This is a genomic window from Chryseobacterium defluvii, assembly GCF_003634775.1.
Taxonomy (GTDB): Bacteria; Bacteroidota; Bacteroidia; order Flavobacteriales; family Weeksellaceae; genus Chryseobacterium; species Chryseobacterium defluvii.
On the sequence record NZ_RBXB01000002.1, the window covers coordinates 1 to 57,671 of the forward strand.

Here is a 57,671-nt window from a genome sequence, read left to right on the forward strand (position 1 = left end):
ACCTTGTCCACTACTGTTAACGGAATAACAGGTACTACTGTTCCTATTATCAACAGCAATACATTAACGTTATCAGGAAGCAGTCTGACCAGTACCGTGAATGGAATTTCAAGCACTGCGGTGAATCTGGCTCCGGCTATTACAGCAGCTACAACCAATGTACTGAACAGCTCCGGAAATACAATGACCTCAACGGTCAACGGAGTAACAGATACGGCACCTATTATCAATAGTGTAACGAACACGGTTTCAGGAAATACCCTTACTACTACCGTAAACGGGATACCTTCCAGCGCTGTTACGCTTCCGCAGGGAGTTAATATTTATAACTCTGATGGGACGCTTCTTGCTTACAGAACTGTTTCAATGAATAAGAACCCACTCGTTCTTTCACAGGATACAAACAATAATATAAGGTTTGATGTTGGCTCTACAGTTACAGGCGTTTCCCGTATTCTTTCAGAAGGATCTGTGAGTTCTCTGATACGTGCCGCAGTAGGTACAATAGCAGCAGGCTATCATACCCTTGATATGGAAATTCTAAGTGATGGAAAAGCCAGACTGCTTTCTGGTGGTAATACAGAACTACTTATAGGGACTTCCACTAATTCTGCACCATTAATATTTGCTGCTGGAAATCAAAGGGCTGTACTTACAGGGACGGGAAATTTTGGAATAGGAACGAGCACACCATCTCAAAGACTAGACGTTGCAGGCAATATAAAAGCTTCAGGTTCCCTTATATCTGGAACGACTACCTACCCGGACTATGTTTTCGAAGGATATTATAAAGGCTTCTCAAAGATCAATCCTGCCTACCAATTTAGAAAGCTGGATGAGGTGGAGAGCTTTATTAAAGAGAAAGGGCATCTTCCCGGATATCAATCCTTGGAAGAGGTGAAGCAAAAGGATATGGCGGTAGATATTACTCAGAACTCCATTACCAATATGGAAAAAATTGAAGAGTTATACCTGCATGTTATAGAGCTTAATAAAAAAATTAAATCCCTGGAGGAGAAGAATGTAGAACTTGAAAAGCTCGTTCTGCAGGGAAAATAAAAAACAAATAAGCAGGTAAATATGCAATTCAAAAACATTCATATAGGATCTTTGATTAATAAGCGAGTTACAGAATACGGGATAGATATATCCCGTATATGTAACTTCTTTAAATGTGAAATAAATGAAATAGAGAAAATGTATAGTGCGGAAAGTCTGGATTCTAATACCCTTTTGCGATGGAGTAAACTATTGGGATATGATTTTTTCAGAATATATTCTCAACATTTAATCCTGTATTCTCCCCAGTCAAATGTAATAAAGAATACTATGGGTTCTGATCATCATCTCATCCATCCTCCTCAGTTCAGAAAGAATATTTATACTAAAGAATTAATTGATTTTATTTTGGAATTATTGGAGGCAAAAGAAAAGACGAAACAGCAGATCATCGATGAATATAAAATTCCTAAAACTACCTTATACAAATGGATAGAAAAGTACAAAAAATAAACTCTCCGGATTACAGACGTATCTACCATGATATTATTGTAAGAAAATACCCGGATAAAAAAGAAAAATGCCTTTATATATTGGAAAAAGATACCCTATCTGCCCTGGATATTATCAGGCTTAATGCAATGATATTCGATAATGTTAGCAAGGAAACGTTGGCATTTAATCAAAGGCACAGGTCCTACAAGCCCTCAGCTATTCAGGAAATACTAAAATACCAGGAAAAAAATAGTTTAAATAATAGCCAGGTGGCTATTCATTTTCAGCTGAGCAGGAATACCATAGCAAAATGGAAAAGGTTGTATTCAGCCAATTAATATCTGGTTTATAGGAGGTTTATTTCTGTTATTATTTTGCAAGATTGGCAAAAGAATTGAATATATTATTATAAATCAGATTAAAATAATAATTATGGAAACAAATGCTTACAACCAGAAACTGAACCGTTACGTATTGAATGATCAAATTATCTATACAGGATTTTCAAGTTTTAAAGATGCTGAGGAATGTGCAGAGAAAAAAGGCGGTACTTTGGTAGAAGTCGCTTTTAAGGATGGAAATGATAATCCGGAAATTACTGGAAATGAAGCCGGGCTTATTGAAAAACAACTCCACTATTATGTAGATGCAGGTGATGAATACAAATTTATCCATTCATCTGATCCCGGATTCAGAAAATACGCGGACGAATTACAGAAGATAAAATCAAAGCTAAGAGAAGATGCCATAGATGAAAGATATTTAGCCAATTTTGAGATTGAAAATGCAGAAGACCCGATTGTGGTGCTCAAAAATGATCATTTCGAATCGGTAACTTCAAGAGAGCGTTCAAAATATTTGAAGCATGCTAAAGTATATGAATTAGGGGTATCCCTGCCAAAATCTTAAAAAAGAATTATCATGAGCAAGACTAAATATTCAGATAAAGCTCAGGACAAAGTAGAAAAAGTAATGCACGAATTCAAGGAAGGAAAGTTAAAATCTTCTTCCGGAAAAAAAGTGACAAGCAGAAAACAGGCGGTTGCCATAGGTATTTCTGAAGCCAGAGAAAAAGGCTTGAAAGTACCGCCTAAAAAAAAGAAAGATTAATTTTCTTATTCCTGAAAGGCAATTAATCTCATCAGATCAATACAGGAAAAAAGCACCTTACTGTTCTTACTTTACATACCTGTAAGGTGCTTTCAATAGTAAGAGAAGAGGTTTTCTAAATACAATTCCACGGAGTATATATTTTATACAGTTATTTTTCCAATAGAGCATCAATTGGAAGTAGCTTATTCATTAATTCCCTGAAGTATTTTATTTAAACTGTCGTGCACGTAAGCAAAAATGAGTCATCAGGCTGGATTATAAAACTTATCCAACTGTTGAAGCTATTAAAAGATAAACAAACTTTAAAATTTTAGTATATGTTCAAATTTTTATCCTCAACATCTTTGTTGCGTGTTATCCTTTTGATCCTACCAATTATGGGTATGGCACAAGGGAAAAAAAGTAGCCGTCCCAATGTTATATTTATTACTGTGGACGATCTGAGGCCAGAACTGGGAGTATACGGAAGCCCTGTAAAAACCCCTAATATTGACAGACTGGCAAAGAAAGGAATGACATTTACAAATGCATACTGTCAGGTAGCTGTTTGTGCTCCGTCAAGAGCAAGTGCATTAACGGGGCTAAGGCCGGATTCTACCAGGGTATGGGTGCTGGGCGAAGAGTTTCGCAAGATCCATCCGAATATAGTGACCATCCCTCAACAGTTTAAGAAATTCAATTATCATACCGTTTCTATTGGAAAGATTTTTCATAATCATATGCCGGACTCACTTTCTTTTGATGAGCCGGATCTTCGTCCTGCAGCCTATACAACTAGGGATATGGTAGACCGTGATCCCGAATCTTTCTATTTTGATGAGGACCTTAAAAAGGAATTAGCAGCCAAAAGATTAGAAAGATTAGCTAAAAACCCTAAGCGGTATGCTAACGGATGGGCCTACGGCCGTTCAGTAGAAATAGCAAATTGCCCGGATGATTCTTTATATGATGGCGCTCAGACAGCCCTCGCTATCAAAACTATAAACAGGATCAAAAATAAAAAGAAGCCTTTCTTTCTGGCTATGGGATATTTCAGACCACATTTACCGTTTGTAGCTCCTAAAAAATACTGGGATATGTATGATCCTAAGCAAATACCATTGGCCGACAATGATTTTATTCCATACAATATGCCAAGCATGGCCCTTTATAACCAACGGGAAATGACAGCCTGTTATGATCTTGAATATGTGAAGCCGCCTGCTTATTTCAGAATGCCTGAAAATGCTGCAAGGACACTTAAGCATGGCTATTATGCTTCAGTAAGCTATATAGATGCCTGTATCGGAAGATTAATAGATGAGCTGGAAAAACAAAAGCTGATGGATAATACCATTATTGTACTATGGGGAGATCACGGATGGAAGCTGGGCGAACATAATGCCTGGGGTAAGCAGACTAATTTTTTAAATGATACCCGTGTACCGCTCATCGTCTATGCTCCGGGAATGAAAAATTCAGGAGATAAAAATAATGAGCTTGTTGAAATGGTGGATGTCTATCCTACATTGTGTGACCTCGCAGGCATCGAAACACCGGATTATTTACAAGGATTAAGTTTCAAAAAACTGTTGAATGAAAATAACATTACCTGGAAACAAGCCGCATTCAATCAATTTCTTCGTCCGGCAGGCGAAGGTTCTGATATACGCAAGAAAGACTATATGGGATATTCAATGGTGACCAAAAACTACCATCTTGTAGAATGGTATTATTGGAATAAAGAAAAAAAACAGCCCGAAGCTTTAGTAGCCAGGGAGCTTTATGACCTGACCAACGATCCACAAGAGAACTTTAATATAGCAGTTTATCCTGAGAATAAAGAATTGATTGACAAGCTCTCTGAGCAACGCAAACGAGGATGGAAAGCGGTAAAAACCCAATTGATTACTGCTGCTCACTGAAAAGTCCGAAGAAAATTCATAATATAATTTAAAAAGAAATTACATATGAAATATCAAAATTTCATCAAAGCTATATGGGCTTTATCCCTATGTTGTATGGTGATGAGCTTTTCTGAAAATCCCGGAAGCAAAAAAAATCCTGTAAGGAAAGTAAAGCCCACACAAAAGCAACAAAGACCAAATGTTCTTTTCATCCCTATTGATGATCTCAGGCCGGATACAGGTTGTTATGGTAATAAGATCATAAAAACACCTAACATAGACAGGCTGGCCAAAAGGGGCGTTGTATTTAATCGGGCGTATTGTCAGCAGGCCGTTTGTAATCCGTCACGTGCGAGTTTGCTTACAGGTTTACGTCCCGATTCTACCCAGGTATGGGATCTTAAGACAGATCTCAGACAAAAGATGCCGGATGTAGTCACCCTTCCTCAGATATTTAAAAATAACGGATATTATACGGTAGGTATTGGAAAAGCTTTTCACAATGATTATCCTGATGCGTTTTCATGGAATGAAGATCTCCATGTAGACGGATTTCCTTTTGATCCTGATGCAACATATCAGTTAACAGACAATCTTATCATCCAGAAAGAAAAGGAACTGGCAATTTTGAGAAGCGGGAAAGCTACGTTTGATAAATATGGGTTTATATACGTTAAAGCCAATTCTACAGAAAAGGCAGATGTAAATGATGATGCTTATTATGATGGAGCTCAAACCTCAATGGCCATCAGGAAACTGAAAGAACTGAAACAAAAAGAGGAGCCCTTCTTCTTTTCAGTAGGATATTACCGTCCACATTTACCGTTTAACGCTCCCAAAAAATATTGGGATTTATATAATCCTAATGATATTCCGCTTGCCAGAAATCAGTTTGTTCCCAAAAATGCACCTGATTTTGCCCTGTATGGTGATGAAGAATTGAGGGGTTATACCGATAGGGCAGATCTTCCTTCACCATGGGACCCTCCTTATGATGTGGAAAAACAACGCCATTTATTACACGCCTATTATGCATCAGTATCCTATACAGATGCCCAGATCGGTAGGCTTTTGGATGCATTGGACGAACTGGGGCTTAGTGACAATACCATAGTGGTGCTATGGGGAGACCATGGATGGAAATTGGGAGAACATAATAGCTGGGGTAAACAAAGTAATTATGAAATAGACACAAGAGTTCCCCTTATTATTAGCGGGGCCGGCGTACAGGCAAAAGGGAAAAAAAGTAATGCTCTCACTGAGTTTGTGGATATTTATCCCACTCTATGTGATATGACCGGGATAACGATCCCTGACTACCTTCAAGGGACCAGTATGAAACCTTTGCTTACTGATCCGGACAGGAGATGGAAAACAGCAGCCTATAGCCAATATTTGATGGGCAGGTTTGGCCCTAAAGAAAAACGAAAACCTGAAAAAATGGGATATGCCATCCGTACAGATAAATACCGGTATGTGGAATGGTTCGAATGGAATAAAGAAACCTCAAAACCTGGAGCTTATCTGGCGCGGGAGCTCTATGACCATACAAATGATCCTGATGAAAATGTGAATATTGCTGGAGAAAAAGCAAATAAAAAGCTTATAAATCAACTTTCTTTACAATTGAAAAAAGGATGGCGATATAGCAAGCCCCAATAAAGGATATTAATAAAACAGATCAAAATTCGATGACCTCTACAAAAATGATCCTTCTCGGGTCAGGCATCTTAATCATCTTATGTGCCTGTAACAAAGATAAAGCCTTAAAAAAGCAGCTAGATCAAAAAAATGCCCATAGCTGCATGACTATGCCCGGACGTTTTGGAGCTGCAGATTCGTCAGATATAGCTTTTGGAGGGAATACCTCAGTAGAAGGAATGGTATTGATACCCGGAGGCAGATTTGATATGGGTGGCGATAATAATCAGGCCGATGCGGATGAATATCCTAAACATCAGGTACAGGTTTCATCATTCTATATGGATATAACGGAAGTAACCAACGCTCAGTTCAGAAAATTTGTGGATGCTACCGGATATATAACGACCGCAGAGCGTATCCCCGATTGGGAAGAATTGAAAAAAAATGTACCCGCAGGAACGCCCAAACCTCCGGATAGCTTATTAGTAGCTGCATCATTAGTGTTTAAGCCCACCAGAAAACCAGTAGATTTAAATAATTATACCCAATGGTGGAAATGGATAAAGGGAGCCGATTGGAAGCATCCAAAAGGCCTTGGAAGCAATATTGAAGGCAAAGATAATTATCCGGTTGTACATATAAGCTGGGACGATGCCCAGGCATACTGCAAATGGACGGGCAAACGCCTGCCGACAGAAGCTGAATGGGAATATGCTGCCCGGGGCGGATTGAAAAATAATATTTATCCTTGGGGCAACGAATCCATAAATAAAGGCTTACCGAAAGCAAATAGTTGGGAAGGGAAATTCCCGTATTTTAATGAAAAAAAAGATGGATACACAGAGCTTGCTCCCGTAACATCATTCAAAGCTAACGGATATGGACTGTATGATATGGCTGGAAATGTTTGGGAATGGTGCAGTGATCTTTATTCTTACAATTATTATAAGGAATTGGAGGGTAAGGTAAGCCTAAATCCCAAAGGTCCAGATACATCTTATGATCCACAGGAGCCCTATACATCAAAACGAAGCTTGCGTGGCGGAAGCTTTATGTGTAATGACAGCTATTGCAGTGGTTACAGGGTGGCAAGACGTATGAAAAGCAGCCCCGATACAAGCTTGGAAAATACAGGCTTCAGATGTGTTAAAGATTTAAAATAATAGAAATAAAACGATTCGAAATAGTAAATCTTTTTTTAAGTTGAGATGAAAGTAATGAAAACGGCTTGGGAAATTTTCCCAAGCCGTTTTATAGGTAGATAAAAGCTGTTTCTTAAAGTCTGCAGATTACCTTTCCTGCATTCTAGCCTTTATAATTATACAGTACCTTATAATATTCGTCCGCCATTCTGTCGCTGTTGAACTGGTCTTTAACATCATTCATTGCGTTATACTGGATTTTTCTCCATGTATCCGGACGGTCATAGTAGGTGGGAAGAATTTCGTTCTCAAGGATCTCATACAATTTGTTTAAATCATAATTATCCTGCTCGTAAATACTCATATTCAGATAATCTGCTTTTGGAACGACAAATGAGTTTTCTCCGTGTTTTGAGAATTCAGGAATCCATCCATCATCTGTAGATAAGTTTACGGAGCCATTCATTGCAGCCGTCATTCCGGAAGTTCCGGAAGCTTCTCTCGGAACTCTTGGGTTGTTTAACCAAAGATCGGAGCCTTGTTTTAAAGATTTGCTTAATGAAAGCTCATAACCCGTTAAAACGGCCATGTTTTTGTGATTTTTACTTTCCTCTACCAAAGTATTGAATGTGGAAATAGCAGAATAATCCATCGGATAAGGTTTACCTGCCCAGATGATCTGTACCGGATATTTCGGATGATTCAGTAGTTGATAAAACCTGTCTTTATCATGCAAAAGCAGATCGGCACGTTTATATCCGGCAAATCTTCTTGCCCAGACTATGGTAAACACATTCGGATTAAATAAATTTCCGGTTTGGTCTGCAACGATTTTGAAAAGTCTCTTTTTTAAATGTTTTTTGCGGTAATCGAAAACAGTTTCGTCATTCTCATCTTTCGCATTATAAAGAGGCTTATCAGACCAGTATTTGAATTCCTGAGCGTTGGTAATGGAAGTGATTTCACAGATTCCGGGATATTTACTCCACATGGCCCTCGAAACAATTCCGTGAAGCTGTGATACACCATTAGCGATTCTTGCCATTTTCAAAGCGCAAAGTGAATGGTTGAAACGGTCATCATCAGCACCTTCAATACTTTTTACATCTTCCATGCTAAAGCCTGAAAAATAAGACATATCATGACATAATCTCAAATTATGCTTTTCATTTCCAGCCTCCTCCGGAGTATGGGTAGTGAATACCAGTTTTTCCTTTACCCTGTTAAGATCACCGTTATATTTTTTCAGTAAATGAAATGCTGCGGGAAGTCCATGAGCTTCATTCAAGTGATAAATATCTCTTTCAATATTCATTTCATCCAATAATTGGGCTCCTCCTTTTCCCAGCAGAATATATTGAGCAAGCTTGGTGGATTCATTGGCATCATATAATTTGTGGCAGATGGTCTTCGAAACGTGATCATTTTCAGGCACATCTGTAGAAAGGAAAAACATAGGTGCCGTATTGAAGATTTCAGGATCCAGATACCATACTTTTACCCAAACAGGAGCACTGTGGATTTCAATCTGAAATTTAATTCCTGTATCTTCAAGAAAACTATACATCTTCCTTGTCCAGACGGGTTGTAAAGTCTGGTCGTGATTTCTTGCCTGATCATAATAACCGAATTTCCAAAGAATGCCGATTCCGATAAGATCCTGCTTCAGGTTATAGGCACTTCTCATATGAGAGCCAGCTAAAAATCCCAATCCTCCCGAATATATTTTCAATACCTGCTCAATGGCAAACTCCATTGAAAAATAGGCTACTTTTTTAGAATATTGTGGATGTACGCTAAAAGGTATTTTAAAATTCTTAAAATCCATAAAACTGTGTTTTTGTATGTGAAGGGGCAAAGGTATTAATTATGAAAATAAACTTTACATTAATTATTTAATAAATTATTTTTAAAACTATCTCTCGAATAGTTTTTTTACTTACCTTTAGGTTGTAAATTTTTGATAATCAAAAGCTTCTCGTGATGAAAAAGATGTTTTCAGATGAAGATTTAATCAAGAATCTAAGCCTATATTACCTGAATCGACATTTGAAAAAAAAGCCGATAGAGAAATACCACCGTACCATAGACGAATCTCCGCTTCACGACCGGGAAAAGTACAAGAAGAAGTCCGAGATTTTACTCCTTAATTCTTTTATGCATCATTTTCCGGAGATTACTTTTGAAAATCTTACCTGTGAAAGTCCCGACTTTATTGCTAAATTCAACGACAAAAAAATTGGAATCGAACTTACTGAAGTGATCAACCATCTGGAAATGAAAAAGGTTGAAAGCTGCTTAAATAAGATTTTCCGTCAGGCCGAAATACTATTGGAACAAGAAGACACTACGAAATATCGTGGTGTTTATTTTTTAGAATTCCACTCTCATATCAAGTTCGATAAGCTGGAAGATCAGCAGGAAATTATCCTGGCTATTTATAAAAGCATTAAAAAGCATAAACCGGTCGGTTGTGTAAAAAGTATCCGGAAATCCGTCCACCGGAGAAATGTATTCATTACTCATGAATATAATATGAACCTGTTTGATGAACTTTGCTCTGAAAAGATCCTGGAGCTGATAGAAAAGAAAAACGAAAAATTCCCCTATTATGACACTTCTGTAGATGAATGTTGGCTGGTAATAGTTTCTGATATGAATTCCCTGGCTTCACGATATACCTTTATCCAGGATAAAGAACACCTAAAAGAAGTGAAAAGCCCGTTCCATAAAATTTTTCACCTTGAAAATCTCTGCGGGAATATTACCAGTATAAAATAATCATTCCGGATAGCAAAGATGGCTTATACAAATAGAATTTATCAATTCAAATTGAAACTTCCGAAGCTGTTTTCTTTTTAAATTTGATACAAACTATATAAAATGAAAGACCTGTTCATCAAACGTTTCGAATATTACAAATCACTGGGGGACAAAACATTTGATCAGCTTTCCGATGAGCAGATCTTCTGGCAATACAATGAAGAAAGCAATTCAATAGCAATGATTGTAAAGCATATCGCCGGAAATATGTTATCACGATGGACCAATTTTCTAACCGAAGACGGTGAAAAACCTTGGAGAAACCGTGATGAAGAATTTGTCAACACTTTTACCACAAAACAAGAAGTCATTGATTTTTGGGTAAAAGGCTGGAAATGTTTTTTTGACGCTTTGGAACAAATCACAGATGACAATGTATATGCCACCATTTATATAAGAGGAGAAGCACATTCTGTGATTGATGCGGTTTTCCGTCAATTGGCTCATTACCCGTATCACATAGGGCAAATCATTTATATTGCCAAGATGATGAAAAATGATGACTGGAAAACACTTTCCATTGCCCGAAACAAATCTCAGGAGTTTAATTCGGAGATGAAAGATAAATTTTCCGGAAGCGGACAAAGCTCAAATTCATCACCTGTATGTTTTCAAAACAGCCCTGAAGTAAGGGATGAATACAAGCAATAGATTCAATCAATTTAGTATTGTTATTAAAATCATTATCTTTGCACCCAGAAAAAATTCAGGAAGTATCCATGTCAAATCTTCATAAAACTGCTGCATATCATACCCTTGGCTGCAAATTAAATTTTGCGGAAACATCTACTATTGCCCGTCAATTAACAGATGCAGGTTATGATAAGGTAAGTTTTGATGATAAAGCAGATATTTATGTTATTAACACCTGTTCCGTAACTGAAAATGCAGATCGTGAATGTAAACTTCATGTGAAAAGAGCCATGAAAGCCAACCCGGAAGGTTTGGTGGTAATCGTTGGATGTTATGCCCAGCTGAAACCTGAAGAAATTTCACAAATCGAGGGGGTGGATCTGGTATTGGGAGCTAAAGAGAAATTCAATATCCTGAGCTATCTTGATGATCTGAAAAAATCTGAAAGTGAAGGGGTTGTTCATTCTTGTGAAATTGAAGAAACCGATTTTTTTATCGGGAGCTACTCCATTGGAGACAGAACCAGGGCTTTTCTGAAAGTTCAGGACGGATGTGATTATAAGTGTACCTATTGCACCATTCCTTTGGCAAGAGGGATTTCCCGTTCAGATACCATCGAAAACGTATTGAAAAATGCTAAAGAAATTGCTGAAAGAGATATCAAAGAGATTGTTCTTACCGGAGTAAACATTGGAGATTACGGAAAGGGGGAGTTGGGTAACAAGAGACACGAGCATACCTTCCTGGATCTTATTTCAGAGCTTGATCAGGTAGACGGCATTGAAAGAATCCGTATCTCTTCCATAGAACCTAATCTGTTAAAGGACGAAAGCATAGAGCTTGTTTCTAAAAGCAAAAGCTTTGTGCCGCATTTTCATATTCCGTTACAATCCGGAAGCGATGATTTATTGAAAAAAATGAAACGTCGTTACTTGACTAAATTGTACAGCGACAGAGTAAGCAAAATCCGTGAGATGATGCCTCATGCTGCTATAGGCGTAGACGTTATTGTCGGATTCCCGGGAGAAACTGAAGAAAGATTTATGGAGACCTATAACTTCCTGAATGAACTTCCGATTACTTATCTGCATGTTTTCACCTATTCCGAAAGAGAAAACACCGAAGCTGCCGGAATGGACGGAGTAGTTCCGGTAGCCGAAAGAAAAAAACGAAACAAAATGCTGCGAATTCTTTCAGAAAAGAAAAAAATGGCATTTTACCAGACCCAGCTTGGAAAAACACTTCCTGTACTTTGGGAACACGAAAATAAAGACGGAAAAATGTTCGGCTTCACAGAAAACTATGTGAGAGTACAAAAAGATTTTGATCCGGCTTCAGTTAATCAGATAGAATTTTTAAATTTAGAAAAAATCCTGTCAGATGGCACGGTTTCTGTGCAATCTTCATACGAAAGTTTTTTAGCAAAAGCATAGTTCTTTTTGCTAAATTTCCACTACATTTATTTTTAACTTTTAAATCCTAGATTCATGAGAGATAAGTTTTTATCTTGGGGAATTGTATTGGTAGTTGCTACATGGATTATAGCATTACTGATCAGAGCACATTATTGGATACCCATCCTGTTATCCGCCATTTATGCATTGGGCGTTTACAATGCTTATCAAACCAAACATGCCATTTTGAGGAATTTCCCTGTTTTGGGCTATTTCAGATACTTTTTCGAGGGAATTTCTCCCGAAATGCAGCAGTATTTTATCGAAAGAGAAACAGATGGGAAACCGTTTCCAAGAAATCAGCGTTCTGCAGTGTACAGACGTGCTAAAAACCTTGGCGATACAGTTGCTTTTGGAACACAATTAGAAGTTAATCACAGAAAATATGAAGGAATCAAACACTCTATATATGCGAAGTCTCCGTCAGAAGAGCTTCCGAGAGTTTGGGTAGGAGGAGAGCAGTGTACACAGCCTTATCACGCTTCTCTGTTCAATATTTCAGCCATGAGTTTCGGCTCTTTGAGTGACAGGGCTCAGGTTTCATTGAATAAAGGGGCTAAAAAAGGTAATTTCTACCATAATACGGGAGAAGGAGGGATTTCACCTTATCACTTAGAAGGAGGTGGAGATTTATGCTGGCAAATCGGAACCGGGTATTTCGGTTGCAGGGATGATGAGGGAAAATTCAATCCTGAATTATTTGCCCAATATTCAACTCTTCCCAATGTGAAAATGATTGAAATTAAATTATCACAGGGAGCAAAACCTGGTCATGGCGGCGTTTTACCCGGAGTGAAAAATACACCTGAAATTGCTAAAATCCGTCACGTAACCCCGGGAATGACGATTATTTCACCGCCCTCACATTCTTCTTTTTCGGATGCTGCAGGATTGTTGAGGTTTGTACAGCAGTTAAGAGAACTTTCGGGAGGAAAGCCGGTTGGGTTTAAACTTTGTATTGGAGATACTAAAGAATTTGAAGATATCTGTGTTCAGATGAATGTCCTGAAGATCTATCCGGATTTCATCACTGTGGACGGAGCAGAAGGAGGAACAGGGGCTGCCCCGCCTGAGTTTTCAGATGGAGTGGGAATGCCTTTGGAACCTGCTTTGATCTTCGTGAACAGAACCCTTAAAAATTATAATTTAAGAGATAAATTAAGAGTCATTGCAAGCGGAAAAGTACTGACGAGTCTGGATATCCTGAGAGCGATTGCTATGGGAGCAGATATGTGTAACAATGCAAGAGGATTTATGTTTGCATTGGGTTGTATTCAGGCTTTGAGATGTAATTCGAATAATTGTCCTACCGGAGTGGCCACTCAGGATAAGATGCTGATCAAAGGTCTTGATGTTACGGATAAGAGTGAGAGGGTATATCATTTCCATAAAAACACCCTTCATACCTGTAATGAATTAATTGCTGCGGCAGGAAGAAATTCCTACGAAGAAGTAGATGCCACCATGTTTATGAGAGGAGATGAATTCGACCATCTTTCCGATTTGTATTTCCCGGATATTTTGGGGAATGTGAAGCAGAGAACTCAATTTTAGAGATAAAAAAAACCGTTTCAATTTGAAACGGTTTTTATTTTATTAAGGTCTGGCTTCTGTTTTATACACCTGGAAATTAAAGATAAATGTTCTGTTTCTGAAAGAATATCCTGTATAATTATAATGGGCATCTCTTGCAAAAGCAGCTCTTGACGGAACAAGAATAACACCCTGAAGGTTATAGTTCTCGTCATCCGCTTTATTGAAGGCTTTGTATTTTTGTAATGCTTCACTGAAACCTTCGATCATATAATAATTCTTCTGTTTCGCAACATCAGTAGTTGCTGCTGTAATTAATGGATCCTGATCAGCAATATAATAGAATTTAGGGTCTATTAAAGGAGATCCGGTTCCGTCAATCGTATTAAAAAAGTCGGAATAGGAAATAAAAGTGACATTCCCATCGTTATCCGCAGCAAGAGCAGTTTGTGATTTCATCATGATTCTGGTGATATCTGTTGCTCCGATTGTGGTACCAGGGTCCGGCTGAGCTCCGTTTCTGATAATGTATACAACACCGGAAGGTAATGTTACAGGGCTCATCGCTGATAATTTGGTTTCATTGTCATCAGCAGGATCTGTGCTGCTGAAGGTTTTTATATTTCCTTGGGAATCCAGATAATGTTCGGTTAAATATTTCTGGATCGCCTGGTCATCATAATTGTTCTGTACTGCAATATCTTCAGGCTCTACATAAGTTTCCACATCATCATCTTTTTTACAGGCTGAAAAGCATAATGACCCCGCAAGGATATATAAAAATATTTTTTTCATTTCAAAAAACTTTAATTACTTTACAAATAATATAACGACAAAAGTATAAAAAATTATGAGAATAGATAAATTTTTATGGAGCATTCGTTTTTATAAGACGAGAACTATTGCAACAGAGGAAATTAAGAAGAACAGAGTTGCTATTGGGGAAGCCACTGTAAAGTCTTCTAAAGAGGTGAAAGAAGGAGATGTAATAAAGATCCGTAAAAATCAGATAGACTATAAAATTAAAGTTATACAAATTCCCAAAAGCAGGATAGGGGCCAAACTGGTACCCCTCCATATCAAAGATGTAACAGATAAAGAACAGTATGAGCTTCTTAAATTACGTAAAATGTCTCAGGACTATTACAGGATTAAAGGAGAAGGAAGGCCTACCAAAAAGGACAGGAGAGACATGGATGAATATGTAGAAAATGATGTTACGTCAGATTTTACAGACTGGGATGACTTTTTTGGTGAAAGTAATCCTTCAGATCATGATGATGAATCATAAATAAAGTTTTTCTATAATTTCGTTCACAATATCTTCCGGGTCGCGGGAATCTGTATTCACACTGAATTGTGCCTTATTGTAAAATTCATTTCTTTCAAATAAATGCTTGGCAATAAACTCAGGGAGGCTTTCATCGGAAATATGGGCAATAAGAGGCCTTTTTTCTTTTTGTTTTGAAAGTCTTTCTGTTAAAGAAGCCACGGAAGCCTTCAGAAAAATACTTTTTGAGTTATGGTTAATGATTTCCATATTATTATAATATACAGGAGTTCCGCCTCCCAGGCTTAGTATAATATTTTCCTGCGTTGCCAGAATTTCTTCCAGAGTTTCCCTTTCCAGCTTTCTAAAGTAAATTTCCCCCTTGTTCTCGAAGATTTCAGGGATCGTCAGCTTGTTTCTTCTGGAAATCTCTTTATCGAGGTCAATTAATTTAAAATTGAGTTTTTCGCTTAAAATTTTGGAAACGTGAGACTTGCCACTTCCCATATATCCGACCAGTGAAATTATCATGATAAAATTTTAAACAAATTTGCGAAAAAGTTTTGAGAAATTAAAAAAAGTCATATCTTTGCACCACTTAAAACAAGGGACATTACTTCAACGTAAATCGCTTGTAGAAAGTGGCCGACCTGGTAGCTCAGCTGGTAGAGCAATACACTTTTAATGTATGGGTCCTGGGTTCGAATCCCAGCCAGGTCACAAGCAAAAATTTCATAAGAAATTATGTTTTTTTTGCCTGCGTGGTGAAATTGGTAGACACGCCATCTTGAGGGGGTGGTTTCCTAAGGATGTGCTGGTTCGAGTCCAGTCGCAGGCACTGCAGAAAAAAAATAAATAATTAATAGTGAAAAATTAAAAAATAATTTTATATTTAACATTATTAATTGTGGCCGACCTGGTAGCTCAGCTGGTAGAGCAATACACTTTTAATGTATGGGTCCTGGGTTCGAATCCCAGCCAGGTCACGAGTTTACTGAAAAGTAAATTTTTTTCATATTAATATTTTGTGATTTGGTGTTTCAAAGGCTTCCCTAGGAAGCCTTTGATTTTTTATGTATGATATTACAGGATTTTTTAAAACTCCTTTTGCAATAAATAAGCGTTGCTTGAAAAGCAACGCTTATTATTTTATAAAATATCTTATTGCAGGATTTTGCTAGTCCAAATGCATATTGTCAATTAACCTTACCCCGTCTACCACAACCACAATAAAGGCTCTGTATTGTTTATCCGTATAAAAAAAGTCAGTTTCTTTTAAAGTGGCTTCATCGGCAATCAGGAAATACTCCAGTTTCATCCCTTGCTGATGATCAAAAATATCAGTCACTCTGTTTTTGATTTCGGGAATGGTAACCACTCGGAACCAGTCATTCACCTTTTTTAAGGTTTCATAAATAATTTTTGAGGCTTCCCTTCTGTCCTCATGCAACCTTTGATTTCTGGAACTTAATGCAAGGCCATTCTCAGCCCTGTAAATAGGAACTCCTTTTATTTTTATAGGAAGCTTCTTTTTTTCGACCATTTTTTTGATAATTGCTAATTGTTGAAAATCTTTCTCTCCAAAATAAGCATTATCCGGCTTTACCTGTCTGAAAAGCTCTTCCACAACCGTTCCTACACCGTCAAAATGCCCTGGTCGGGATTTTCCTTCCATCTCATCTTCCAATCCGTCGAAATCATAATGCTGGCTTACGGCTTTTTCAGGGTAAATATCATGTACTTCCGGTATGTAAACAGCATCTACCAGTCCGGAATTTTTCAGAATCAAAATATCACGGTCTATATTGCGGGGATATTTCTCCAAGTCTTCCGGGTTATTGAACTGGGTTGGATTGACGAAAATTGAGGAAACAACAAGGTCATTTTCTTCCCTAGCTGCTTCATACAGAGATAAATGCCCGTTATGCAGCGCACCCATGGTAGGTGCAAAACCTATTTTCTTCCCCATTTCCTTTTGTCTTTCAACAAAATCCTGAAGAGTCTTTTTACTTTTTAGAACTTCCATAGTTTATTGTAATAGCAATTCAAAAATACTAAAAATATCATATAATAAAATGTGTTTTTGATAATTTGAAAAAGGGAATTATCGTAAAAAAATGTTAATTAAAATAATGTTGGATGTTTTTTTGTAATTTTGCACATTAAAGCATTTTTACAAAAATTAGATAGAAGTTTATGCCGAATCAAAAAATACTGTACATTACTACAGAAATGTATCCATATCAAGAAGACACAAATATGGCTGCAGTGGTAAACAAAATGGCACTTAAGATGCACAATGAAGGCAATGATGTAAGAGTTTTTATGCCAAGATTTGGACAAATAAGTGAAAGAAAATTCCAGCTTCATGAGGTGATCCGCCTTTCAGGAATGAACATTATTATCAACGATCTGGATCAGCCCTTAATTATTAAGGTAGCCTCTCTTCCCGGAGAAAGACTTCAGGTGTATTTTATAGACAACGAAGAATATTTCAAAAGAAAACAATACTATTTTGATGATGAAGGAAATCCTTTCGAAGATAATGACGAAAGAGCGATTTTCTTTGCGAGAGGAGTTATTGAAACGATTAAGAAGCTTAATTGGGTTCCGGATGTTATTCATTTGAACGGATGGATGTCTTCTTTTGTCCCGATTTACCTTAAAACATATTATGAATCCGATACTTATTTTAAAGATGCCAAGATTGTTCTTTCCCTATATAATGAGAAAGATGTTGCCTTGGACAGCAAGATAAGTGAAAAACTACAGTTTGATAATATTTCAGGATTAAAAGCGTTAGATAACCCGAGTATTCAGAGTTTCGTTATCGAAAGTATGAAGTATGTGGACGTAGTAGTGAAAGGAGACGAATTTTTAGACGGAGATCTGGATCAGGCATTTAATGAAACAACCACCTCGAAATCGGAATATCTGGACATTGATTCTATAAACCAACTTTATTAAAAAACACCTTAATGACTTATACTATTAAAAGAACTTTCGCCATACTTTTTTTGGCGATTTTTGGAAGTGTATTGCTTTATAATTGTGAACCGGACCCGGATTCCTTAGGAGAGCAGTTATTTTTAAATGGAGCAGCGGAGGGTAAAGAAACTTCTTATGATCTGATTGCATATAATATTAATAATAACGACAGTATCAGAAGTGATGCCGCCAAATTAGGCGTAGCGGTTGTAGGAGCTTTCAAAGAAGGACAGTTTGGGATGCAGAGAGGTTCTTATTTTACTCAGTTGAGATTGTCTACCTATGATCCTGATTTCGGAGCTAATGCAGCAGTAGACTCAGTGGTGCTGGTAATTAAGCCCACCTATGCTTCGGATACTGTTAAAACGAGTACGGATGAAAACTATGTTCATCCTGACGGAAGTGTGGCTGCAAAGAAAGTAGTGAATACTTATCCGGTAAATAAATATGGCAAAGCTAAAATTAATGGTGCGGTTCCCCAATTTACAGTTAAAGTAAATGAAGTAACAGAATTCTTGAAAGCGTCAACCGATATTGCGTATTCCAATACCAATTATGCTGTTGGCCAGGAAATCGGTTCAAAAGTGTTCAATGGAAATGTAAGCTCAGTAGCTATTACTAAAGATTCGGATAATTCATCCATATTCACTTCGCCTGTAGGTTTCAGAATTCCTTTATCTGCAAGTTTTTTCAAAACCAAAATCATAGATTTCAAAGGGAAACCTGAGCTTAAGGATGTTTCTAACTTCATCAGGCATTTCAAAGGCCTTAAAGTTTCTGTATTGGAAGATGACGGATATTTATTCCAATTCTCTCCGAACGATATGGAACTAATTATGTATTATAAATATGATAAAACTGAGAACGGTACAACAACAAGACCGCAGACTACTTATACATTTGCCTTAGGAGCAGGAAATGCCCATATCGGACATTATGAATATGACAGGGCTGGAGCTGCATTCCAATCTTATGTTGCCGGCAATACTACAACAGGAGATCTTAAACTTTTTGCACAAGGAATGGGAGGTCCTTCTATTGGAATTAAATTCAAAAAAGAAGAGATTGATAAGCTGAAAGAGCTATATCAAAATGAAAAAGCTGCAATTATCAGCGCTAAAATCAGAATTTATACAGATCCGGACAACTGGAATAATAAATATGCAAAGCCATCCAATTTTATTTTTGTACAAAAAGATAAAGATAGCAATGGTAAAGAAACAACCAATTTCACTACGGACTTGCTCAGTCTGGCGGGTTCAGTAAATTTTGCAATGTTCAGATCATATGATTTGGATAAGAACCCTGCTTATTATGACTTTACAGTTACAAAATCGGTTAAAGATATTGTAGAAGGAGGTACAGATTATACTCATAAATATTTTAAAATTGATTTAGGAAGCTTCCTGACCACTACGACGGGAGCATTGGCAGGATATCAATATACATCAAGAAACTTTGCAAGAGACAGAGCTGTTTTTGTAGGCTCTGACCCCAATAATGCGAAAAAAATTCAACTAAAGATTACTTACGGTAAAAAATAATTAAAAACACGGATTACATATGTGTGGAATTGTAGGATATACAGGATTTCAAGACGCGTACGACATAGTTATCAACGGTCTTAGAAGATTAGAATATAGAGGTTATGATAGTGCAGGAATTGTCTTGGAAGATGCCAATAATAAATTTGAGGTGGAGAAGACGAAAGGAAAAGTGGATGACCTTGTTGATATTTCAGAAAAACTTAAAGGAATCGCTAAAATTGGAATGGGACATACCCGTTGGGCTACCCACGGTGTACCAAGTGACAGAAACTCCCACCCGCATTTATCCAATAATGGAAAAATAGCAATTGTTCACAATGGTATTATTGAAAACTATGATACTATTAAAACAATGCTTACTGAAAAAGGATTTACTTTTAAATCAGAAACAGATACGGAAGTATTGGTAAACCTGATCCAGTATTTCATGGATTTAAACCCTGAGACCGATTTCCCAACGGCAGTAAGATATGCTTTGAATGAAGTTTATGGTGCTTACGCTATTACGGTAATGCACGAAGATCATCCGGGAGTTTTGGTGGTAGGAAGATTGGGGTCGCCATTAGCTATAGGAATTGGTGAAAAAGAATATTTCATTGCTTCGGATGCATCTCCTTTTGTGGAATTTACCAAAGAGGCAATATATCTTGAAGAAGGTCATATGGCAACAATTTCATTGGAAAAAGGAGTCGATATCAGAACCATTAATGATAATTCCAAAATTGAACCTGAAATTCAGGAATTAAAATTAAGCTTAGAGCAAATAGAAAAAGGAGGTTATGAACATTTCATGTTAAAAGAAATCTTCGAACAGCCAAAATCTATTCACGATACAATGAGAGGAAGACTTCTTGTAGAGGAGGGAATCATTAAAATGGCAGGGATCTGGGATCATGTGGAACGATTCAAAAATGCCAACAGAATTATCATTATCGCTTGCGGAACTTCATGGCATGCAGGTCTTATCGGGGAATATCTTATTGAAGAATATGCAAGAATACCTGTGGAAGTAGAATATGCGTCCGAATTTAGATACAGAAATCCTATCATTACGGATAAAGATGTGGTGATTGCCATTTCTCAATCCGGGGAAACTGCAGATACCATGGCCGCTTTGAAATTGGCTAAAGAAAAAGGAGCATTCATCTATGGTATATGTAATGTGGTGGATTCGTCAATAGCAAGAATTACAGACGCGGGATCTTATACTCACGCCGGACCGGAAATCGGGGTTGCTTCAACAAAAGCATTTACAGCTCAATTAACCATCCTTACTCTTATTGCATTTAAATTAGGAAAGCATAATGGGAATTTGGGGAATGCGGATTTCATGAGCCTGATTTCGGAACTAGATGCGATCCCTAAGAAAATCGAGGAGGTTTTAAATACTACTCATGAATTGGTGCAGAATATTGCAAAGGACTTCATTAATGCTACCAATTTCCTTTATTTAGGAAGAGGATATAATTATCCTGCCGCATTGGAAGGAGCTTTAAAACTGAAAGAAATCTCTTATATCCACGCAGAAGGTTACCCTGCAGCAGAAATGAAGCATGGTCCTATTGCTTTAATTGATGAAAACATGCCTATTGTGATTATTGCTCCTAAAAAAGGACACTATGATAAAATTGTCAGCAACGTTCAGGAAATTAAAGCCAGAAAAGGGAAAGTTATTGCTGTAGTGAATAAAGGAGATCAGCAGGTAAGCGCAATGGCAGATTACGTGATTGAAATTCCTGAAACTTCAGAATGTTTCTCGCCAATTGTTGCATCAGTACCTCTGCAGCTACTTGCTTATTACATTGCTGTATATAGAGGAGCTAATGTAGACCAGCCAAGAAACTTGGCAAAATCTGTAACCGTGGAATAAAAAATTGCTTGTAAATAAAATAAATTTAGATTTCTTCCGTTATTTCAAAAAAAATCTTAAAAGTTTCTTAAAAAAATTATATATTTACGGCTTAATTATAAAAATTAACATGAAAAGGATATTTCTTTTATTATTGTCTGCGTCAGTAGCATCGGTATCTTGTTCAGGTGGTGGAACTTCTTCGGTTGGGAAGCCCGGAACAAAAGGAGAATTGATACCAAGAGAAAAAACAAAATCGTTTGTTGCGGAAAGACCCTATGGTATGGTTGCGATTCCTGCAGGATCATTTATTGCAGGTCTGGCAGATCAGGATCCAACCAGTACTCCTGAGAAAGCAGCATTGAAAACAGTGACTGTTTCTTCTTTCTTCATGGATGAAGCAGAAACTACTAATGCAGAATACAGGGTATTTATCAACTATGTAAGAGATTCTATTGCTAGAACCCTTCTTGCTGAAGCTGCCGGAGAAGGTGGTGAAGGTGGAGGCAGAGGTGCAAGCATAGGAGATTATGCATACCTTGCTCAAAAAGAAGAAAATTTAACACCATATCAGGAATATTTAGAAGGACAGGGAGGCCGTGAAGATGGTGGATATGATCCTACCAAAAGATTAGATTGGAAAATTCCTTTGCATTGGAATACAACCAAATACCCGGACGTAGAATATGCGGAAGTTTTGGAATCTATGTATTTACCTGCTTCTTCAAGAATCAGAAATGAAAGAATCTTAGATGTTAGTAAGTTGAAATATACATACAGATGGGAAGATATGGACGCGGCAATTGCTGATAACGAAAGAGGAGTAAACTATCTTAAAAGTGAAAGCATTGCGATCTATCCTGATACAACCGTTTGGGTAAAAGATTTCCACTTTGCTTATAACGAGCCTTTATTTGAACAATATTTCTGGCATAAAGCCTATAAAGATTATCCTGTTGTTGGGGTAACCTGGGATCAGGCAAGAGCTTACTGTAACTTCAGATCTAAATTAAAATCTGATTACAACGAAAGCTTAAAAAGAAGAAAACAAAGACCATTGCAGTTCCGTCTTCCTACAGAAATTGAATGGGAATACGCTGCAAGAGGTGGAATGGAAAATGCTACTTATCCTTGGGGTGGTCCATATTTATTGGATGACAGAGGTTGCTACCTGGCTAACTTCAAACCTAAGAGAGGTAACTATATGGAAGATGATAAAAAAGGTACTTATACATATACAGCTCCAGTAAAGAAATTTAAGAAAAATGGATTTGGATTATTTGATATGGCTGGAAACGTTTCTGAATGGACCCTATCTGCGTATAACAATTCTTCATATGGATTCTCTTCTACATTAAACCCATCTACTAAAGATAAAGTTGATACTAAAAAATCGGTAAGAGGTGGTTCTTGGAAAGACGTAGGCTATATGCTTATGACAGGTGCAAGAGATTGGGAGAGAAAAGACTCTGCAAGAAGTTATATCGGATTTAGAACTGTACAGGATATCCCTGAAGCTGCTGTTAAACCAAAGAGAGTTAACAGATAATCAACCAATCAAAAATTATTTTTCAATAACAATTTTATTTAACATTAAAAAAAACTAAATATATGTTTAAGACTAAAGATGCTTGGATGAATTTCTTCTATTCGTTCGGTGCTGCAATTGTAATTCTTGGAGCTTGGCTTAAAATTACTCACATTACCTTGGGACCCATTAATGGTAACATGGCTCTTACAGTAGGGCTTATTACTGAAGCAATTATTTTCATTATTTTCGCCTTTGACCCGCCAAAATCTGAAGAGTCTTATGCTTGGGAAAATGTATATCCAGAACTATTAGATAAACATGCCAACCCAAACCCATTACATTCTAATGTATCTTCTAAAAATAATATCGATCATTTTGCTGAATTAGAAAATTCTCTTTCCGGTAAATTAGATCAGATGCTTAAAGATGCAAAATTAGATGTTCAATTATTCGAAAGTCTAAGAACAGGTATCAATAAATTTTCAAGTTCTGTTGACCAGATCAACCAAACCGTTGACGTTTCTGCTTCCACACATAAATATAATGAGCAGTTAAATAAAGCTGCCCAACACATGGAAAGTATGAATGCTTTATATGCAATTCAGATAGAAAATGGTAAGAGACAATCTGAATTTGCTAATAAATATGTTGCAGATATGCAGAAGTCTGCTGAACATTCAGAGAAATTCAATCAAGAGTTACAAGGTTTAACATCTAATTTGAACAACTTAAACAGAGTGTATGGTGGTATGCTAACTGCAATGAAGTCTTAATTCCAAACCATTTCTAAATTTAACTACTTAATCAAACAAAAGAAAAGAGAATGGCACAAGGAAAACAGACTCCACGTCAGAAGATGATCAACCTAATGTATTTGGTGTTCATCGCTATGATGGCCCTAAATATTGATGCAGAGATCATCAGATCATATTATGACTCTACGAGAGCACTTAATGAAACAAGAACTTTAACCGAAAGAAAAAACGAGAAGATTTTCGAAAAGACCCTTGAGGCAAAAGCGCAACAAGTACCAGATACTTATGCGAAGCCTTGGGCAGATTATCAAATTCTTAGGAATAAAATCAATGTTTTAGTTGCTCATGCTGAAAAAATAAAGACCCAATTAAAGAAAGAAACTGAATTTAAAGACGGTATTGATGTAAGTGAGAATTTTGCTGCACTTAACAACAATGAGCCAACTACTGATTATTTCTTTAATGAAGGTGACGAAAACTCTCCTTCAAAGAGAGCAGATGAATTGAAATCTAAAATTGATGATGTAAGAAATTATATTAATGCAACTTTTGGAAACAATCCTCAGCTTCAGGATTTAGTGGACAGAGCAAACAAGTCTCTTATCGCTGAATATCCTAAAGGAAAATCTCCAAATGAGAAAACTTGGTTCCAGAATAAATTTTATCATCAGCCGTTAATCGCTGCGATTTCAAACCTGGAGATTATCCAGAATGATGCTAGAAATGTTCAGTCAGATGCATTGGCATTAATGTTACAAGAAAAAGTAGATGCAAGCATTAAATTCAGCAGCTATGAGCCAATTGTTTCCGGACCGGTTGATATCCAGGCTGGAGAACAAGCTGAAGTTAAAGTAATGTTAGGTACTTATTCTAATAGTGATAAGATCAGAATCAGTGGAGTTAGCAGACAAGAAAATGGAAAAGGTATTATTCCGATTTCAGGAAGCGGTGCAGAAGGACCTCGTACTTTAAATGGTACTATTACATTAACAGATGCTTCAGGAAAACCACAAAGTTTCCCGTGGACGCATACTTATAACGTAATTGCAGGACCACAGTTAGTAAAACTTCAGAAAGGATTACTATTATCTGCTGATAAGATGAATGTAATGTATAGAGGACTTGAGAACCCGGTTTCAGGATCAATCTTAGGTGCTGATAATGCTAAACTATCATTGTCTGCTCCGGGAGCTTCTGTAAGAAATACTGGTCCTGGAAAATGGATTGTTAAACCTTCAACAGGTAATGTTGTTAAGTTGACTTTATCAGGAGTTGATCCTACGGGTAAATCAATTTCTCAGGTATTTGAGTATAGAATTAAAAATGTACCTCCACCACAAGGTCAAATGAGAGGGAAAAATGTATTATCAATGCCTGCTACTTCAGTACCTAACCAGTCTGTACAAGCTGCAATCCCTGACTTTGATTTCCCTGTGACATTTAATGTAACTGGATTTATGGTTAAAGTTCCGGGTAGAGCAGGTCTATTGATCTCTGGAAATACATTAGGTGAAGCTGCAGGATTAACGAAAAATCTAAGAACAGGAGACGTGGTTTATATCTATGATATTAAAGCTACAGCTACTGGACTTGATGGTCAGATTGTTAAAAATATATCTCCAATTGTTATTAATATACAATAAGATTTAAAATTTAAAATTACATTATGAAAAAATATATTAGCAGTCTTTTAGTATTAGTTTCGGGATTTGTATTTTCCCAGACTATTCTGAATGCTTCTTCTCCAGAAGAGTTTAGAGATATGAGAGCACAGTCTATGAGAAAAGTTGGTGATACTGTTATGAGTAACAAAGTAAAGCCTCTTGAATATGGATTTGTAGATGATAAGGATATTCTAAAGAGTATGTTTGTATGGGAAGTAATAGATATGAATGATAAAATTAATCAGCCTTTCTATTATGACAACCCTGATGGATTATTATCTACTCCTACAAGATCTTTATATCAATTATTATTAGATGCTGCTCTAAGTGGAGAAATTAAAGAGGTATATGATGATGAAAATTTATCAATTAAATTATCTCCTGAAGGTATTCAAAAAAGATTAGAAGCAATAGTTATTGACGATGCCGCTATTGATATTCTTAACTCAGGACGTCAGTTAACTGAACAGGAGAAAAAAGAATATACCGACCATATTAAAACTACTACTGATAAAGTAAAAGTTCTTAAAATTATGGGAATGTGGTTTATCGATAAGAGAGATGGACAGATGAAATACAGACCTTTAGCTCTTTCTGCTATGGGACCAGATCCATCTATCCAAGGTAAAGTTGGACCTGACGGAATGCCGTTAGCAGGTGCAGATGAGCTTATTGATCTTTTCTGGATCTACTACCCAAGCGCAAGAGATATCTTAGCAAACAATTATGTTTACAACAAAAAGAACTCAGCTGCAGATTTATCTTTCGATGATATTATAAATGCTAGAAGATTTTCTTCAATCATTTATAAATCTTCTAGTGGTTTAGGAGATGGTGTTATCAAAGACTACATTCCAAAAAACGCTGAAGAGCAGTTAGAAGAAAGCGACAGAATTAAGGAGCAGATTCTTCAAATGGAAAATGATATGTGGAATTACTAAAATTTCGCTTGATATTTATATAAAACCTGAGTATTTTTACTCAGGTTTTTTTTATATATGAAAAATGTAGAATATATCATTGTGGGAGACGGGTATGCCGCATTGTTCTTTGCTCATCAGTTGATGAAGCATAACCAATCCTTTATCATTTTTTCAGAAGGAAGAAAAAGTGCTTCTCAGGTTTCTGCAGGGATTATCAACCCGGTGGTATTAAAAAAGTTTACTACATTTTGGAAAGCGCAGGAACAAATAGATTTCCTGAAAACCACCCTTCATGAAATACAATCCTATACCGGGAAAAACTATTTAATTGATGCTGCTATCCACAGGATTTTCCACGATGAGAATGAACAGAAGTTATGGCTGAAAAAGTCAGATAATGAAGAGCTTTCAGCATTTTTGGATAAAGAATTCAGACATTTGGGGATCGTAAAGAATGACTTTGGAACGGGTAAAGTAGATCAATCGGCAAGATTGGATGTAAATAATTTTTTCAATGATTTATTCGGATATTTTGAAAACCAGTCTGCTTTGGTAAAAGAGAAATTTGAATATGCTAAACTTAATCCTTCAGATTCTTCTTACAAAAACATTACTTTTAAGCATATTGTTTTCTGTGAAGGAATGGGGGTGAAGGAAAATCCTTATTTTTCTGAAATTCAGGTAAACGCTAACAAGGGGCATCATATAAAAGTAAAACTTTCCAAAGGTATTCCTGCAAATGTGACCATTAAAAAGAAACATTTTCTGTTTCCTTTGGGTAACGATTTGTACTTTTACGGAGGAACTTATGACCGGGAACAGTTGCACCATCATATAGACAATTCTGCGGTAGAACAATTGGTCCGTGGACTATCAGAGTTTTATCCTTATGACTTTGAAATTAGTGATGCCAGCTTTGGTTTCAGGCCAACGGTGAAAGACCGGAGACCTATTATAGGAAGGCATGCTGAACATAAAAATATGTATGTTTTCAATGGATTGGGAGCCAGAGGGATTTTAAACGGATGTTATTTTTCCAGAAGTTTATACGATTTTATAGAAAATAGTATTCCGCTGCACGAAGAAATATCCATTAATAGATTTAATAAATAATCAAAGGTTATGAACGAAAATATATTAGGAATCATAGCGGGTGTTCTCACTTCTGCTTCAATGGTTCCCCAACTCTTAAAAGTTTTGAAGGAAAAGAACGTTGATGACCTTTCCTGGGTAATGCTGCTGGTTCTTATATCCGGTGTTTCTTTATGGGTATGGTATGGAATTATTAAAGAAGAATGGCCGATTATAATATCCAATGCATTTTCGGTGCTCCTGAATAGCATTCTTTTGATTTGTTATTTCATATACAAAAAATAAAATCGGGCTTTTACCGGAAGTAAAAGCCCGATTCAATATATAGGAATAGTATATTATCATTCCTGAAGTACAAATTTAGCCAAAGGGGCCATTTTGGCCTTATTAAGACTTAGAGTATTTCCGTTTACGGAATAATTATCTGCAGCCAATAAAGCTTGTGTGAATAAACGTTCGGTTTCAAGATCTTCGCAGGCGATCATGGTAGACATTCCCTGATTAAATTTAATACGCATAACTTCCGGTTTAATTTCGAAGGTTCCTCCGACGCCGTTACATCCTCCATGTCCTGAGTATCTCATATCCGTCATATTCAGTGAAAAATAAGGATTGCTTTTCGGATTATGAAGTGTTATAGGTTTACCGTTGAGCTCTGTGAGTTTCCAGGTTTTTCCTGTGATATCAGCAGAACCTTGTGCTGGAGGTGTAGTGCTTTTACACGAAAAAAGCATAATTGCCACAAATAATAGGGCTACATAACTATATAGTCTTTTCATATCTAATATTTAAAAGTGAATTATTAATAAGATGCCATTTTAGCAGAAGTCCGGTTCTTTCCGTTATGTTTATAATGAAATAAAACCATATCAACATTTTTTTTCAGGAAAGTAATATTACCCCTGATGTCGGAATATTGATACTCGGCATTGGAAGCGGTATACTCAGGTAAATCCTCATTTTTTTTCAATTCATAGGTTTTGCCGTCCAAATGTACGGTTATGGTATTTTGGGTCTCATTAACGGTAACTTCCATCTGATCACCAAAACTGTCTGTAAAAACTTCTTTTGTGAGCTTGTCGGTTTTCACAGGATTGGGTTGGATTTCTGCAAGAGATTCAGTTTCCTTGACCGGCTGCTTACACGCTGTTACAGAAAGTGCAGCCAGGCTGATGATAATTGTTACTGATAATTTTTTCATAGTAATAGGTGATTGAATGTGTCATGAAATGATGTTAATATTGTATAAATTTACAAATATTTTTAATGTTTATGTGTTAAATTTTGATAAATTAATTAAAATATCAATATTTAAGATGGTTGAATTCCTTCCCGGAAAAAGGAAATTTTTATTAAAATGATCTTTGTTTGAGAAAGCTTTTAAAATAAGGATTTTCCTTTAACCATGCATATTTCAGCTTATTTAAAGGAACGTTAAATATTGTTAATCTATATTCAGATATTCAAATCAAGATGTAGATTTGCATCTTCAAATGAGAAACATAATAATATATTTTTTGACCAGTTTATTTCTGCTATTTGTAGTAGAAAGCAAAATGAATGTCAAAACTCTCCGAAATGACTATAATGGTCATGTTTCTCAACATATGCCTAAAAAGGCAAACCGCTTGAACCAGACTTATGAAAAGCTTTCTGTTCAGCAGGTACCAGATAATGTGGATTCTTCATACTCTCTGGAACTGGCAGAAGATGATTTTCAATTATCAGATACCTTACAAACCATTGTTGTTTTTGCCAGCATTTTCAGTTGGGTATATATTTGGGGGCTGCGAAGTAAAAAACGCCTGAAATCCTCCATACATGGCCTTCTTTTCAATTGTCTCCATGTAAAGAGATTCATTCTGATTCGTTCTATCAGGATTTAAAATACCTTTTTTCCATTCTGTTTCCACTCATGAACTGAGTGGAATATACTGTATTGTGATCCAATAATTCTTCCTTTCACAAACAGTCTCATTAATTTTCAAATTAATATTTAACGATTTATATACTCTAGAATTATGATGAAAAGAGTTGTCGTAAGCATGATGCTTAGTACCCTCTTGTTATTTGCTGCCTGTAGCAGTAAAAAAGAAGAAAAAGAAGAAGAGGCGGTGTATCCTGTCACTTCACCCGTAAAAATGGATACCGTGATCAACAAGGAATATGTGGCACAGATACAATCTGTAAAAAACATTGAAATTCGTGCTCAGGAGAAAGGGTTTCTTGAAAAAATCTATGTAGATGAAGGCCAATATGTCCATGCAGGACAAACATTGTTCAGAATTATGCCCCAGTTGTATCAGGCAGAATTGATGAAAGCCAAGGCAGAAGTAGAGCAGGCTTCCATAGAATTAAGAAATGCAACCACGCTGGCCAATAACAATGTGGTTTCCAAAAATGAAAAAGCAATGGCAAAAGCTAAGCTTGATGCTGCCCAGGCAGAAATGAAACTGGCTCAGATTCACTTATCCTTTACCGATATTAAAGCTCCGTTCTCAGGAGTTATTAATAGAATTCCTTTGAAGTTGGGAAGCCTTGTAGATGAAGGAGATTTGCTGACCTCCCTGTCTGATAATACTAATGTTTATAGCTATTTTAATGTTTCAGAACCGGAATATCTGAGCTATCAGACCCATATCAATGATAGAGGAAGTAATCAGGTAACCCTGATTATGGCCAATGGAGAGGCACTTCCACAGAAAGGAGAAATTCAAACTATAGAAGGAGAATTTGATAATGAAACAGGGAACATTGCTTTCCGGGCCAAATTTCCTAATCCGGACAGATTGTTAAGGAATGGTGAAACCGGAAAGGTACAAATGACTTTACCACTTAAAAATGCTTTGATTATTCCACAAAAAGCAACCTACGAAATTCAGGACCAAAAATATGTTTTTGTGATTGATAAAAACGGTGTTGCCAAATCTAAAAATATAAAGGTGGCTTATGAGCTTCCTGATCTGTATGTAGTAGGTGCGGGGCTTTCCGAAGGGGATCAGGTTCTTCTGGAAGGAGTTCAAAAAGTAAAAGATGATCAGAAAATAAAAACAAAACCTCAGGATCCGAAGAAAGTTCTTCAGTCATTGAGATTAAAAGCAGAGTAGGACTTATTAAATGAAGCAGTATGTTTAAAAAATTCATTCGCAGACCTGTTCTGTCTATCGTAATCTCTTTGATTATAGTATTTATGGGAATTTTGTCCCTGGTAAAATTACCCGTTACCCAATTCCCTTCCATTTCACCACCCAAAGTAAATATCACCGCAGAATATCCGGGAGCCAACAATGAATTACTGATCAAATCCGTGGTTATTCCATTGGAAAGAGGTCTTAATGGAGTACCAGGCATGAAGTATATGACTTCCGATGCCGGAAACGACGGCGAAGCCTCCATTCAGGTGGTGTTTGACCTGGGAACTGATCCGAACGTGGCTGCGGTAAACGTTCAGAACCGTGTTTCTTCCGTGGTAAATAAACTTCCGCCGCTGGTAGTTCGTGAAGGGGTGAAAATTACCCGTGAAGAACCCAATATGCTGATGTATATTAATTTATACAGCGATGATCCGAAAGCTGATCAGAAATTTCTTTTCAACTATGCCGATATTAATGTAATGTCTGAGCTGAGAAGGGTAAGCGGTGTCGGTTTCGCCGATATTTTAGGAACAAGAGAATATGCCATGCGTATCTGGCTGAAGCCGGATAGATTAACGGCGTACAGTATTTCAGCCGATGAAGTGATGGAGGCATTAAATGCACAAAGTCTGGAAGCTTCTCCCGGAAAAACGGGGGAAAGTTCAGGAAAAAGATCTCAGTCATTTGAATATATCCTAAAATACCCCGGCCGTTTCAACAATGAAAAAGATTATGGGAATATTATTCTTAAAGCCAAGTCAGATGGCGAGTTTATCAGGCTGAAAGATGTAGCGGATATTGAATTCGGCTCCTCCATGTATGATATTTATTCCACATTGAATGGCAAACCCTCAGCTGCGATCACGGTAAAGCAATCATATGGTTCCAATGCAAGTGACGTTATCAAAAACGTAAAATCTTTGATGGCTGAATTACAGAAGACCACTTTTCCGAAAGGAATGCACTACGATATCAGTTATGATGTATCAAGATTCCTCGATGCATCCATAGAAAAGGTAATTCATACCTTATTTGAAGCTTTTGTTTTAGTAGCTATTGTGGTATTTCTTTTCTTAGGCGACTGGCGTTCCACCTTAATTCCGGCTATTGCAGTTCCCGTTTCTCTGATCGGTACTTTTGCCGTTATGTCCGCTTTCGGGATTACATTAAATATGATCTCCCTTTTTGCGCTCGTCATGGCGATTGGAGTCGTAGTTGATGATGCCATTGTAGTTATTGAAGCGGTTCACGCTAAGATGGAGGAAAAGCACCTCTCTCCCTTAAAGGCGACAGAAGAAGCCATGCATGAGATCAGTGGTGCAATTATCGCGATTACTCTGGTGATGGCATCCGTATTTATTCCTATTGCCTTCATGTCGGGTCCGGTGGGAGTATTTTACCGTCAGTTCTCTATTACCATGGCTTCGGCAATTATCCTGTCCGGAGTTGTAGCCTTGACATTGACGCCGGCTTTGTGTGCTTTAATCCTAAAAAATAATCACGGAAAAGCCAAGAGAAGAACTCCGGTTACTATATTCTTAGATAAATTCAATAGCCTATTTACAAAAGGAGCAGGAAAGTATGAGGGAATGTTGAATAAAACAGTGAAAAAGAAAACCATCACACTTCCTTTGTTATTAGCGTTCTGTGCCGGTACCTTCTTTTTAAGCAACTCGCTGCCATCCGGCTTTATTCCGGCGGAAGACCAAGGAATGATCTATGCCATTATTCAGACGCCTCCCGGCTCAACATTGGAAAGAACGAATCAGATAGCAAAAGAATTATTAAGAGAATCTGAAGATATCGACGGCGTACAATCTGTGTCTTCATTAGCAGGGTATGAAATTCTGACTGAAGGTACAGGCTCCAATTCCGGGACTTGTCTGATTAACCTTAAAAGTTGGGAAGACCGTAAAGAATCAGCCGCAGAAATTATAGAAAAACTGGAAGAAAAAGCTAAAAATATTCCGGGTGCCAATATTGAATTCTTCCAACCGCCATCCATTCCTGGATATGGTGCTGCAGGAGGTTTTGAACTCCGTTTGCTGGATAAAGCCGGAAGCGGAGATTATCACAAAATGGAACAGGTGAGTAATGACTTTGTAAAAGAATTGAAAAAACGTCCTGAATTGGGTTCTGCCTTTACATTCTATTCAGCGAGCTTCCCTCAATATATGCTGCGCGTTGATAATGACCTTGCCGAACAAAAAGGTGTAACGATAGAAAATGCAATGGACAATCTATCAACGCTGATCGGTTCAAATTATGAAACGAGCTTCATTCGTTTCGACAGACCTTATAAAGTAATTGTTCAGGCCGGACCGCAATATCGTGCTTTGCCGACGGATTTACTAAAGCTGTATGTTAAAAATGATAAAGAACAGATGGTTCCGTACTCAGATTTCATGCATTTGGAAAAAGTGTATGGTTTGTCGGAGATTACGAGACATAATATGTACAATTCCTCGGAGGTAAGTGGAACTCCGGCTCCGGGTTACAGTTCCGGACAGGCTATTGCAGCCATTAAAGAAGTAGCTGATAAAACGCTTCCAAGAGGTTTTGGTATCGACTGGGCAGGAATTTCCAAAGATGAAGTAAGCCGCGGAAATGAAGCGGTATTTATATTCCTGGTGTGCTTAGGATTTGTTTATCTGATTCTCTCCGCACAGTATGAAAGCTTCATTCTTCCGTTACCGGTCATATTATCTTTACCAACAGGTATTTTCGGAGCATTCTTATGTTTGAAACTATTAGGATTGGAAAACAATATTTATGCGCAGGTTGCTATGGTTATGCTGATCGGGCTTTTAGGTAAAAATGCGGTATTGATCGTAGAGTTTGCCGTACAGAAAAAAGCCGAAGAGGGAATATCTGTAGCACAGGCAGCTATTGAAGGAGCGGCCATCCGTTTCCGGCCGATCTTAATGACCTCATTTGCCTTCATCGCCGGACTAATTCCGTTGGTAATGGCAACCGGACCCGGAGCAATTGGTAACCGGACCATTGGTACGGCAGCGGCAGGAGGTATGCTCATCGGAACTATATTCGGATTAATGATCATTCCCGGGCTTTATTATATTTTCGGAACGATCGCAGAGAAATCGAGACTGGCAAGATACGAAGAAGAAAACCCTTTAACTGAACAAACTGAACCTTATCAACATGATGGAAAATTTGAAGACTAAAAGTATTATCACAGCGATTGCCTTATCGCTTGTTTTGGCAAGTTGTAAAGCCCCGATGGCTACAGTTATAAAAGATGAAGTAAAAGAAAATCTGCCTCAAAATTTTAATGAGGAAGAACAGAGTGATGTCAACATCAACAGCGGAACAACTCCTTGGAAACAATTTTTCACAGATCCGAATCTGGTTGCCTTAATTGAAACTGCATTAAAAAACAACCAGGAATTAATGATCACGTTACAGGAGATTGAGATCGCCAAAAGTGGAGTCTTGGCTAAAAAAGGAAAATTAACTCCAACTGTTTCTGCAGGAATCGGTGCCGGAGTGAAAAAAGCAGGTCGTTACACGAGTGAAGGAGCAGGTGATGCCACTACGGAGATAGAACCCGGAAAAGAAATGCCGGATCCGCTTGGCAATTTTGAAGGGGGATTAATGGCCAACTGGGAAATTGATATCTGGAAAAAACTCAGAACAGAAAAAGAAGCTGCGGTTGCTCATTATCTTTCAACGATTGAAGGGAAAAATTTTGTACTGTCCAACTTAATTGAAGAGGTGGCCAACAATTATTATGAATTGCTGGCTTTGGACAATCAGTTGGATATTATTCAGCAATATGTCAAGCTTCAGCAAAAAGCATTGGAGATCTCGAAAATTCAGAAAGAAGCTGCGGCTGCTACTGAATTGGCGGTGAAAAAGTTCGAAGCGGAACTAGCAAAGTCAAAAGCGACAGAATATACCATTCGTCAGGAAATCACGGAAAAAGAAAACGAGATTAATGCTCTTTGTGGACGTTTTCCACAACCAATTGTAAGAACTGAAGAAGATTTTATGTCAATGATTCCGCAAACGGTTTATATGGGAATTCCTTCACAACTATTAGCAAACCGTCCTGATATAAAACAAGCCGAATTAGAATTAAAAGCCGCAAAGCTTGATGTGGAAGCAGCCAGAAAAGAATTTTACCCGTCACTGGAAATTTCTGCAACATTGGGATTAGAGGCATTCAAACCTTCTTACCTGGTTAAATTACCGGAATCTATGGCAACAAGTTTAGCAGGAGAATTGGCTGGTCCGCTGATTAATAAAAGTGCCATTAAAGCCAATTTCCAAACAGCGGATGCAAGGCAGATCCAGGCTTTGTATGAATATGACAAAACGATTCTGAAAGCTTATCTTGATGTAGCTAATCTGATGTCAAAGATCAAAAATATTGATCAGTATTATCAATTGAAATCTCAGGAAACTCATGCATTGGAACAGTCTATTGATATTGCCAATCAATTATTTCGAAATTCCAGAGCAGATTATTTGGAAGTTTTATTGAATCAGAGGGATGCATTGGATGCTAAAATGGAACTGATTGAAGCGAAAGAAAAACAACTGAGTACAGTTGTGGATATTTACAAAAGCTTAGGCGGAGGCTGGAAATAATTTCAAATATTTTTTTGCAAAAAGAAAGGGTTTAATTCTAATGAATTAAACCCTTTCTTTAATACGTCATGTTTTGACGTTATCCCATAATATTTTTGTGAAAATAATAAATAATGTATGTAATGATATTAAATCTTTTTAATGTGAATTGAATTGCTAAAATTTGTTAAATTTGCAATATTTTAATAATAAACACTAGTATTAACTTTTAAATACACAAGATAGATGAAAAAAATCTACATGAGTGCATTCTTCTTATGCACTACGGCTGTGCTGTATTCTCAAAACGTATTGTGGCAGAAAGACATCAAATCCAATACCCAGGATTTCCTTTCACAAGTAACCACTACTATTGACGGACAGTATCTTATCACAGGAAGCTCCATTCAAAGCTCTAAGTCTCAGGCTTCAGGCAGTAAGCAAAATAACGGCTACGATTTCCATTTAGTCAAGCTCAACCAGCAAGGCGAAGAAGTCTGGGAAAAATACTTCTCAGGACAGAACCATGATTTCTTATCTTCTAGCATCGCTACCCAAGAGGGTGGATTTGTTTTAGCAGGTACCACTTTCTCCTTGAAGGGACAGGATAAAAAAGACGAGTCCAAAGGAGGCTCAGATTTGTGGCTTATTAAAATCAATGAATTCGGGGAAGAGCAGTGGCAGAAAACATTAGGGACTGCTTCCGATGAAGAAGCCAGAGCTGTGATTCAAACCACAGATTTAGGATACTTTGTAGCAGGAAATGTTCAGAACTCAGCTAAAGGATATGGTTCTAAAGATATATGGATCATAAGACTCGATAAAACAGGAAAGCAAACTTCAGAACTGATCTTAGGAGGAAAAGGACTCGATGAAGTGGAGAAAATGATTCCGACCAAAGATGGAGGTGCATTATTAGGAATCTATTCCAGAAGCACTATCGGAGGATCCAAGAAAACAGAAAACTTCGGTGAAGGCGATTACTGGATCATCAAGCTTTCTAAAGACGGAAAAGTGGAATGGGAAAAGAACTATGGTGGAAAGGCAGATGATCATCTGAGAACCCTTGCTTTAACTTCCACGGGATATTTGATTGGTGGAGAATCCAGATCAGAAAGATCAGGAAATAAAACCTCTGGAATAGAAGAAGGAACAGATTTATGGTTGATTTCTTTGAATGAAAGAGGGGAAGAATTATGGCAAAAATCCTACAATTTTAAGAACAGGGATGTACTTATGGGAATGAGTGTGATAAGCGGGAAGCAAGAAGCAGGAGGCGGGAAGCTTTCAACTGACAACTCTACCCTGTCAACTAAAGGCATTTTATTGGGAGGTTATACCCAGGCAGAAGGAAGAATAGAGAGTGATGATGAAACATTCTGGATGTTGTATCTGAATCAGGAAGGGAAAGAAGAGTGGAGAAAACATGTGAAGGGAGAATCCAGAAAGAAGGAAGAAAGATTATCGGATATCAAGCTTAACAGGGATGGTTCGATCATTTTAGCAGGAACTAGCGCAGAGGAATTAGGAAAGGAGAACTGGAAGATCGTGAAATTAGGAGACGGACAAATTGATCAGTTGATTGAAAAGCAGGACATCAAAGTCTATCCAAACCCTGTATCGGATTACACCTATGTAGAGATCGGGTATGAATTTAAGGAAGCGGATATTTTATTGTATGATATGAGTGGTAAGTTATTACAGCAAACCAAGACCAAGAATAAGGTAACGAAGATCAATACTCAGCCTCTGATCCAGGGAGCTTACCTGATCACGATAAAAACAGATACCAATCAAAACGCAAGTGCGAAAATCATTAAGAAATAAACACAAATAGTAATGAGAAAAATATATATGTGGAGCATTATTGCTCTGGGAGGAATTGGTATAATGAAAGGACAGAAATCTTCTGAACTGGATTTTAAAACACCTATGCCGCCCGAATCCTTTCAATTCAAAAAAAGATTAGTAAACAATGTGTCACTATACACAGGTCAGCCAAGTATCTCAATTCCAATTTATACCATTGACTTAGATGGAATGGAGATTCCTATCTCTATTTCCTATAATTCAGGAGGAGTTAAAACAGATGAAGATGCCACATTTGTTGGATTGGGATGGTCACTAGATATAGGTGGAGAAATCAATAGAACCAATCATGGAGCATTGGATGAAAATTATCTGATGGCAACATCATATGATGCTCCGGAACAGGGTATTGGTAATTTAAAATCAGTAAACGTTAATTCGTCCGGGTTCCCCGGTTATAGTGAACAGTATTGTTCATCCAATTTAACTGCTCAGATACAAAATATTACCAATTTTTATCAAAGAGCTTATGATTCAAGTGACCCATTAGCACCCTATGAAAGTGTGGATGCAAGACCTGATGATTTCTTCTACAGTATACCCGGGCACTCCGGCAAAATTATGTACAGTCAGAAGACTTCAAAATTTGTGATTATCCCATTTGATGATATCAAGACTGACTATAGCATATCGAATACATCCTATGGTTCTTATACAAAGAAGAATCTGGATTTTGTATTCATCTCCTCTGATGGATACAAATTTAATTTTGGAAGGGGCGGAATTAAATCTATGTATAAGTTGATGACGGGTGGACGTTTGTTCGACCAGACATGGCAGGTCGGGAGCATAACTTCCCCTGTAGGCAACACTGTAACTTATTCTTATTTACCTATAGAATACTCTCTGTGTACTAATTTTTTCCCAGTAAGTACATTGATAAAAAGTACAAACCAAATATCTACAGAGTATATGAAATGTAACGAAGTTTCAAATAAAGATAATTTACCATACACCATTCTTTTCCCTGAAGGTAAAATAGAATTTATGTATGATAACAGAATAGATTTGATGCCCAATTCAAAAAGGCTTACTAAAATCATCGTGACTGATCTTTCAGGAAAAGCTATTAAAACGATAGAGTTTAATCAAAGTTATTTTGATGCAAATGATGATCCTTATCCGTACAACCCCAATAGCCCGGATTATGCAAATATTGTCAATAAGAGGTTAAAACTAAATTCAGTTAAAATTATTAATGGTAGCAATAATTCTCCGGGTTCTAATGAATCCTATGAATTTGATTATTATCTGTTTGATAAGATCCCAGCTAAAACGACAGTAAAGAGGGACCATTGGGGATATTTCAACGGGGGTACTTATAGCACATCTACTTTCCCGAAAACAAAACAAATCAACAGTCAGTACTCCCAAACGTTTAGTTTAAAAAGTGTTAAATATCCTGAAGGCGGGACAAAAGAGTTTATTTATGAAAGCCATACGGCAATACCCCACTCAAGAATAAGAAGATACTATGATGATATTACTGATGATGGCTTTACCATTAAAAATGAAAGTTTATATGTAAGTGGGTATAATCTTTTAAACTATTATCCTACTCCATCAAACCTACAACTTAGTAATTATCCTCCCGGACATAAAGTAATCTTAGGAAATGAGTTTGAAATAAAAGCTCCTGATCAGTCCATGTCTCCTAATGAGGTGTCTTTAAACATTAATTCCAGTCTGCCTTTTCAGGTTCCAGACTATCAAAATATTAATAGCGAATATAATTATGTAGCATTTCAGATCCAAAAAAAATCAGGAAATGATTTTGAATTTTTCAGGGATTTGGGGAAAATTTCCAAATCAGAAAACATGAACGGAATAGAAGGGAAAATAGACATCAATACAGGTACATCATCATCACTCAATACAGGTATATATAGAATCATAATGATCGTTTATCAACCTACTGTTAATGATTCCAATAATGTGAATGTTGGTCATAGTTCGTCGGTAAACTTGAAATACAGACAAACAATATCTGATGAAGTCAAAATCGGGGGACTTAGAATAAAACAAATCAACACGTATACCAACGGAAATATTTCTTCTTCACCGAACTATGTAACCAAGTATTCTTATGTACAGGATGATAATACTACATCTTCTGGTAAAGCAATGAATGCTCCAAGCTATTATGAATTCTTTAAAATGAGAAGTCCATCTTCTGGAAACGGATTAGATTATATACCTGCTCAGTATACCTTGACAACCAGAATGTCTACTGAGCCAATGACTCCATTATATAAGACTTCCGGAGCTAATGTTGGCTATACGAAAGTAACAAAAACAGATGTCAACATATCAAATAATTCTGAAATTAAGGAATCCAACTACTTTAGTTTTCAGGATCCATATTATAGTGAAATTTCTTCATACTCATTGTCAAGAGAGCAGGAACCTCAAAGCTGGCAGAGAGGAAAACTTTTAAGTACTCAGTATTTCAAGAATAATGAAGTAGTAAGAGAAATCAGCTTTGATTATAATGGAGAAGCAATAGAACATGAGCTGGATGAAGTAGATGAGATCACAACAGATCTTGTTGACTACACAGAATTTTATTGTGGAACGGAATGGAAAACTTCCAAACATATAGACCTATCAAATACTTATGCTGCTGATTTTGTCCAAGACCCCAATCTTTTAATTCCATATAATTTGTATAATCCGACAGGTCATCTTTCAAGCACCTACATTCCTTACCGCAAAATCTATTCAGGTTTTGATAAGATAAAATCAAAAACAATAAAGGATTTTGTTAATGGGGTTCCAACCCTGGTAACAAAAGAAAGCTTTTTTTACTACAATAATATATATAGGCAACTGGAAAAGCAAAATACCATTTATCCGGATAATACAACTACAGAAAAATCTTTTAAATATGCTTATGAAAAAGGTAATCAATTGATGATTGAGAAAAATATGATTGGTATTCCATTGGAAACGGTTTCTACGCAAACTATTGGCAATATAACCAAAACATTATCGAGAACAGAAACGATATATCCAACTTCGGTCCCAACGGCTGAAACAGGAAGTTTAGTACTGCCAATCTCAGTGTTATCTTATGACCTTCAGAATCCCACGACAGTATCTACTGAGATAACATACAATAAATATGATACTCAAGGAAACCTATTGCAGTATACTCTTAAATCAGGGATTCCTGTAGCTATTGTATGGGGATATAACCAGACACAACCAATTGCTAAAATAGAAGGAGCAACTTATGACCAATTGGTAAGTTCAGGACTTATATCTTCTATTGTTTCGGCATCTGATTCGGATGCCTCTAATCCGGCAAACGAGGGAGCTTTAATTGCAGCATTAGATAACTTCCGAAACAATACATCTTTATCGGGGTATCAGATTACAACTTATACCTATGATCCTTTAATTGGAGTAACAAGCATTACTCCACCTTCAGGAATCAGGGAAGTATATGTCTATGATACTGCGAATCGATTGGAGAAGATCGTGGATGTCAACGGCAAGCTGCTGAAAGAATTCAAGTACAACTATAAAAACTAAACACAGATATGAAAAAAATAATCATCCCGATAAGTGCTTTATTGGTAGCTGGCTTAGCTCATGCCCAGACCACTCCAAGCAGTACCGAAAACTATGTATATACGAAAACCTATTTATCAGATCCGACAGCAGGAACTCCAAAAACCTCAGAAACCATCCAATATTTTGACGGATTGGGAAGAGCAAAACAGGCCGTGAATGTAAAAGCGTCCCCAACAGGAAAAGATGTGGTTTCCCATATTGAATATGACGGATTCGGAAGACAGGTCAAAGATTATCTTCCTATTCCACAATCAGGGACCCAGAATGGAGCTATTTATACTTCACCCCTGGGAAATGCTTCAACAATTTATGGAGCTGAAAAAATCTATGCTGAGAAAATATTGGAAAACTCACCATTAGACAGGATTCAGCAACAAATTCAGGTAGGAAACGATTGGAGTACCAAACCTGTGAAGTTTGATTATGATGCCTGTACGGTAGCTGATGGAGTACGGAAATTTACCACTTCCACGATTTGGGAAAACGGAGCCACCAAAACAACATTAGGTGAGAACTGGCTGTATACTGACGGACAACTCTATAAAAATACCGTAACGGATGAAGATGGCAACAAAACCATAGAATTCAAGAATGGAGAGGGTCAAGTGGTTATGGTGAGAAAGGTAGTAAGCTCCACAGAGAATGCTGATACCTATTATGTTTATAATGAGTACAACCAGCTGGTTTATGTTCTTCCTCCACTAGCGAGTATCAGAGGAGATATTGCAACCAATACTGTCAAGCATGATGAGCTGTGCTATCAATACCGTTATGACGGCAGAAGCAGGCTTGTAGAAAAAAAGCTTCCCGGAAAAGGTTGGGAATATATGGTGTATGATAAGCAAGACCGCCTGGTAGCTACTCAGGATGCCAAACTGAGAGAAAATGGACAATGGCTATATACCAAATATGATAAATTTGGAAGGGTTGCTATCACGGGTATTTCTACAGGTTCTATATCAAGAGCCTGGGAACAGAACGAAGTAGATGGATTGGGTTCTAATAATGTAAACAGGATCAATTATGTATTCTTCAACAGACAGGGCATGGATGTGTATTATGATAATCCCGACACTTCGTATCCTAATTCAACAAAATGGGTCACATTATTGTCTTTAAATTACTATGACTCTTATCCTTCATACAGCTTCAACCCAAGTTTCCCGGGAACCATTTACGGAAAACAGACTTTAACGGATAACCCGGCAACCATAGGAAAAAGTACCAAAAGTCTTCCTGTGATGACTTTTGTAAAAAATATCGAAGATGATAACTGGACCAAAAATTATAGTTATTATGATACCAAAGGAAGAACCATTGGAACACATTCCATTAACTATTTAGGAGGCTATACCAAAACGGAATCTGATCTGGATTTTGCAGGAGCAGTACAGCAAACCAAAACCTACCACAAAAGGTTAAGTTCCGATACAGAAAAAGTCATTACCGAAACATTTGAGTATGACAACCAAAACAGGCTTAAAAAACATTACCATCAGGTAGAGAGCCAACCACAGGAATTATTGGCAGATAATACATACAATGAATTGTCACAGCTAATCAATAAACAAGTAGGAAACAATCTTCAGAGCATAGATTATCAGTACAACATCAGAGGCTGGATGACCAGGATTAATGATCCTGAAAATTTGGATGAAAAACTCTTTGGATATGCAATTAAGTATACCAATCCTGTGAATGCACCGGGAAGGTATAATGGAAACATTGGTGAAGTGGATTGGAAAAAAAGGGTAGAAATCGGGACTGAAAGTATGTTAAAAAGATACAGCTATCATTATGACCCGCTTAATCGGTTAACAGAAGCCGCATTTTCAATACCTAATACAACCGTTCCTTTCAATGGGTATTATGATGAGGGAATAGAATATGATCTGAACGGGAATATCACTCATTTGTCAAGAAATGCACCTTCTTTTTATAGCAATAATTATGAAATTGTTGATGATTTGGCGTATGAATATGATGGAAATAAACTTCACGTAGTGAATGATGCCAGCGGAAACCCTTCCGGCTACGAAGGTGGTGGGAATCCGATTGAGTATGATGCTAATGGCAATATGATCAATATGCTGGACAAGCAGATTAATCAGATCGGATATAATTTCCTTAATCTTCCGAATGCTTTTGGGATCAATAATAATACGAATAAGTTGCTCTACCTGTACCGGGCGGATGGGACCAAGCTCAGAAAACTGACCCATATTACAAAACCAGACGGAGTGTTTGGTATCTTTACGGAATACCTGGATGGTTTTCATTATTTAACCACACAGGGATCGCCTGATAACCAGGATAATCCTATTGATTTTGCTTACGAACAGGAAGCCTTTATTGATAAAGTACTTCAGATAAAACCTGATCCCGAACTGCAATTTGTTCCAACAGCTGAAGGATTTTATGATTTCACAATTAATAAGTATATTTACCAGTATAAAGATCATTTAGGAAATGTAAGGGTAAGTTTCCAGAGAAAAGATAACGATGTTCAGGTTGTAGACAGTAATGATTATTATCCTTTTGGAATGAGCTTTATAAGAAATGCCGAAGAGGAGTCTTATTTTGGAGCAGGAAGTTATAAAAATTATAAGTACAATGGAAAGGAATTACAGGAGACAGGGATGTATGATTATGGAGCAAGATTCTATATGCCGGATATTGGTAGATGGGGTGTAATGGATCCGTTGGCGGAAATGATGCGTCGCCATAGCCCTTACAATTATGTATTTAACAATCCTATTAATTTTGTCGACCCAGACGGTAGGGCTCCTGGAGGTCCAGGTGATCAGGGTGATGGAAAAACCATTGAGATAGAAGAAGTTGTAATTTATGCACAGAAAAAAACTCGAAGTTTTTGGAATTGGGTTAAAAGAACTTTTACAAATCAATATAGTGCTAAAACTAATGCTGATAAATATGGGGGATTAAATTCTTACCGTCAATGGCAAGGCAGTCCGTTTTATAATGAAGGAGAGACTAAGATGGACAGGATATTCCGCTTGATAGGCAATAGCAAAAATGAAGAAATGTTGAATTTTGGAGGCGGAGCGTATAATATGTATGGAGGTTATGGAAGAGTTACAAATGTATCCAAAGCTGTAAAAGTAACTCCAGAAGTCAAATTTTCTAATACTCCCTCACCAATAACGTCTGCTTATGTTAATGGGAAGCAAGTTGGTGTTATAGATTATAGTGGCAGTGCTGTTAGAATGGAAATCAACCTATCAAAGGATATGCAAGGTATGGGAATAGGTTCTAAAATATTTAGCACTGCAGTTGAAGGAGAGACAGCATTTGAAGCCCAATGGGTACAAAGTACTAAATTATATGGCGAAACAGGGGCTTCAAAAAATTTAATTCAGTATAATAACGCTATACAAAGTGGAGCAAGCCCAACCGAAGCAGCCTGGAGTACTTGGTCTGGAAGTCAGGCAAAAGCGAATGGGTTTAATAATGTTAGTGTACAACCAATGCAAAATGGAATAAAGGCTACATTTACAAAAGAATAATAAAAATTTATGACTACAGTTTTAATTCAAAATATATTTAGAGATTTCCAAAATGATGGCTACTTTTTGTCATGCAAACCAAACGGAGTTATAGATGTTGGGGATTATATTATATTTAATAAAAATACTAAGGCTGAGATTATTTCTATTGAAGAGGGATTATATGGTATTTTATCTCTTTCTATAAAAAAAGAATCTCTTTCAGACCCTGAAATTGATTATGCTTTTTTATGTAATCAAGAGTTTTTAATTGAAAAGGCTGATAAAAAACCCGCTACGCAAAGTTTGTAACTTTAAGCGGATAAAAATAACCCCACTGCAATAGCGGTGGGTTTTGTTTTGTAAAATGGTTGTGTCTTCATGTGGAAAACGAAACATTATTTGTATAGAAATTTTATTTATTACAGCCTTAAAAATCTCTATCTTTGTATTAAGCACAAATAGTATTATTTTATGGAAAAGCTAAAGAACTTAAGAAAGAAGCGGGGGTACACACAGTAATATATGTCAAAGATTATTTCTACGGAGTCTCTAACTACAGCCGTAAAGAAAATGGCGAGGTAAGAATCTTTGATGATGAATGGGAAAAACTCGCTAAAGCATTAGATGTTCTGGTGGAAGAGATCAAAGAAGAAGGCCCTTAAGATCTTCAAATTAACCATAAGTAACTATAAATTTATAAGATAACAACAAACCCTTGCAACTTGCAAGGGTTTGTTGTTATCTTGAGGCAAATAAATTTTATTTACAAGATTTTATAGAAAACACATTTTACATTGGTCATATTTCTATATTTGTACATCATCACCACAAAACCCTCTCATGAAAAAACTCCTCTTCCTCATCCTCGGTATCCTCATCATTCTCATTGCCGTTCTCCTTATCAGAACATTCACCTATCCATTCAAAAAAAATAGTTCCGGAACAAAATCAGGTTGGAAAGCGATGAAAAACGATTCTGCTGTCCAAAGATTTTCAGGTGGACTAAAAATTCCTACGGTCTCAACAGGTGAGCTGGGAAACTTTGATTATTCTCCCTTTGAAACATTTAAAGAATATCTTAGAAATTCATATCCGCTGGTCTATCAAAATACAGAAAATTATGAGATCAATAAGTACGGGTTGGTGTTCAGGCTGAAAGGGAATAATCCTAATCTTGAGCCTATTTTATTTCTCTCTCATATCGATGTGGTTCCTCCTGGAGATGCTGATATAAAGAATAGCCGGGAAAATGTTTTTATCCCAAATGATAAACCACTATCTCCCATTACAAAAGTGGCGGCAGACTGGGATTTCGGTCCGTTTTCAGGTGCGGTTGCAAATGGAAGAATTTATGGACGGGGCGCGATTGATATGAAAGGAATGCTTTTCTCCTTAATGGAATCCATGAACAACCTGATCAAAAGTGGATATACTCCGCAACGTGATATATACCTGGCTTTCGGTTTTGATGAAGAAGTTGGCGGAGCCAAAGGAGCAGCACAAATTGCAGTCCATTTCAAAAAACAGGGACTGAAGTTCGAAGCCGTATATGATGAAGGCGGATTGATTTTAGAGAAGGGGAGTGTGAAAGGAATCAACTCTGATGTGGCAGTCATCGGATGTGCAGAAAAAGGCTTTCTCTCTGCCAAAATCAAAGTGAAAGGTTTGGGTGGACATTCTTCCATGCCTCCGCTGGAAACCGCAATGGGAAAAGCAGCCATCATTATGCAGAGACTGGAGGATGATCAGATGAAACCAATCATGACTCCACTCATTAAACAATTCTTTGATAATGTGGGGGGAACAATGCCTTTTGTCAACAGATTAGCCATTGCCAACCAATGGTTTTTGAAACCTGTTTTACTGTCACAGCTAACCAAGAATAACAGTACGAATGCTTTAGTGAGAACAACTACAGCTTTAACCATGATGAAGGGAAGCGATGGCCCCAATGTTCTTTCGCCCGAAGTTGAGTTTATCGTTAATTTCAGACTACTTCCCGGAAATACAGTGAAAGACGTTAAAGACCATATTGCAAAAGCTACGGAAGGATTTGATGTGGAGATAGAAGAAATAGATAATACAAAAGAAGCTTCTGCCGTTTCATCCACCCATACAAAAAGCTTTACAATCATTGAAGTAGGAATTAAAGAAATTTATCCGGATGCAATTGCCACACCCTATCTGACCATTGCGGCTACAGATGCCTATAAATATCAGATTGTAAGCAAAAATATCTACAGGTTTATGCCTATTAAGATCAATGACGCTGAAAGGCAGAGCATCCATAGTACGAATGAATACCTCAGTATTGAAAACTATATGAAGATGATTCATTATTTTGAATACATTATGAAGAATTATGATCAATAGTTTTCAATGAAATATTTAAAATATTTTTCAGAAAAAAAATAACACGTCAAGTTTTGTCGTATTACCGGAATAGCTTTGTTTCAAATAAAATACGAAGCTATGGAATTGCCGTTTTACTTGAATTATAACGAATTTGAAAATCATTATTACAAAAACCTTGAGAAATGGTTTGAGCAGTATCATAACACCAATGAAATTGATTATTTAAAAAACTTGGCAGAATTATACGCTCCCTATCTCTATTATAGCTTTGCCAACGACAGGTTGCAGGCAGATGCTTCCATTCAAATCAAAGACTGCTTTTTCCCGAATCACGACAAGATCGGAATTTCCTTCTGCAATCAATGTGAAAACGGGAAACCAACCCATGCTGTCAAGGGAATGAATCATATATTCGAATGGAAAACAATCAGTATGATGGAATATGCACAGCATATTTTAGATAAGATTAACAGGCATCTTTTAAAGAATAATGTCAATCTTGATGATAAGACTATTATAGACTATGTGAATCATTATGAAGTGATTACTTCCAGGGAAGGTGCCGGGTATTGCGTTAATTATAATCAGCATCAATCCACTATACCTTTTTTAAAAGCCTATCTGCCTTATTTCGGAAGAACGGTAGATATGGTAAAATACAGGGAGTTTCTTTTCTCCATTGTTCAGATTGCAGAATTTATTGATCACAAATTAAAATCTGTACAGAATTTTGAAAACATGATCTACACCAAATTAAAAGCAGAAGCAAAATTCAAAGTACATATGAATCATCAGTTTTTGACGATATGTAATTAATATATATTTCTAAAGAACATTCATTTCAACTTCATTATATTTTCCAGAGAAACTCTTGGTCAGGAATGATCGGGAGTTTTTCTTTTAAGGTATAAATAACGCAAAAAAAAATCCTAAATTGCTCATATTGAGAATTTAGGATAATTTGCAGAGAGGAAGGGATTCGAACCCTCGATACAGTTACCCGTATACTACCTTTCCAGGGTAGCTCCTTCAACCACTCGGACACCTCTCTATTTCGAGATTGCAAAAATAGTGTATTTTCTTGAATTAGCAAATTATTTGCGCAATTACTCGGAAATTTCTCCACAAAGACTTTTGGAAAAGTTTTCCGCGAAGGTTCCCTCATAGTTAGGATTGTCAATTAAGTGCATCGCTTTGGTAATGGCACTTTCCGCCGTTATATCTTTTCCGCTGATGGCTCCGATTTTGGAAAAAATATTACTGTTTTCATACTTTCCGAATGAGATTCCTCCTGAAATACACTGACTTACCACTACGATTTCCGTTCCGTTATCCCGGATCTCCTGAAGGATTTCCTGTGTCTTTTCACTGCTGAAAATAGTTCCCGAACCAAAAACCTGTAAAATCAAAACTTTCATTCTTGGGATTTCCTTAAAATGGCTTAAATGCATTCCCGGAAAAATACGCCAGAATAAAACATCTTCAGAAACATGATCATCCACGGTAAATGTACTGTCTTTTGAATCAGACCGGTAAAGATTCTCTTTAATAATATTTAAATGTACTCCGGATTGCCCTAACATAGGATAATTGGGACTCGCATAGGCATCAAAATACTCCGCAGAATATTTTAAGGTTCTGTTTCCCCTTAGGAGCTTGTATTCAAAATAAATGGCAACCTCCTGGATTACGGCCTCATCATTTTCATATAAGCTGGCATAATAAAGGCTTGTCAGAAGATTTTCCTTGGCATCGGTTCTTAAATCCCCGATCGGCAGTTGAGACCCTGTTAAAATGACAGGCTTTTTTAAACCTTTAAGCATGAAACTTAAAGCAGAAGCGGTATAAGACATCGTATCAGTGCCGTGAAGAATCAAAAAGCCGTCATATTTTTCATAATTCTTGTGAATATAGTTGGCTATAATCTTCCATTCTTCCGGTCCCATATCTGAAGAATCCAGAGGCTTGGCAAAAGGATGTACAAATACTTCACACTCCATCAGTTTCATTTCTGGCATTTTTTCAAAAATATTCCCAAAATCAAAGGCACGCAGGCTGCCGGTTTCATAATCTTTTTCCATACCGATGGTTCCTCCGGTATAGATGAGCAGGACTTTTCGTTTCATGTACTTTTTATTAAGAATTTGAGCCTGTTTCAGGTTCGTAACCTCAAAATTACGTTAATTTGCAAAGATTTGAAAATGAATGGACGTTTATGGGTGAAATTATATGATAATAAGCCTGTCATTGTGAACGTTACGTCTGGCTACTGGAAAATATATATCATCAGATGAAAGATTTAGCACAAACTTTTGAATATTTAAAACAATTCTTAACGGAAGAAAGGCTGAAAAAGATAGAACATTTTTCTCAGGAAAGCTCTGATTTTGTGCTTCCTGTAATGGAAGATGTCTATCAGTTTAGAAATGCGGCGGCTATTGTAAGGTCTGTGGAAGCCTGCGGATTTCATAAAGTGGTTGCGTTGGAGGAAGAAAATATCTTCAACCCGAACCTTACCGTAACCAAAGGTGCCGAAACCTGGGTAGAAGTTGAAAAAATGCCTAAAAATATTGATTCTTTACAAGCTATTAAGGAAAGAGGATATAAAATTTTAGCCGTATCCCCTGAAAAAAATGCGGTTATGCTTCCGGATTACCAGATTACTGAGCCTATTGCTTTAGTGTTCGGGACAGAATTGGAGGGGGTCTCGGATGAAGTAATTGAATTTTCGGATGAAACATTAGCCATTCCTATGTATGGCTTTACAAAAAGTTTCAACGTCTCTGTAGCAGCAGGAATCTGTATGTATGAGCTCAAGCAAAAACTCCTTAATTCCAGGGTTGACTATAAACTTGATCAGGAAAAACTGTTAAAAATGAAAATCCGCTGGGCTGTGAATTCCATAAGAAGCGGTGAACAGATTTTTGAAAAATACCTGAAGGATAATACCTGAATAATTGAGTGAGCTACCAATAAATAATAATGCAAAATATTTAATTTTTATGATCAGATGTTAGAATCTGTCACTATTTTGTGCTTTATGTAGATATGCAGCATAAATGCAGATAAAAGAAGTATAAATGCAGTGGTGGGTTTTGAGGGTTTTCAGTACAATCCGGTGTAACTTCGAAAGAAAAGTTACTTATGAAAAAATTATTTATTCTTTTATTTGGATTGACATTCCTTGAAACTTATGCACAGGAATGGTGTGCCTCAGAAAAAGTTCAGGCTGAATTAGAAGCAAAAAATCCGTCTGTTAGAAAAGCAAGACTGGATGCAGATGCAAAACTTCTGGCAGAAGGTGTTCAAAAGTATCTCAAAAAATTGGCCGTAACTGGTAATTCTGCGGGAAAGTTTACCGGAACAGTATATGAGATCCCGGTTGTAATTCATATAATTAAGCCTACCGGTGCTGCAACGGGTACACCATATAACAAAACTGACGTTGAAATTGCAGCCTGGATTGATGATACCAATAAGATCTATGCAACAACTTATGGTAATGGGTTTTATGCAGAAGGAACAGGAAGTGACGGGGGGACTGTAATACCTATAAAATTGGTTATAGCTAAAAGAGACCAACACTGCCAGCCAACAACCGGGATCATTAGATATGAGGGTGGTGGCATTCCGGGATATGATACCTATGGTGTAAAAAAACACACTGCCAACGGGACTACTGAAGACGCGGTGAGAGCTATTGCTCCGCATTGGCCGGAATCTTCTTATTTTAATATTTATGTCATTAATAAAGTGGATGGTGATGATAACAATGGGGTATTGGGCTGGGCAGGCTTTCCCACAAGTCCGGATAGCGACTATGATTCCTTTATGATGTCTTTTGTGGTTACCAATCGCCCCAAAACTTTAGCCCACGAGTTTGGCCACTCTATGGGGTTGTATCATACTTTTCAGGGAGGAAATGATACGACTTGTCCTGCAAATAGTGATTGTACGATAAACGGTGATAAAATTTGTGATACTCCTCCAATAATGAAGATCAACGGAAGTGTAATGCCAACCAATTCAGACATTAATCCTTGTACGGGTGCACTATACGAAGGAGTACAATATAACGTGATGAGTTATGGCAATGATTCAAGAAAATTTACCCCGGGACAGAGAGACAGGGCTTTGGCACAGTTTTTAAGTTTAAGAGGAGATTTGGCCCAGTCATTAGGCGGAATGGCTTTGCCTGGCACCCCTGTCCCGCCAAGCTGTGTACCTACTGCGACAAGTTCAGGAAGCTATTATTCAGGGCCTACACTGGTAAAATTGGGAACTATTGATAACAGGACGGATGCGCAGTCTAATGAGAATGGAAACCAGTTCTATATAGATTATACAAACCAGCAGTGTTCAAGTAACCTCTTTACCGAATTAACTGTGACAGACCTGCAAAATATTCAGGTTAACATTAGATCAGTTACTCAAAATATCAGAGTCTGGATAGATTACAATAATAACGGATTATTTGAAACCGGAGAACTGGCAACCTATATAAACAGCTTTGCTGCCTCAGGCTCTACAGATACGGTTTGGAACGGATCTTTCATGGCACCTGCTACTACAGTACTGGATACTCCTTTGAGAATGAGGGTTATTGCCGGTAAAACCCCGGGTACAGGCACTGGCAGTGTGTGCCTTACTATGCAGAGTGGACAAATGGAGGACTATACAGTAATCTTTAGAAACGGTACGGCATCAAAAAATTCTTCCATACTGGTAGCCAAAGATAGATCATTCAGTATATATCCAAACCCTTCCAATGATGGTAATTTCTTTATTAAATTGAATTCATCTGGTGAAAAAGGGAAGGTGGAAATCACGGATGCAAGTGGAAGATTTGTGTTTGGATCTGAATTTAATGAAAATAGTAAGATTCTTAAAATAAATGCTGAACTTACTTCCGGTATTTATTTTGTAAAAGTTCAAACAGGAAATTCAATTCAAACAGGAAAATTAATTGTGAAAAAATAATATTCCTGATAAAGAAAATAAAAAATGGCTGTTAAATTTTTTAACAGCCATTTTTTATATAAGTTTTATAAATTACATTCTTGGATTTGCACCAGACCCTTTGTATCTGTTTCAGGTTCAATTACGGTAATTTGTATGATTAAAATGGTTGGGATAAGATTTTTAAAAAGTATTTGAAGGGAAATTCTTTACTATGATTAAAAACCGCTGCCATTAACTTTTAGACTCCTTATCAATTAATGGCAGCGTAAGCAAAAATTAATTGATATGGAGCCTTATATGTCTATTATATATGTTGATCAAAGTGTAATCATCCGTAGTAAAAAAATAAGAAGCTAACGGATCGGTAATGTTTTTAACAACTATCGTTGATGTAGATAGGTGAGATTGTTTTTTAGTGACTGTATCTGTGTGATTTTCGAAAGTCACAAATTTTGAACAGTCGAAATAGGTAGCTTGTGAATAAAATACTTGAGGCGCAAATATGCTCAATAAGCATATAAATGGACACCACAATAAATGAATTTGTCTCACGGTACATTAGTTTGCACGCGAAATTATTAAAAATTTACTAAAATTAATAACTTTTTGTTATTAATTTTAAGTTAAGATAATTCCATCCTGCTATAAATACACCTGCGGTTTCAGTTCTAAGTCTTTGGTTTCCAAGGGAAATAGCTCTTATTTTATTATGCGATAGATATTGAATTTCTTTTTCTGAAAAATCACCTTCAGGACCTATAAGAACAGTATAATTTTCCATAGGTGGGATGTGAGTGAGCTCCGTCCTTTCGAGGCTTTCATGGCAATGCGCAACAAATGTGTTCTCAGGATTAATATTTTTCAGGAAGTCGGCTAATTTTACGAAATCGTTAATAATGGGAAAATGATATCGTAAACTTTGTTTGGATGCTGCAATGCTTTGTTTCCTGATCTTTTCGATATTGATGTTCTTACGTTCAGTTTTTTCAGTCAGTAAAAAAGTGATTTCAGAAATTCCCATCTCCACGGCTTTCTCAACAAAAAACTCAATCCTGTCAATGTTTTTTGTAGGAGCAATGGCAATATGCAGTTTCGGATTGAAATCCGGAATATCTGTTTTGATAGCCGAAACGTCTATACCTGCTTTTTTACCTTCAATAACCAGTTTTCCGGATGCAAGATTTCCTTTTCCGTCGGTAACATGAATTTCTTCTCCGTTTTTCATGCGAAGAACTTTCACAATGTGTTGTTGTTCCTCGTCGTTAATAATGATAGTGTCCCCTTCGATTTCTCCGTAAAAAAGCTTCATTTACAAATCGTATTTTGCTGTTGCCGTTGTTCTTAAATCAGTAAATTCTCCCCTTTCAAACTTGAGTTGTGCTACCATGGCAATCATCGCGGCATTATCTGTTGTGTATTCAAATTTCGGGATATAGATATTCCAACCCAATTTTTCATGGTTATCCTCCATGGCTTTTCTTAATACAGAATTGGCAGAAACACCTCCGGCGATGGCCACTTCTTTAATATCTAACTCTTTGGCAGCCTTTTCAAGCTTATTCATTAAAATTTCAATAATGGATTTCTGAACAGATGCGCACAGGTCATTCAGATTTTCTTTAATGAAATCAGGATTTTTCTTTACTTCCTTTTGGATGAAATACAGAACGGAAGTTTTGATCCCACTGAAAGAATAGTCGTAATTATCTAATTTAGGTTTATTAAATTTAAAAGTATCAGGATTACCTTCTTTAGCCAGTTTGTCGATGATTGGTCCGGCCGGATAATCAAGGTCGAAAATTTTACCGATTTTGTCAAAGGCTTCACCTGCTGCATCATCTGTTGTTTTTCCGATAATTTCCATATCAAAATAGTCCTTTACCACAACAATCATGGTATGTCCTCCGCTTACCGTAAGGCATAAAAACGGGAATTTTGGCGGCATAGGATTTGCATCGTCAATAAAATGGGCTAAAATGTGTGCCTGGAGATGATTTACTTCAATCAAAGGAACGTCTAAGCTCATGGCCAGAGACTTGGCAAAAGAGGTTCCTACAAGAAGTGAACCTAAAAGTCCGGGTCCACGGGTAAATCCTATAGCAGAAATGGCATTTTGTTGTATATTTGCTTTAGTGATGGATTTTTCAACAACGGGAATAATATTTTGCTGATGGGCACGTGAAGCTAATTCAGGGACAACACCACCATATTCTTTATGGACGGCCTGATTAGCAGCAATGTTCGAAAGAATACGGTTCCCCTTGATGATAGCTGCTGATGTATCATCACATGATGATTCAATACCTAAAATTATAGAGTCGCTCATAATAATGGCAAAGTTAGAGAATAATAACGAGAATGAGAACAAAAAATCAGTAGCTGAAAACTTAGGTGATCAGGTACAGAAGACTGTGGAAAATGTTGAAGGAGCAGTGAAGGAAACAGTTAAAGAAGCATCTGAATTAGCCTCAGATGCCATCCACCATCCTATAGAAACGGCTGAAGAATTTGGTAAACAGGCAGTGCATGATGTTACCAGTTATTCCTGGTGGGCGAAACTTCTTTTAATCCTTTTCTGGATCGGTCTTTTTCTTGTTGTCGGAATATTCGTTGCTATTAACCTTCCTGTGACCAAACAATGGGCGGCGGATCAGGCACTACAGATTGTTAATAAAGATTTTAAAGCAGAAATGTCTACCGAAAGTGTACATGTGGATTATTTCGGTGACGTTACGATAAAAGGCTTAAAAATTAAAGATTATAAAGGTTTTGAATTTATTACAGCGAGGGAGTTTCGCGCCAATTCGGATTGGATGGCTCTGGCTGCGAATGCTATTTCCGGAAAAAGCAATTCATTAAGTTTCAATGCACTTACTTTAACCAATGCGGATGTTAAAGTAATTACCTATAAAGGAGACAGTATTTCCAATTTTATCCGTTTTACCCAATTATTTGATAGCGGTAAGAAAAGGGACCCTAAAAAGCCTCCCTTTCAGTTGAATTCCAGAGTAGAGCTTATTGATTCCAAAGTTTCTATTGTTAATCAGAATTCACCGGGAGAAGCCGGAAAATGGCTGACTGCTACCAAAGTAAATCTGAAAGCCCCTAATGTTAAAATAAATGGCAGCAATATTTCTGCCTTGATCAATAATTTTTCCTTCATTACAAAAAGATGGGGGAAATCTCATTTTGTAGACACCTTTTCTACGGAGCTGTCTATGACGGAGGATTTTCTCTCGTTGAAAGATTTGACTTTAAATACGGATCATACATTGCTGCAGGGAAATATTAAATTTAATCTGAATAAAGGTTCTTGGGCGGATTTCGCTGACAGAGTTCGATGGGATATGGATCTCCTACAGGGAAGCCAGCTTAGCGGATATGATATCAGTTATTTTGTTACCAATTGGGATAATTATAAGCCTTTCAATATTTCCGGAAAAATGACCGGTCCCTTGAACAAATTTTATCTTGATAATTTTCTTATCAGAAACCCTGATGTGAATATTGCCACTAAAACAATGAAGGTGGAAAATCTTCTGAAAGGCAACTTCCTGATTGAAACCAATAATTTATCCACGGATTTTACCTATAAAGACCTGAAAGCGATGATGCCTTCATTCATCTCCAAAAAGATGAAAAATTTTGCGGATGATTTCGGAAAGCTCAAGTATAATGGATCTGCAAGGGTAAATCCTAATCAGGTATATATTCCTAATGGAAATTTAATTACCGGAATCGGACAGGCAAAAATCAATAACTTTTCCCTTACCGGTTACAGCACAGCATTACCTAAATATACAGGATATGTGGAAATCAAGGATCTGAATACTTCTGTTATTACTAAAAACAAATCGGTAGGGCTGATTTCCGGTAAATTTAATATTACGGGGCAAAGCTTTGACGTTAATACTATGCGTCTGACTACCAAATCACAGATTTCCAGTATTGAAATCATGAACAAAGAGATCAACAATGTGTATCTGGACGGTCTCCTGGATCATAAAAAATATAACGGGCTTATTACCGTAAATGACGAACAGGCAAAGGCGTCCATAAAAGGTTTGATAGATTTCAGTACTTCAAGGATCTTGATGAATGTGAATGCAGATGTGGATCATCTGAACATGAATTATTTTACCGATAAACCGGGAAATCAGATAGTAAGTGGCCAGGTTTCCGGAAAAATGTCCATGACTTCTGTTAATGACTTAAACCTGGATGTTGAAGCAAATAATGTAAGTTTTGCTACGGCAACTCAAAAATATATCATTCCGAATGCTAAAGTGAAAACCTATCTGGAATCCGGCGGAAGAGTCATTCTGGTGGATGCTCCGGGTGCTGTAAACGGAAAAATTTCAGGAAAATATAACCTTGCTGATTTAGCCGGAATGGTGGAAAACGGACTGGGGAAAATTCTTGTTGGTCCGCCGCCTAGAAAACTCTACAGAGGCCAGAGCTTTACGATGAATTTTGATGTTCAGCAAGGCTTGGTGAGTTATTTCATGCCTGATTTGAAACTCCCGAAAGGTGCTGTAGTGGAAGGACAGTATGATGGGAATTCAAATAATCTGATCCTGAATCTTGACGCGGCTTCTTTAAAGTATATCATGACTAAAAAAGAAGAGATATCGGATGCTGATAAAGCGTTGGCCGCTGCAAACCCTGCCTATAAAATCAATGAAAGGGATAAGATCTCCCGAGACAGTGCAATGGTGGATAGTGTCATGGTAAGAATCAATACGGCCAATCTAAATGAGCAGATTTATGCAAGAATAAGCAGGGTAGAGTATAATAAAAATATTCTTAAGGATGTTACATTAAGCGGCCGAAATGAGAATAATACAGTTCTTCATCTGGCTGCTGCATTTAAGCATGGAAGCCCTGAAGATGAGCTGGACGATAAACTGAAAGCTTATGCGGTCAATGTCAATCAATCAACCAATGCCGCAGGAGACTATGTTTTCAGGTTTGAGCCTACGGAAGTGAAGTTCAATGACGTTACCTGGGCAATTGACACGAGTTCGGATCTTGATCATTCTATAACCTACAGGAAAAAGACGGGTGATTTTGATATAAGAAATCTGAGAGTCTTTTCAGACAACAGTGCGTTATTTATTAAGGAGGCAACATTTAAATCTGCCAAAGATTTCTATGTAGATGCCGATATAGATAATTTTGCTATTGAAAAGCTGCTTGAAATGCAGTCCGGTGGAAACTCCATGAATATAAAAGGATTAGCCAACGGAAGCGTTAAAATCAGAATGGATAAAAATACATTACAGCCTTTGGTAGATCTCACGGTTGATGATATAATGATGAACGGAAATGATATGGGAGATATTTCCATTTCTGCAACCAACAGCTATTCATTGAATGTATATGATGTTGATGTGAAAGTAACTTCAGCCGGGGTTATCGGAAATAATAACTTGCACTTAACAGGAACCGTTAATAATAATACATCCACACCAACTTTGGATCTGGTAGCGGAGATGAAGGAATTTGATCTTGCATTTGCCCAGCAGTTTGTACGATCCATTTTTGGCAATTTAAGAGGAAAAGCAACGGGAGATCTTAAGATCAGCGGAAAATTAAGCGATATTGACTATAGTGGAGATATTGGTTTAAAAGGATTTGGATTGAAGCTGTTATTTACAGGCGTGGATTATTCTTTTGATGATACCGTGATCCCTTTATCCAAAGGACTTGCTATTCTCAACAATATTGAAGTTCACGACGGAAGATCCAATTCCAAAGGAACAATTTCCGGGGCAATTCAATTCGAAACGCTGTCTTCCATGGGGGTCAACCTGGTAATGAGAGCGGATAATTTATTAATGTTAAATACTACACAGAAGGAATTTGATTTGTTCTGGGGTAGAGTCTATGGCCAAGGAGACCTGTATGTGGATGGTCCGGTTTCAGCCCTTAGCTTATCAACCCCGAATATGAAAGCATTGAACGGAAGTACCTTTACCTTCAACTCAGGATCTACTTCAAATGTAGAAGAGTTTAAAATGCTGAGGTTCCTGAAAGAAGGAAAAGACGGATTGATCACCCTGGAGGAGAAGAAGAAGACCGGAGCTAATATGAATATTGACTTTTCCCTGGATGTGGATAAGGGAACAACCGTGAATGTACTGATTGGAGATGATGTAGGAAATATTGCCGTAAAAGGAGTTGCCAATAATCTGAGGTTCCAGATGAGCAGACAGGGAAATATTGCAATGAACGGAACATACAGGGTTGAAAATGGAACATTTGTTTCAAAAGCGATTCTTAATAAAACGTTCCAGATTGAAAAGGGAAGCAGCATCCGTTGGGAC

43 protein-coding genes, 4 tRNA genes and 1 pseudogene (1 of these 48 running past the window's edge) are annotated in these 57,671 nt (G+C 37.2%); 38 read left to right on the forward strand and 10 right to left on the reverse strand.

What is annotated here, in order from left to right; all coding sequences use genetic code 11:
- The 8 genes and pseudogenes from BCF58_RS17365 to BCF58_RS06820 all read left to right on the forward strand — a co-directional run.
- Window positions 1-1,059, forward strand: a pseudogene (locus BCF58_RS17365) (hypothetical protein); the annotation flags it as partial.
- A 138-nt stretch (window positions 1,060-1,197) separates the two neighbouring features.
- A complete protein-coding gene (locus BCF58_RS06790) occupies window positions 1,198-1,512 on the forward strand; it encodes a helix-turn-helix domain-containing protein (RefSeq protein WP_317126240.1) in 315 nt (104 codons plus the stop codon).
- Window positions 1,488-1,832, forward strand: a complete 345-nt coding sequence (locus BCF58_RS06795) for a helix-turn-helix domain-containing protein (RefSeq protein ID WP_121461989.1) — start codon at window positions 1,488-1,490, stop codon at window positions 1,830-1,832. Before BCF58_RS06790 ends, BCF58_RS06795 begins: the two co-directional genes overlap by 25 nt.
- A gap of 94 nt (window positions 1,833-1,926) precedes the next feature.
- Window positions 1,927-2,403 carry a hypothetical protein gene (locus BCF58_RS06800; RefSeq protein WP_121461070.1) on the forward strand — a complete coding sequence of 159 codons (477 nt, stop codon included), beginning with the start codon at window positions 1,927-1,929 and terminating at the stop codon, window positions 2,401-2,403.
- Window positions 2,404-2,415: 12 nt separating this feature from the next.
- Window positions 2,416-2,604 carry a DUF6496 domain-containing protein gene (locus tag BCF58_RS06805; RefSeq protein ID WP_121461071.1) on the forward strand — a complete coding sequence of 63 codons (189 nt, stop codon included), beginning with the start codon at window positions 2,416-2,418 and terminating at the stop codon, window positions 2,602-2,604.
- A 320-nt stretch (window positions 2,605-2,924) separates the two neighbouring features.
- Entirely contained in the window at window positions 2,925-4,511 is a 1,587-nt protein-coding gene (locus BCF58_RS06810) for a sulfatase (protein WP_121461072.1), read from the forward strand.
- Window positions 4,512-4,556: 45 nt separating this feature from the next.
- Window positions 4,557-6,155, forward strand: coding sequence for a sulfatase (locus tag BCF58_RS06815; RefSeq protein ID WP_228434750.1), 1,599 nt, complete (start codon window positions 4,557-4,559; stop codon window positions 6,153-6,155).
- A 29-nt stretch (window positions 6,156-6,184) separates the two neighbouring features.
- Complete coding sequence (locus BCF58_RS06820; protein WP_228434751.1) at window positions 6,185-7,300, forward strand: formylglycine-generating enzyme family protein; 1,116 nt, start codon at window positions 6,185-6,187, stop codon at window positions 7,298-7,300.
- Between the two features lie 142 nt (window positions 7,301-7,442).
- Here BCF58_RS06820 and glgP read toward each other — a convergent pair whose 3' ends face one another.
- Entirely contained in the window at window positions 7,443-9,107 is a 1,665-nt protein-coding gene (gene glgP, locus BCF58_RS06825; protein ID WP_121461074.1) for an alpha-glucan family phosphorylase, read from the reverse strand.
- Between the two features lie 155 nt (window positions 9,108-9,262).
- On the opposite strand from glgP, the gene BCF58_RS06830 reads away from it, so the two are divergent.
- The 4 genes from BCF58_RS06830 to BCF58_RS06845 all read left to right on the forward strand — a co-directional run bounded on the left by BCF58_RS06830 (window position 9,263) and on the right by BCF58_RS06845 (window position 13,743).
- Complete coding sequence (locus BCF58_RS06830; protein ID WP_121461075.1) at window positions 9,263-10,060, forward strand: hypothetical protein; 798 nt, start codon at window positions 9,263-9,265, stop codon at window positions 10,058-10,060.
- A gap of 102 nt (window positions 10,061-10,162) precedes the next feature.
- On the forward strand, window positions 10,163-10,753 hold the full coding sequence (locus BCF58_RS06835) for a DUF1572 domain-containing protein (RefSeq protein ID WP_121461076.1): 591 nt from the start codon (window positions 10,163-10,165) through the stop codon (window positions 10,751-10,753).
- Window positions 10,754-10,821: 68 nt separating this feature from the next.
- On the forward strand, window positions 10,822-12,168 hold the full coding sequence (gene mtaB / locus BCF58_RS06840; RefSeq protein ID WP_121461077.1) for a tRNA (N(6)-L-threonylcarbamoyladenosine(37)-C(2))-methylthiotransferase MtaB: 1,347 nt from the start codon (window positions 10,822-10,824) through the stop codon (window positions 12,166-12,168).
- A 54-nt stretch (window positions 12,169-12,222) separates the two neighbouring features.
- Window positions 12,223-13,743 carry an FMN-binding glutamate synthase family protein gene (locus BCF58_RS06845; protein ID WP_121461078.1) on the forward strand — a complete coding sequence of 507 codons (1,521 nt, stop codon included), beginning with the start codon at window positions 12,223-12,225 and terminating at the stop codon, window positions 13,741-13,743.
- A gap of 42 nt (window positions 13,744-13,785) precedes the next feature.
- Here BCF58_RS06845 and BCF58_RS06850 read toward each other — a convergent pair whose 3' ends face one another.
- The gene (locus tag BCF58_RS06850) at window positions 13,786-14,517 is read right to left on the reverse strand and encodes a hypothetical protein (RefSeq protein WP_121461079.1); all 732 of its coding nucleotides are present in this window, start codon (window positions 14,515-14,517) and stop codon (window positions 13,786-13,788) included.
- A 55-nt stretch (window positions 14,518-14,572) separates the two neighbouring features.
- Here BCF58_RS06850 and BCF58_RS06855 point away from each other — a divergent pair, with 55 nt between their 5' ends.
- Entirely contained in the window at window positions 14,573-15,013 is a 441-nt protein-coding gene (locus BCF58_RS06855; protein WP_121461080.1) for an RNA-binding S4 domain-containing protein, read from the forward strand.
- Here the strand turns inward: BCF58_RS06855 and BCF58_RS06860 are convergent.
- Entirely contained in the window at window positions 15,008-15,523 is a 516-nt protein-coding gene (locus BCF58_RS06860; protein WP_121461081.1) for a shikimate kinase, read from the reverse strand. The genes BCF58_RS06855 and BCF58_RS06860 overlap by 6 nt on opposite strands.
- Window positions 15,524-15,639: 116 nt before the next feature.
- Between BCF58_RS06860 and BCF58_RS06865 the strand changes: the two genes are divergently transcribed.
- From BCF58_RS06865 to BCF58_RS06875, 3 genes are all read left to right on the forward strand, one after another.
- Window positions 15,640-15,712: transfer RNA gene (locus BCF58_RS06865), tRNA-Lys, on the forward strand.
- 35 nt (window positions 15,713-15,747) lie between these two features.
- Window positions 15,748-15,830: transfer RNA gene (locus BCF58_RS06870), tRNA-Leu, on the forward strand.
- Window positions 15,831-15,905: 75 nt separating this feature from the next.
- Window positions 15,906-15,978, forward strand: a tRNA-Lys gene (locus BCF58_RS06875).
- A gap of 191 nt (window positions 15,979-16,169) precedes the next feature.
- Here BCF58_RS06875 and panC read toward each other — a convergent pair.
- Complete coding sequence (gene panC, locus BCF58_RS06880; protein ID WP_121461082.1) at window positions 16,170-17,018, reverse strand: pantoate--beta-alanine ligase; 849 nt, start codon at window positions 17,016-17,018, stop codon at window positions 16,170-16,172.
- Between the two features lie 170 nt (window positions 17,019-17,188).
- Between panC and BCF58_RS06885 the strand changes: the two genes are divergently transcribed.
- From BCF58_RS06885 to BCF58_RS06925, 9 genes are all read left to right on the forward strand, one after another.
- Window positions 17,189-17,959: a glycogen/starch synthase gene (locus BCF58_RS06885; protein WP_121461083.1), complete on the forward strand. Its 771-nt coding sequence runs from the start codon at window positions 17,189-17,191 to the stop codon at window positions 17,957-17,959.
- An 11-nt stretch (window positions 17,960-17,970) separates the two neighbouring features.
- On the forward strand, window positions 17,971-19,524 hold the full coding sequence (locus BCF58_RS06890) for a DUF4270 family protein (protein WP_121461084.1): 1,554 nt from the start codon (window positions 17,971-17,973) through the stop codon (window positions 19,522-19,524).
- A 19-nt stretch (window positions 19,525-19,543) separates the two neighbouring features.
- On the forward strand, window positions 19,544-21,397 hold the full coding sequence (glmS, locus tag BCF58_RS06895; protein WP_121461085.1) for a glutamine--fructose-6-phosphate transaminase (isomerizing): 1,854 nt from the start codon (window positions 19,544-19,546) through the stop codon (window positions 21,395-21,397).
- A 109-nt stretch (window positions 21,398-21,506) separates the two neighbouring features.
- The gene (gene porK / locus BCF58_RS06900; protein ID WP_121461991.1) at window positions 21,507-22,925 is read left to right on the forward strand and encodes a T9SS ring complex lipoprotein PorK/GldK; all 1,419 of its coding nucleotides are present in this window, start codon (window positions 21,507-21,509) and stop codon (window positions 22,923-22,925) included.
- Window positions 22,926-22,987: 62 nt separating this feature from the next.
- On the forward strand, window positions 22,988-23,680 hold the full coding sequence (porL, locus tag BCF58_RS06905; RefSeq protein WP_121461086.1) for a type IX secretion system motor protein PorL/GldL: 693 nt from the start codon (window positions 22,988-22,990) through the stop codon (window positions 23,678-23,680).
- A gap of 50 nt (window positions 23,681-23,730) precedes the next feature.
- Window positions 23,731-25,305, forward strand: coding sequence for a type IX secretion system motor protein PorM/GldM (gene porM, locus BCF58_RS06910; RefSeq protein ID WP_121461087.1), 1,575 nt, complete (start codon window positions 23,731-23,733; stop codon window positions 25,303-25,305).
- Between the two features lie 23 nt (window positions 25,306-25,328).
- A complete protein-coding gene (gene porN / locus BCF58_RS06915) occupies window positions 25,329-26,267 on the forward strand; it encodes a type IX secretion system ring subunit PorN/GldN (protein ID WP_121461088.1) in 939 nt (312 codons plus the stop codon).
- 57 nt (window positions 26,268-26,324) lie between these two features.
- Complete coding sequence (locus BCF58_RS06920; protein ID WP_121461089.1) at window positions 26,325-27,362, forward strand: NAD(P)/FAD-dependent oxidoreductase; 1,038 nt, start codon at window positions 26,325-26,327, stop codon at window positions 27,360-27,362.
- Window positions 27,363-27,371: 9 nt separating this feature from the next.
- Window positions 27,372-27,626: a SemiSWEET transporter gene (locus tag BCF58_RS06925; protein WP_121461090.1), complete on the forward strand. Its 255-nt coding sequence runs from the start codon at window positions 27,372-27,374 to the stop codon at window positions 27,624-27,626.
- Window positions 27,627-27,682: 56 nt separating this feature from the next.
- Here the strand turns inward: BCF58_RS06925 and BCF58_RS06930 are convergent, their stop codons facing one another.
- Together BCF58_RS06930 and BCF58_RS06935 are read right to left on the reverse strand one after the other, a co-directional pair.
- The gene (locus BCF58_RS06930) at window positions 27,683-28,120 is read right to left on the reverse strand and encodes an META domain-containing protein (RefSeq protein WP_121461091.1); all 438 of its coding nucleotides are present in this window, start codon (window positions 28,118-28,120) and stop codon (window positions 27,683-27,685) included.
- A gap of 23 nt (window positions 28,121-28,143) precedes the next feature.
- Window positions 28,144-28,542, reverse strand: coding sequence for a hypothetical protein (locus tag BCF58_RS06935; protein ID WP_121461092.1), 399 nt, complete (start codon window positions 28,540-28,542; stop codon window positions 28,144-28,146).
- Between the two features lie 316 nt (window positions 28,543-28,858).
- On the opposite strand from BCF58_RS06935, the gene BCF58_RS06940 reads away from it, so the two are divergent.
- From BCF58_RS06940 to BCF58_RS06990, 10 genes are all read left to right on the forward strand, one after another.
- Window positions 28,859-29,227 (forward strand): hypothetical protein, encoded by a 369-nt coding sequence (locus tag BCF58_RS06940; RefSeq protein ID WP_228434752.1) that lies wholly within the window; start codon window positions 28,859-28,861, stop codon window positions 29,225-29,227.
- 138 nt (window positions 29,228-29,365) lie between these two features.
- The gene (locus tag BCF58_RS06945) at window positions 29,366-30,448 is read left to right on the forward strand and encodes an efflux RND transporter periplasmic adaptor subunit (protein WP_121461992.1); all 1,083 of its coding nucleotides are present in this window, start codon (window positions 29,366-29,368) and stop codon (window positions 30,446-30,448) included.
- A 20-nt stretch (window positions 30,449-30,468) separates the two neighbouring features.
- On the forward strand, window positions 30,469-33,660 hold the full coding sequence (locus BCF58_RS06950) for an efflux RND transporter permease subunit (RefSeq protein WP_121461094.1): 3,192 nt from the start codon (window positions 30,469-30,471) through the stop codon (window positions 33,658-33,660).
- Window positions 33,641-35,089 (forward strand): TolC family protein, encoded by a 1,449-nt coding sequence (locus tag BCF58_RS06955; protein WP_185144839.1) that lies wholly within the window; start codon window positions 33,641-33,643, stop codon window positions 35,087-35,089. Before BCF58_RS06950 ends, BCF58_RS06955 begins: the two co-directional genes overlap by 20 nt.
- Before the next feature lie 225 nt (window positions 35,090-35,314).
- Window positions 35,315-36,895 carry a T9SS type A sorting domain-containing protein gene (locus tag BCF58_RS06960; protein ID WP_121461096.1) on the forward strand — a complete coding sequence of 527 codons (1,581 nt, stop codon included), beginning with the start codon at window positions 35,315-35,317 and terminating at the stop codon, window positions 36,893-36,895.
- 12 nt (window positions 36,896-36,907) lie between these two features.
- Window positions 36,908-40,474, forward strand: coding sequence for a hypothetical protein (locus tag BCF58_RS06965; RefSeq protein WP_147462042.1), 3,567 nt, complete (start codon window positions 36,908-36,910; stop codon window positions 40,472-40,474).
- Between the two features lie 8 nt (window positions 40,475-40,482).
- On the forward strand, window positions 40,483-44,043 hold the full coding sequence (locus BCF58_RS06970) for a DUF6443 domain-containing protein (RefSeq protein ID WP_121461098.1): 3,561 nt from the start codon (window positions 40,483-40,485) through the stop codon (window positions 44,041-44,043).
- A 9-nt stretch (window positions 44,044-44,052) separates the two neighbouring features.
- Window positions 44,053-44,334 (forward strand): hypothetical protein, encoded by a 282-nt coding sequence (locus BCF58_RS06975; protein ID WP_121461099.1) that lies wholly within the window; start codon window positions 44,053-44,055, stop codon window positions 44,332-44,334.
- Between the two features lie 531 nt (window positions 44,335-44,865).
- Window positions 44,866-46,398, forward strand: coding sequence for a M20/M25/M40 family metallo-hydrolase (locus BCF58_RS06985; RefSeq protein WP_121461100.1), 1,533 nt, complete (start codon window positions 44,866-44,868; stop codon window positions 46,396-46,398).
- 99 nt (window positions 46,399-46,497) lie between these two features.
- Window positions 46,498-47,196 (forward strand): hypothetical protein, encoded by a 699-nt coding sequence (locus tag BCF58_RS06990; RefSeq protein ID WP_121461101.1) that lies wholly within the window; start codon window positions 46,498-46,500, stop codon window positions 47,194-47,196.
- Window positions 47,197-47,344: 148 nt separating this feature from the next.
- Here BCF58_RS06990 and BCF58_RS06995 read toward each other — a convergent pair.
- Both BCF58_RS06995 and BCF58_RS07000 read right to left on the reverse strand, forming a co-directional pair.
- Window positions 47,345-47,431: transfer RNA gene (locus BCF58_RS06995), tRNA-Ser, on the reverse strand.
- 55 nt (window positions 47,432-47,486) lie between these two features.
- Window positions 47,487-48,506, reverse strand: coding sequence for an asparaginase (locus tag BCF58_RS07000; RefSeq protein ID WP_121461102.1), 1,020 nt, complete (start codon window positions 48,504-48,506; stop codon window positions 47,487-47,489).
- Between the two features lie 164 nt (window positions 48,507-48,670).
- Here BCF58_RS07000 and BCF58_RS07005 point away from each other — a divergent pair, with 164 nt between their 5' ends.
- Both BCF58_RS07005 and BCF58_RS07010 read left to right on the forward strand, forming a co-directional pair.
- A complete protein-coding gene (locus BCF58_RS07005; RefSeq protein ID WP_121461103.1) occupies window positions 48,671-49,333 on the forward strand; it encodes a TrmH family RNA methyltransferase in 663 nt (220 codons plus the stop codon).
- A 191-nt stretch (window positions 49,334-49,524) separates the two neighbouring features.
- Window positions 49,525-51,360 (forward strand): zinc-dependent metalloprotease, encoded by a 1,836-nt coding sequence (locus BCF58_RS07010; RefSeq protein ID WP_121461104.1) that lies wholly within the window; start codon window positions 49,525-49,527, stop codon window positions 51,358-51,360.
- Between the two features lie 577 nt (window positions 51,361-51,937).
- Here BCF58_RS07010 and BCF58_RS07015 read toward each other — a convergent pair.
- Both BCF58_RS07015 and tsaD read right to left on the reverse strand, forming a co-directional pair.
- Entirely contained in the window at window positions 51,938-52,651 is a 714-nt protein-coding gene (locus BCF58_RS07015) for an RsmE family RNA methyltransferase (RefSeq protein ID WP_121461105.1), read from the reverse strand.
- Entirely contained in the window at window positions 52,652-53,668 is a 1,017-nt protein-coding gene (tsaD, locus tag BCF58_RS07020) for a tRNA (adenosine(37)-N6)-threonylcarbamoyltransferase complex transferase subunit TsaD (RefSeq protein ID WP_121461106.1), read from the reverse strand.
- A 4-nt stretch (window positions 53,669-53,672) separates the two neighbouring features.
- On the opposite strand from tsaD, the gene BCF58_RS07025 reads away from it, so the two are divergent.
- A protein-coding gene (locus BCF58_RS07025) for a translocation/assembly module TamB domain-containing protein (RefSeq protein WP_121461107.1) crosses the window boundary here: on the forward strand, window positions 53,673-57,671 show its 5' portion. 801 nt of this gene lie beyond the right edge of the window; the window shows 3,999 of its 4,800 coding nt (coding positions 1-3,999); its start codon is at window positions 53,673-53,675; its stop codon lies beyond the right edge, outside the window.

Bases quoted from the DNA above. Each gene is read 5' to 3' on its own strand.
- BCF58_RS06830 (WP_121461075.1), top strand. From the start codon at position 9,263: ATGAAAAAGATGTTTTCAGATGAAGATTTAATCAAGAATCTAAGCCTA.
- BCF58_RS06930 (WP_121461091.1), bottom strand. From the start codon at position 28,120: ATGAAAAGACTATATAGTTATGTAGCCCTATTATTTGTGGCAATTATG.
- BCF58_RS06850 (WP_121461079.1), bottom strand. From the start codon at position 14,517: ATGAAAAAAATATTTTTATATATCCTTGCGGGGTCATTATGCTTTTCA.
- BCF58_RS06860 (WP_121461081.1), bottom strand. From the start codon at position 15,523: ATGATAATTTCACTGGTCGGATATATGGGAAGTGGCAAGTCTCACGTT.
- BCF58_RS06820 (WP_228434751.1), top strand. From the start codon at position 6,185: ATGACCTCTACAAAAATGATCCTTCTCGGGTCAGGCATCTTAATCATC.
- BCF58_RS06790 (WP_317126240.1), top strand. From the start codon at position 1,198: ATGTATAGTGCGGAAAGTCTGGATTCTAATACCCTTTTGCGATGGAGT.
- BCF58_RS07010 (WP_121461104.1), top strand. From the start codon at position 49,525: ATGAAAAAATTATTTATTCTTTTATTTGGATTGACATTCCTTGAAACT.
- panC (WP_121461082.1), bottom strand. From the start codon at position 17,018: ATGGAAGTTCTAAAAAGTAAAAAGACTCTTCAGGATTTTGTTGAAAGA.
- BCF58_RS06795 (WP_121461989.1), top strand. From the start codon at position 1,488: ATGGATAGAAAAGTACAAAAAATAAACTCTCCGGATTACAGACGTATC.
- BCF58_RS06935 (WP_121461092.1), bottom strand. From the start codon at position 28,542: ATGAAAAAATTATCAGTAACAATTATCATCAGCCTGGCTGCACTTTCT.
- BCF58_RS06835 (WP_121461076.1), top strand. From the start codon at position 10,163: ATGAAAGACCTGTTCATCAAACGTTTCGAATATTACAAATCACTGGGG.
- mtaB (WP_121461077.1), top strand. From the start codon at position 10,822: ATGTCAAATCTTCATAAAACTGCTGCATATCATACCCTTGGCTGCAAA.
- BCF58_RS06800 (WP_121461070.1), top strand. From the start codon at position 1,927: ATGGAAACAAATGCTTACAACCAGAAACTGAACCGTTACGTATTGAAT.
- BCF58_RS07005 (WP_121461103.1), top strand. From the start codon at position 48,671: ATGAAAGATTTAGCACAAACTTTTGAATATTTAAAACAATTCTTAACG.
- BCF58_RS06990 (WP_121461101.1), top strand. From the start codon at position 46,498: ATGGAATTGCCGTTTTACTTGAATTATAACGAATTTGAAAATCATTAT.
- BCF58_RS06970 (WP_121461098.1), top strand. From the start codon at position 40,483: ATGAAAAAAATAATCATCCCGATAAGTGCTTTATTGGTAGCTGGCTTA.
- BCF58_RS06955 (WP_185144839.1), top strand. From the start codon at position 33,641: ATGGAAAATTTGAAGACTAAAAGTATTATCACAGCGATTGCCTTATCG.
- BCF58_RS06945 (WP_121461992.1), top strand. From the start codon at position 29,366: ATGAAAAGAGTTGTCGTAAGCATGATGCTTAGTACCCTCTTGTTATTT.
- BCF58_RS06890 (WP_121461084.1), top strand. From the start codon at position 17,971: ATGACTTATACTATTAAAAGAACTTTCGCCATACTTTTTTTGGCGATT.
- BCF58_RS06925 (WP_121461090.1), top strand. From the start codon at position 27,372: ATGAACGAAAATATATTAGGAATCATAGCGGGTGTTCTCACTTCTGCT.
- BCF58_RS06975 (WP_121461099.1), top strand. From the start codon at position 44,053: ATGACTACAGTTTTAATTCAAAATATATTTAGAGATTTCCAAAATGAT.
- glmS (WP_121461085.1), top strand. From the start codon at position 19,544: ATGTGTGGAATTGTAGGATATACAGGATTTCAAGACGCGTACGACATA.
- BCF58_RS06950 (WP_121461094.1), top strand. From the start codon at position 30,469: ATGTTTAAAAAATTCATTCGCAGACCTGTTCTGTCTATCGTAATCTCT.
- BCF58_RS07000 (WP_121461102.1), bottom strand. From the start codon at position 48,506: ATGAAACGAAAAGTCCTGCTCATCTATACCGGAGGAACCATCGGTATG.
- BCF58_RS06855 (WP_121461080.1), top strand. From the start codon at position 14,573: ATGAGAATAGATAAATTTTTATGGAGCATTCGTTTTTATAAGACGAGA.
- BCF58_RS06845 (WP_121461078.1), top strand. From the start codon at position 12,223: ATGAGAGATAAGTTTTTATCTTGGGGAATTGTATTGGTAGTTGCTACA.
- BCF58_RS06965 (WP_147462042.1), top strand. From the start codon at position 36,908: ATGAGAAAAATATATATGTGGAGCATTATTGCTCTGGGAGGAATTGGT.
- porN (WP_121461088.1), top strand. From the start codon at position 25,329: ATGAAAAAATATATTAGCAGTCTTTTAGTATTAGTTTCGGGATTTGTA.
- BCF58_RS06885 (WP_121461083.1), top strand. From the start codon at position 17,189: ATGCCGAATCAAAAAATACTGTACATTACTACAGAAATGTATCCATAT.
- BCF58_RS06920 (WP_121461089.1), top strand. From the start codon at position 26,325: ATGAAAAATGTAGAATATATCATTGTGGGAGACGGGTATGCCGCATTG.
- BCF58_RS07015 (WP_121461105.1), bottom strand. From the start codon at position 52,651: ATGAAGCTTTTTTACGGAGAAATCGAAGGGGACACTATCATTATTAAC.
- tsaD (WP_121461106.1), bottom strand. From the start codon at position 53,668: ATGAGCGACTCTATAATTTTAGGTATTGAATCATCATGTGATGATACA.
- porL (WP_121461086.1), top strand. From the start codon at position 22,988: ATGTTTAAGACTAAAGATGCTTGGATGAATTTCTTCTATTCGTTCGGT.
- porM (WP_121461087.1), top strand. From the start codon at position 23,731: ATGGCACAAGGAAAACAGACTCCACGTCAGAAGATGATCAACCTAATG.
- BCF58_RS06810 (WP_121461072.1), top strand. From the start codon at position 2,925: ATGTTCAAATTTTTATCCTCAACATCTTTGTTGCGTGTTATCCTTTTG.
- BCF58_RS06960 (WP_121461096.1), top strand. From the start codon at position 35,315: ATGAAAAAAATCTACATGAGTGCATTCTTCTTATGCACTACGGCTGTG.
- BCF58_RS06815 (WP_228434750.1), top strand. From the start codon at position 4,557: ATGAAATATCAAAATTTCATCAAAGCTATATGGGCTTTATCCCTATGT.
- porK (WP_121461991.1), top strand. From the start codon at position 21,507: ATGAAAAGGATATTTCTTTTATTATTGTCTGCGTCAGTAGCATCGGTA.
- glgP (WP_121461074.1), bottom strand. From the start codon at position 9,107: ATGGATTTTAAGAATTTTAAAATACCTTTTAGCGTACATCCACAATAT.
- BCF58_RS06985 (WP_121461100.1), top strand. From the start codon at position 44,866: ATGAAAAAACTCCTCTTCCTCATCCTCGGTATCCTCATCATTCTCATT.
- BCF58_RS06805 (WP_121461071.1), top strand. From the start codon at position 2,416: ATGAGCAAGACTAAATATTCAGATAAAGCTCAGGACAAAGTAGAAAAA.